General features: G+C 64.4%; 53 protein-coding genes and 3 pseudogenes (2 of these 56 cut by a window edge). 33 read left to right on the top strand and 23 right to left on the bottom strand.

Going from position 1 to position 56,018, the window contains the following annotated elements:
- From NLM25_RS25155 to NLM25_RS25145, 3 genes are all read right to left on the bottom strand, one after another.
- On the bottom strand, positions 1-607 hold the beginning of the coding sequence (locus tag NLM25_RS25155) for an MFS transporter (RefSeq protein ID WP_254138781.1). Its footprint begins 713 nt before the window's first position; only the first 607 of its 1,320 coding nucleotides appear in the window; its start codon is at positions 605-607; the stop codon falls past the left edge of the window.
- A 145-nt stretch (positions 608-752) separates the two neighbouring features.
- Complete coding sequence (locus tag NLM25_RS25150) at positions 753-1,001, bottom strand: DUF3551 domain-containing protein (protein WP_254138780.1); 249 nt, start codon at positions 999-1,001, stop codon at positions 753-755.
- Between the two features lies 1 nt (position 1,002).
- Positions 1,003-1,311, bottom strand: coding sequence for a DUF3551 domain-containing protein (locus NLM25_RS25145; protein ID WP_254141262.1), 309 nt, complete (start codon positions 1,309-1,311; stop codon positions 1,003-1,005).
- A gap of 254 nt (positions 1,312-1,565) precedes the next feature.
- Here NLM25_RS25145 and NLM25_RS25140 point away from each other — a divergent pair, with 254 nt between their 5' ends.
- The 16 genes from NLM25_RS25140 to fabZ all read left to right on the top strand — a co-directional run bounded on the left by NLM25_RS25140 (position 1,566) and on the right by fabZ (position 22,619).
- Positions 1,566-2,285 (top strand): outer membrane protein, encoded by a 720-nt coding sequence (locus NLM25_RS25140; RefSeq protein ID WP_254119989.1) that lies wholly within the window; start codon positions 1,566-1,568, stop codon positions 2,283-2,285.
- Between the two features lie 476 nt (positions 2,286-2,761).
- Positions 2,762-6,265 carry a DNA polymerase III subunit alpha gene (gene dnaE / locus NLM25_RS25135; protein WP_254138779.1) on the top strand — a complete coding sequence of 1,168 codons (3,504 nt, stop codon included), beginning with the start codon at positions 2,762-2,764 and terminating at the stop codon, positions 6,263-6,265.
- Between the two features lie 113 nt (positions 6,266-6,378).
- Positions 6,379-6,903: a DUF2846 domain-containing protein gene (locus NLM25_RS25130; protein WP_254141261.1), complete on the top strand. Its 525-nt coding sequence runs from the start codon at positions 6,379-6,381 to the stop codon at positions 6,901-6,903.
- 89 nt (positions 6,904-6,992) lie between these two features.
- Positions 6,993-7,733 (top strand): carbonic anhydrase, encoded by a 741-nt coding sequence (locus tag NLM25_RS25125; RefSeq protein ID WP_254138778.1) that lies wholly within the window; start codon positions 6,993-6,995, stop codon positions 7,731-7,733.
- A 181-nt stretch (positions 7,734-7,914) separates the two neighbouring features.
- Complete coding sequence (locus tag NLM25_RS25120; RefSeq protein ID WP_254138777.1) at positions 7,915-10,452, top strand: caspase family protein; 2,538 nt, start codon at positions 7,915-7,917, stop codon at positions 10,450-10,452.
- A gap of 211 nt (positions 10,453-10,663) precedes the next feature.
- Entirely contained in the window at positions 10,664-11,659 is a 996-nt protein-coding gene (locus tag NLM25_RS25115; protein WP_254138776.1) for a 30S ribosomal protein S2, read from the top strand.
- Positions 11,660-11,793: 134 nt separating this feature from the next.
- Positions 11,794-12,717 (top strand): translation elongation factor Ts, encoded by a 924-nt coding sequence (gene tsf, locus NLM25_RS25110; RefSeq protein WP_254119983.1) that lies wholly within the window; start codon positions 11,794-11,796, stop codon positions 12,715-12,717.
- A 60-nt stretch (positions 12,718-12,777) separates the two neighbouring features.
- On the top strand, positions 12,778-13,494 hold the full coding sequence (pyrH, locus tag NLM25_RS25105) for a UMP kinase (protein WP_254119982.1): 717 nt from the start codon (positions 12,778-12,780) through the stop codon (positions 13,492-13,494).
- A 63-nt stretch (positions 13,495-13,557) separates the two neighbouring features.
- Entirely contained in the window at positions 13,558-14,121 is a 564-nt protein-coding gene (frr, locus tag NLM25_RS25100) for a ribosome recycling factor (protein WP_254138775.1), read from the top strand.
- Between the two features lie 102 nt (positions 14,122-14,223).
- The gene (locus NLM25_RS25095) at positions 14,224-14,982 is read left to right on the top strand and encodes an isoprenyl transferase (protein ID WP_254119980.1); all 759 of its coding nucleotides are present in this window, start codon (positions 14,224-14,226) and stop codon (positions 14,980-14,982) included.
- On the top strand, positions 14,979-15,821 hold the full coding sequence (locus NLM25_RS25090; protein ID WP_254119979.1) for a phosphatidate cytidylyltransferase: 843 nt from the start codon (positions 14,979-14,981) through the stop codon (positions 15,819-15,821). The genes NLM25_RS25095 and NLM25_RS25090 overlap by 4 nt, the downstream gene beginning before the upstream one ends.
- 4 nt (positions 15,822-15,825) lie before the next feature.
- Positions 15,826-17,049, top strand: coding sequence for a 1-deoxy-D-xylulose-5-phosphate reductoisomerase (gene dxr / locus NLM25_RS25085; RefSeq protein WP_254138774.1), 1,224 nt, complete (start codon positions 15,826-15,828; stop codon positions 17,047-17,049).
- Positions 17,050-17,093: 44 nt separating this feature from the next.
- A complete protein-coding gene (gene rseP, locus NLM25_RS25080) occupies positions 17,094-18,245 on the top strand; it encodes an RIP metalloprotease RseP (protein WP_254119977.1) in 1,152 nt (383 codons plus the stop codon).
- Between the two features lie 173 nt (positions 18,246-18,418).
- Entirely contained in the window at positions 18,419-20,956 is a 2,538-nt protein-coding gene (bamA, locus tag NLM25_RS25075; RefSeq protein WP_254138773.1) for an outer membrane protein assembly factor BamA, read from the top strand.
- A gap of 137 nt (positions 20,957-21,093) precedes the next feature.
- Complete coding sequence (gene lpxD / locus NLM25_RS25070) at positions 21,094-22,161, top strand: UDP-3-O-(3-hydroxymyristoyl)glucosamine N-acyltransferase (RefSeq protein ID WP_254138772.1); 1,068 nt, start codon at positions 21,094-21,096, stop codon at positions 22,159-22,161.
- Positions 22,158-22,619, top strand: a complete 462-nt coding sequence (fabZ, locus tag NLM25_RS25065; RefSeq protein WP_254119974.1) for a 3-hydroxyacyl-ACP dehydratase FabZ — start codon at positions 22,158-22,160, stop codon at positions 22,617-22,619. Before lpxD ends, fabZ begins: the two co-directional genes overlap by 4 nt.
- A 6-nt stretch (positions 22,620-22,625) precedes the next feature.
- Here the strand turns inward: fabZ and NLM25_RS25060 are convergent, their stop codons facing one another.
- Positions 22,626-22,970 carry a KTSC domain-containing protein gene (locus NLM25_RS25060; RefSeq protein ID WP_254141260.1) on the bottom strand — a complete coding sequence of 115 codons (345 nt, stop codon included), beginning with the start codon at positions 22,968-22,970 and terminating at the stop codon, positions 22,626-22,628.
- A 176-nt stretch (positions 22,971-23,146) separates the two neighbouring features.
- On the opposite strand from NLM25_RS25060, the gene lpxA reads away from it, so the two are divergent.
- From lpxA to lpxB, 3 genes are read left to right on the top strand one after another with little or no spacing between them, the layout of a single operon-like run.
- Positions 23,147-23,941, top strand: a complete 795-nt coding sequence (lpxA, locus tag NLM25_RS25055) for an acyl-ACP--UDP-N-acetylglucosamine O-acyltransferase (protein ID WP_254119973.1) — start codon at positions 23,147-23,149, stop codon at positions 23,939-23,941.
- Between the two features lie 19 nt (positions 23,942-23,960).
- Positions 23,961-24,818 (top strand): LpxI family protein, encoded by an 858-nt coding sequence (locus tag NLM25_RS25050; protein WP_254138771.1) that lies wholly within the window; start codon positions 23,961-23,963, stop codon positions 24,816-24,818.
- Positions 24,815-25,993 (top strand): lipid-A-disaccharide synthase, encoded by a 1,179-nt coding sequence (gene lpxB, locus NLM25_RS25045; protein WP_254138770.1) that lies wholly within the window; start codon positions 24,815-24,817, stop codon positions 25,991-25,993. The genes NLM25_RS25050 and lpxB overlap by 4 nt, the downstream gene beginning before the upstream one ends.
- A 101-nt stretch (positions 25,994-26,094) precedes the next feature.
- On the opposite strand, the gene NLM25_RS25040 is transcribed toward lpxB, so the two are convergent.
- The 9 genes from NLM25_RS25040 to gltX form a co-directional block, all read right to left on the bottom strand.
- On the bottom strand, positions 26,095-26,865 hold the full coding sequence (locus NLM25_RS25040) for an SDR family NAD(P)-dependent oxidoreductase (protein WP_254138769.1): 771 nt from the start codon (positions 26,863-26,865) through the stop codon (positions 26,095-26,097).
- Positions 26,862-27,971: an ABC transporter ATP-binding protein gene (locus tag NLM25_RS25035; RefSeq protein WP_254138768.1), complete on the bottom strand. Its 1,110-nt coding sequence runs from the start codon at positions 27,969-27,971 to the stop codon at positions 26,862-26,864. The genes NLM25_RS25040 and NLM25_RS25035 overlap by 4 nt, the downstream gene beginning before the upstream one ends.
- A 10-nt stretch (positions 27,972-27,981) precedes the next feature.
- Positions 27,982-28,839 carry a carbohydrate ABC transporter permease gene (locus NLM25_RS25030; protein ID WP_254138767.1) on the bottom strand — a complete coding sequence of 286 codons (858 nt, stop codon included), beginning with the start codon at positions 28,837-28,839 and terminating at the stop codon, positions 27,982-27,984.
- Positions 28,832-29,755 carry a carbohydrate ABC transporter permease gene (locus tag NLM25_RS25025; protein WP_254138766.1) on the bottom strand — a complete coding sequence of 308 codons (924 nt, stop codon included), beginning with the start codon at positions 29,753-29,755 and terminating at the stop codon, positions 28,832-28,834. The genes NLM25_RS25030 and NLM25_RS25025 overlap by 8 nt, the downstream gene beginning before the upstream one ends.
- On the bottom strand, positions 29,752-31,035 hold the full coding sequence (locus tag NLM25_RS25020; protein WP_254138765.1) for an ABC transporter substrate-binding protein: 1,284 nt from the start codon (positions 31,033-31,035) through the stop codon (positions 29,752-29,754). The genes NLM25_RS25025 and NLM25_RS25020 overlap by 4 nt, the downstream gene beginning before the upstream one ends.
- Positions 31,036-31,093: 58 nt before the next feature.
- Positions 31,094-32,272, bottom strand: a complete 1,179-nt coding sequence (locus NLM25_RS25015) for an ROK family transcriptional regulator (protein ID WP_254138764.1) — start codon at positions 32,270-32,272, stop codon at positions 31,094-31,096.
- 121 nt (positions 32,273-32,393) lie between these two features.
- Complete coding sequence (locus NLM25_RS25010; RefSeq protein WP_254138763.1) at positions 32,394-32,798, bottom strand: GFA family protein; 405 nt, start codon at positions 32,796-32,798, stop codon at positions 32,394-32,396.
- A gap of 138 nt (positions 32,799-32,936) precedes the next feature.
- Positions 32,937-34,241, bottom strand: coding sequence for a citrate synthase (gltA, locus tag NLM25_RS25005; RefSeq protein WP_254119963.1), 1,305 nt, complete (start codon positions 34,239-34,241; stop codon positions 32,937-32,939).
- Between the two features lie 145 nt (positions 34,242-34,386).
- A complete protein-coding gene (gene gltX / locus NLM25_RS25000) occupies positions 34,387-35,814 on the bottom strand; it encodes a glutamate--tRNA ligase (RefSeq protein ID WP_254119962.1) in 1,428 nt (475 codons plus the stop codon).
- A 144-nt stretch (positions 35,815-35,958) separates the two neighbouring features.
- On the opposite strand from gltX, the gene NLM25_RS24995 reads away from it, so the two are divergent.
- From NLM25_RS24995 to NLM25_RS24965, 7 genes and pseudogenes are all read left to right on the top strand, one after another.
- The gene (locus NLM25_RS24995) at positions 35,959-37,635 is read left to right on the top strand and encodes a glutamine--tRNA ligase/YqeY domain fusion protein (RefSeq protein WP_254138762.1); all 1,677 of its coding nucleotides are present in this window, start codon (positions 35,959-35,961) and stop codon (positions 37,633-37,635) included.
- Positions 37,636-37,645: 10 nt separating this feature from the next.
- Entirely contained in the window at positions 37,646-38,032 is a 387-nt protein-coding gene (locus tag NLM25_RS24990; protein WP_254138761.1) for a nuclear transport factor 2 family protein, read from the top strand.
- Positions 38,033-38,116: 84 nt separating this feature from the next.
- Positions 38,117-38,350 carry a DUF2171 domain-containing protein gene (locus NLM25_RS24985; protein ID WP_026311879.1) on the top strand — a complete coding sequence of 78 codons (234 nt, stop codon included), beginning with the start codon at positions 38,117-38,119 and terminating at the stop codon, positions 38,348-38,350.
- Positions 38,351-38,444: 94 nt separating this feature from the next.
- A pseudogene (locus NLM25_RS24980) lies at positions 38,445-39,668 on the top strand (ComEC/Rec2 family competence protein); the annotation flags it as partial.
- A gap of 280 nt (positions 39,669-39,948) precedes the next feature.
- Positions 39,949-40,659, top strand: coding sequence for a hypothetical protein (locus NLM25_RS24975; protein WP_254138760.1), 711 nt, complete (start codon positions 39,949-39,951; stop codon positions 40,657-40,659).
- 57 nt (positions 40,660-40,716) lie between these two features.
- A complete protein-coding gene (locus NLM25_RS24970) occupies positions 40,717-41,223 on the top strand; it encodes a hypothetical protein (protein WP_254138759.1) in 507 nt (168 codons plus the stop codon).
- 157 nt (positions 41,224-41,380) lie between these two features.
- Positions 41,381-42,511, top strand: a complete 1,131-nt coding sequence (locus NLM25_RS24965; RefSeq protein WP_254138758.1) for a hypothetical protein — start codon at positions 41,381-41,383, stop codon at positions 42,509-42,511.
- Positions 42,512-42,804: 293 nt separating this feature from the next.
- Here the strand turns inward: NLM25_RS24965 and NLM25_RS24960 are convergent, their stop codons facing one another.
- The 4 genes from NLM25_RS24960 to NLM25_RS24945 all read right to left on the bottom strand — a co-directional run bounded on the left by NLM25_RS24960 (position 42,805) and on the right by NLM25_RS24945 (position 45,948).
- Positions 42,805-43,476, bottom strand: coding sequence for a hypothetical protein (locus tag NLM25_RS24960; RefSeq protein ID WP_254138757.1), 672 nt, complete (start codon positions 43,474-43,476; stop codon positions 42,805-42,807).
- 115 nt (positions 43,477-43,591) lie between these two features.
- The gene (locus tag NLM25_RS24955) at positions 43,592-43,924 is read right to left on the bottom strand and encodes a hypothetical protein (protein WP_254138756.1); all 333 of its coding nucleotides are present in this window, start codon (positions 43,922-43,924) and stop codon (positions 43,592-43,594) included.
- Positions 43,925-44,152: 228 nt separating this feature from the next.
- A complete protein-coding gene (locus tag NLM25_RS24950) occupies positions 44,153-45,559 on the bottom strand; it encodes an AAA family ATPase (protein ID WP_254138755.1) in 1,407 nt (468 codons plus the stop codon).
- Between the two features lie 2 nt (positions 45,560-45,561).
- On the bottom strand, positions 45,562-45,948 hold the full coding sequence (locus NLM25_RS24945; protein WP_254138754.1) for a hypothetical protein: 387 nt from the start codon (positions 45,946-45,948) through the stop codon (positions 45,562-45,564).
- 141 nt (positions 45,949-46,089) lie between these two features.
- Here NLM25_RS24945 and NLM25_RS24940 point away from each other — a divergent pair, with 141 nt between their 5' ends.
- The 4 genes from NLM25_RS24940 to NLM25_RS24925 are packed head-to-tail and all read left to right on the top strand — an operon-like array spanning position 46,090 to position 49,957.
- Positions 46,090-46,566: a hypothetical protein gene (locus NLM25_RS24940; protein ID WP_254138753.1), complete on the top strand. Its 477-nt coding sequence runs from the start codon at positions 46,090-46,092 to the stop codon at positions 46,564-46,566.
- Positions 46,563-47,981: a phage portal protein gene (locus NLM25_RS24935; protein ID WP_309143613.1), complete on the top strand. Its 1,419-nt coding sequence runs from the start codon at positions 46,563-46,565 to the stop codon at positions 47,979-47,981. Before NLM25_RS24940 ends, NLM25_RS24935 begins: the two co-directional genes overlap by 4 nt.
- Positions 47,908-49,740, top strand: coding sequence for an HK97 family phage prohead protease (locus tag NLM25_RS24930; RefSeq protein WP_254138752.1), 1,833 nt, complete (start codon positions 47,908-47,910; stop codon positions 49,738-49,740). Before NLM25_RS24935 ends, NLM25_RS24930 begins: the two co-directional genes overlap by 74 nt.
- Position 49,741: 1 nt before the next feature.
- On the top strand, positions 49,742-49,957 hold the full coding sequence (locus NLM25_RS24925) for a phage head-tail joining protein (RefSeq protein ID WP_254138751.1): 216 nt from the start codon (positions 49,742-49,744) through the stop codon (positions 49,955-49,957).
- Between the two features lie 88 nt (positions 49,958-50,045).
- Here the strand turns inward: NLM25_RS24925 and NLM25_RS24920 are convergent, their stop codons facing one another.
- Positions 50,046-50,297 carry a hypothetical protein gene (locus tag NLM25_RS24920; protein WP_254138750.1) on the bottom strand — a complete coding sequence of 84 codons (252 nt, stop codon included), beginning with the start codon at positions 50,295-50,297 and terminating at the stop codon, positions 50,046-50,048.
- 9 nt (positions 50,298-50,306) lie between these two features.
- On the opposite strand from NLM25_RS24920, the pseudogene NLM25_RS44475 reads away from it, so the two are divergent.
- The 3 genes and pseudogenes from NLM25_RS44475 to NLM25_RS24910 form a co-directional block, all read left to right on the top strand.
- Positions 50,307-50,351, top strand: a pseudogene (locus NLM25_RS44475) (hypothetical protein); the annotation flags it as partial.
- 74 nt (positions 50,352-50,425) lie between these two features.
- Positions 50,426-51,559, top strand: coding sequence for an integrase (locus NLM25_RS24915; protein WP_254138749.1), 1,134 nt, complete (start codon positions 50,426-50,428; stop codon positions 51,557-51,559).
- A gap of 38 nt (positions 51,560-51,597) precedes the next feature.
- Positions 51,598-52,668: pseudogene (locus tag NLM25_RS24910) on the top strand (ComEC/Rec2 family competence protein); the annotation flags it as partial.
- A gap of 9 nt (positions 52,669-52,677) precedes the next feature.
- Here the strand turns inward: NLM25_RS24910 and NLM25_RS24905 are convergent.
- The 5 genes from NLM25_RS24905 to glp all read right to left on the bottom strand — a co-directional run.
- The gene (locus tag NLM25_RS24905) at positions 52,678-53,619 is read right to left on the bottom strand and encodes a GAF domain-containing protein (protein ID WP_254138748.1); all 942 of its coding nucleotides are present in this window, start codon (positions 53,617-53,619) and stop codon (positions 52,678-52,680) included.
- Between the two features lie 222 nt (positions 53,620-53,841).
- Positions 53,842-54,273: a hypothetical protein gene (locus tag NLM25_RS24900; RefSeq protein WP_254138747.1), complete on the bottom strand. Its 432-nt coding sequence runs from the start codon at positions 54,271-54,273 to the stop codon at positions 53,842-53,844.
- A 191-nt stretch (positions 54,274-54,464) separates the two neighbouring features.
- Positions 54,465-54,665: a hypothetical protein gene (locus tag NLM25_RS24895; protein ID WP_254138746.1), complete on the bottom strand. Its 201-nt coding sequence runs from the start codon at positions 54,663-54,665 to the stop codon at positions 54,465-54,467.
- A 210-nt stretch (positions 54,666-54,875) separates the two neighbouring features.
- On the bottom strand, positions 54,876-55,577 hold the full coding sequence (lexA, locus tag NLM25_RS24890) for a transcriptional repressor LexA (protein WP_254138745.1): 702 nt from the start codon (positions 55,575-55,577) through the stop codon (positions 54,876-54,878).
- 176 nt (positions 55,578-55,753) lie between these two features.
- Positions 55,754-56,018 carry the 3' portion of a gephyrin-like molybdotransferase Glp gene (gene glp, locus NLM25_RS24885; RefSeq protein ID WP_254138744.1) on the bottom strand. 947 nt of this gene lie beyond the right edge of the window, so the window shows 265 of its 1,212 coding nt (coding positions 948-1,212); its start codon lies beyond the right edge, outside the window; it ends in the stop codon at positions 55,754-55,756.

Genomic DNA, 56,018 nt, shown 5'->3' with positions numbered 1-56,018 from the left:
CCTGGTCGCGCGGCGCGAACAGGGCGCACAGCAGCACCGTGAGCAGCGCCAGCACCGATACGAGACCAAAGCTCGCACGCCAGCCGACCGCCTGGCCGATCAGATTGGCCAGGGGCACGCCGATGATGGTGGCAGAGGTCAGGCCGAGCATCACCTGGCCGATCACCTGCGAGCGGCGATGTTGCGGAACGAGCGAGGCTGCGACCAGCGCGGCGATGCCGAAATAGGCGCCATGCGGCAATCCCGAGAGGAAGCGCGCTGCGATCATCCAGCCAAAGCCCGGCGCCAGCGCGGTGAGTGCGTTGCCGATCGCGAACACGGCCATCAGCGCCAGCAGCTGGGTGCGCCGCGCGAACCGCGCGCCAAGCACGGCGATCAGCGGCGCGCCCAGCACCACGCCGAGCGCGTAGGCACTGATCGCATGCCCCGCGGTCGGCTCGTCGACCTTGAGGTCGGCGGCGAAGAACGGCAGCAGGCTCATCGACGCGAATTCGGTGGTTCCGATCGCAAACCCGCCCATCGCGAGCGAGAACAGGACGACGGCGAGGTGAGGGGGCGCGGAGGCCGCGTTCGCGCGGGGCGAGGTCGCTTGAGGCGAGGTCGTCATGTGTCCTGCATTGGTGGCGTCAACGGGAACCAGCCCAGCGAACGTCGCCATCCCTGCAAGATTTGTCTGTGGTACTTAAACCGGCGTCAGTCGGCGTCAACACCGCAGCTGCCACGCAAGGCAGGCTGCATATCAGCGTCCCGATCTAGTCAACGCGCCTCGAGCGGCGCGGGGACGGTTTCCTTGTAAAATACGGATTCACGACACACGCCGCAGAGCGGCCGACGGCGAGGAATCTGCACTGCTCGAGCGAGGCGTAGCGGCAGTCGAAATAGCCGACCTGGCCGTATATCTGCATGCAGACGGGGTAGCTGGGATCGTAAGTCTGCGCGTGCGCAGACGCGCCCGCGATGAGCAGGCCGATGGCGACCAGAGCGAGGCGGGCGCCGCGCATCTCAGCGCGGCAGATAATAGCCCGGCGTCTGCGCGCGCGGACGATTCTGATAGGCGTAGGGATCGTCGCTCTGGCCTGCGAAATATGGATTCGCGATGCAGCTGAGCGCGCGCCCCGACGAGCTCGCCTGACACTGTGCATAAGAGTCGAACGTGCAATTGCTGAGGCCCGGCCATTCGTCTCCGGTCAAGCAGAACGCGTGATGCGTGCCGAATGCGCGCGCGGGCGTGCTCGTGCTCAACGTGAACGCGATTGTGGCGATAGCGAGCGAAAATGTGGCGACAATGGGGAGGGCAATTTGTCCACGCATCTCATTCTCCAATCACGCAATCGTGCGGACATCAGTGTTCTCCGCACAGCTGCAACATATGTTGTGTAGTCGACAGTGGAACTCATGAAAACTCTTGTTTCAAAGGGTTTCCCGCGCGCGCTGCTAAATATCCATTAACGCAACGGGGTCCTTTGACTGTGACTGTTGCGTCGAGGTTACAGCAATTCCGTCGAGCGCTGTTATGACGACGCTACGGCCCGGGGGCCTAACGACGAAACTGGAACGGGAATCAAATGAACAAGAATCTGTTGCTTGCTGCTGTGAGCCTTGTCGCGCTCAGTGCGACTGCGCCGGCGCTGGCTGCTGACCTCGCTGCGCGGCCTTACACCAAGGCGCCTGCGATGATCGCTACCGTCTATGACTGGAGCGGCTTCTACATCGGCATCAACGGCGGCGGCGGTTCGTCGCACGCGACCTGGGACTTCGTTGGCGTTGGCCGTGAAGGCTCGCACGATGCGACCGGCGGCACGGTCGGTGGTCAGATCGGCTATCGCTGGCAGTCCGGCCAGTGGGTGTTCGGCGTGGAAGGCCAGGGCAACTGGGCCGACTTCTCCGGCGACAACACCAGCGCGCTGTTCGCGACTCGCAACCGCACCAAGATCGATGCGTTCGGTCTGATCACCGGTCAGGTTGGCTACGCCTGGAACAACGTCCTGATCTACGTCAAGGGCGGTGCGGCTGTGGTCAGCGACAAGTACGAGATCTCCAGCACGGCGGGCGCGCTGCTCGCCTCGACCAGCGACACCCGTTGGGGTGGCACGGTCGGTGCCGGCCTCGAGTACGGCTTCGCTCCGAACTGGTCGGTTGGCGTCGAGTACAACCACATCTTCCTGTCCGACAAGGACGTGACCTTCGCTGGCTTCGCCGGCTCGGAGCGCATCCGTCAGGACGTCGACATGGGTCTCGTCCGCCTGAACTACAAGTTCGGCGGCCCGATGATCGCGCGCTACTGAGACTGACCGCTCATTTCGAGCGATCGTCGAAAAGCCCCGGCCTTGCGCCGGGGCTTTTTTGTTGCGTGAATTCAGCGAGTTAACCATCCGCTTTCGAGAGCCCTCATACGGCTTGACTCCAAAGAACGAAATGAGAACAATGTTCTTCATACGTTCTGGTGATGGAGCAAGCCATGTTCAGGATTTTCGTGGAAGAAGCCGCCGCACTCGCCTCGATCTCGCTGTTCGTCGGGATGATCGCAATCTGGGCGCAGGTGATTCCGCAGCTCTAGGGCCGTGAGTCGCAAGGTCCGCCTCGATGGCCCCCTTGTTGAAAAGCGGGACGATTCGGCGAAGCGGCCGCTCCGCCGTGGACTCTGAAGCGGTGAGACCCCACCATTGGGAGGCGAGTCGGCCGGGCGGGCAGAGGATACTCTCACGATCCCCTTAAGGCCGGTGACCGCTCCATCTCATCTGCAAGAGGCCGTCACGCGACCATGCCGAGCGCCGGATTTGTCCACCTTCACGTTCACTCGGCCTATTCGCTGCTCAAGGGCTCGATCAAGATCGCCAAGCTCGCCGAGCTTGCCAAGAAAGACCACCAGCCCGCGCTGGCGCTGACCGACACCGACAACATGTTCGGTGCGCTGGAGTTCTCCGACAAGATGGCGGGCTCCGGCATCCAGCCGATCGTCGGCTGCGAGATCGCGATCGATTTCGGCGACCAGGATCCGAATGCGCGCAACGCACTTCCGCCTTCGCGCGTGGTGCTGCTGGCGGCGCAGGAGCGCGGCTACCGCAGCCTGATGCGGCTGAACTCGCGCGCGTTCCTGGAGACGCCCGACACCCACGCCTCCCACATCAAGTTCGACTGGCTCGAAGGCGAGACCGAAGGCCTGATCGCGCTGACAGGCGGGCCGGACGGGCCGATCTCGCTGGCGCTCGCCGCAGGCCAGGCCGAAATTGCGGCCCTGCGCTGCGAACGGCTCGCGAATCTGTTCGGCGATCGCCTCTATGTCGAATTGCAGCGCCACGGCATCGACAAGGAGCGGCGCGTCGAGAGCGGGTTGATCGACATCGCCTACGCCAAGGGCCTGCCGCTGGTTGCGACCAACGAGCCGTATTTCGCCTCGACCGACGATTACGAGGCGCACGACGCGCTGCTCTGCATCGCGGGCGGGCGGCTGATCGCCGAAACCGATCGCGTCCAGCTCACGCCCGATCACCGCTTCAAGACCCGTGCCGAGATGGCGGTGCTGTTCGCCGACATTCCGGAGGCGCTCGCCTCGACGGTGGAGATCGCCGAGCGCTGCTCGTTCCGTCCGATGACGCGCAAGCCGATCCTGCCGTTCTTCACGGTCGGCGCCGCTGCAAGCTCCGATGCCGCCGCGGTCGAGGCGGCCGAGCTGAAGCGGCAGGCGGAGGAGGGGCTCGCCAATCGCCTCAGGGTCCACGGCCTGTCGCAGGGCACCACGGAAGAGGATTACAACAAGCGCCTGGCGTTCGAGCTCGACGTCATCATGCGCATGAAGTACGCGGGCTACTTCCTGATCGTGTCGGACTTCATCAAATGGGCGAAGTCGCAAGGGATTCCGGTCGGGCCGGGCCGCGGTTCGGGCGCCGGCTCGCTGGTCGCGTGGGCGCTGACCATCACCGATCTCGATCCGATCAAGTTCGGCCTGCTGTTCGAGCGCTTCCTCAATCCGGAACGCGTCTCGATGCCGGACTTCGACATCGACTTCTGCCAGGACCGCCGCGGCGAGGTGATCAAGTACGTCCAGGAGCGCTACGGCCGCGACCAGGTCGCGCAGATCATCACCTTCGGTACGCTGCAGGCGCGCGGCGTGCTGCGCGACGTCGGCCGCGTGCTGCAGATGCCCTATGGCCAGGTCGACAAGCTGACAAAGCTGGTGCCGCAGAATCCGGCCGCGCCGGTGACGCTGGCCGCCGCGATCGAGAGCGAGCCGAAGCTTCAGGCCTTCCGCGATGAAGACCCGGTGGTGGCGCGCGCCTTCGACATCGCCCAGCGCCTCGAAGGCCTGACCCGCCACGCCTCGACGCACGCGGCCGGCATCGTGATCGGCGATCGCCCCTTGAGCGAACTCGTGCCGATGTACCGCGATCCGAAGTCGGACATGCCGGTGACCCAGTTCAACATGAAATGGGTCGAGCCGGCCGGCCTCGTGAAGTTCGACTTCCTCGGCCTGAAGACGCTGACCGTGCTCGACGTCGCGTGCAAGCTGCTCAAGCCGCGCGACATCCATGTCGATCTCGCGACATTGCCGATCGACGATGCCGAGAGCTACCAGATGCTGGCGCGCGGCGAGGTGGTCGGCGTGTTCCAGGTTGAAAGCCAGGGCATGCGGCGGGCGCTGGTCGACATGCGCCCCGACCGTTTCGAGGACATCATCGCGCTGGTCGCGCTCTATCGCCCGGGCCCGATGGCGAATATCCCAACCTATTGCTCGCGCAAGCACGGCGACGAGGAGCCGGAATATCTGCATCCCGTGCTGGAGCCGATCCTGAAAGAGACCTTCGGCGTCATCATCTACCAGGAACAGGTGATGCAGATCGCGCAGGTGATGTCGGGCTATTCGCTCGGCGACGCCGACCTGCTGCGCCGCGCCATGGGCAAGAAGATCCGCGCCGAGATGGACAAGCAGCGCGACATCTTCGTCGCGGGCGCGGTGAAGAACGGCGTGCCGAAGGGGCAGGCCGAGACCATCTTCGAATTGCTCGCCAAGTTCGCCGACTACGGCTTCAACAAGAGCCACGCGGCGGCCTACGCGCTGGTGTCCTACCACACCGCCTACATGAAGGCGCATTACCCGGTGGAGTTCATCGCGGCGTCGATGACGCTCGACCTCAACAACACCGACAAGCTCTCCGAATTCCGCTCCGAGGCGCAGCGCCTCGGCATCAAGGTCGAGCCGCCGAACATCAACCGGTCCGGCGCGACCTTCGAGGTCGGCGAGAAGACGATCTACTACGCGCTCGCCGCGCTCAAGGGCGTCGGCATCCAGGCGATCGACCAGATCATCGAGGAGCGCACGAAGCGGGGGCTGTTCACCTCGCTCGCCGACTTCGCCGCGCGGGTCAATCCGCGTGCGATCAACAAGCGCATCATCGAAAGCCTTGCCGCGGCCGGGGCCTTCGACACGCTGGAGCCGAATCGCGCCCGCGTCTTCGCCGGTGCGGATGCGATCCTCGCCTCCTGCCAGCGCGCCCATCAGGCCGAGACCATCGGCCAGAACGACATGTTCGGCGGCTCTGCGGATGCGCCCAGCATCATGCTGCCGCAGATCGAGCCGTGGCTGCCGGCCGAGCGGCTGCGCCGCGAATACGACGCGATCGGCTTCTTCCTGTCGGGCCATCCGCTCGACGATTACGCCACCGTGCTGAAGCGCCTGCGCGTGCAGTCGTGGGCCGAGTTCTCGCGCGCGGTGAAGACCGGCGCCACCGCCGGCAAGGTCGCGGCCACCGTGGTGTCGCGCATGGAGCGGCGCACCAAGACCGGCAACAAGATGGGCATCATGGGACTTTCCGATCCCACGGGCCACTTCGAGGCCGTGCTGTTCTCCGAAGGTCTCGCGCAATATCGCGACGTGCTCGAGCCGGGCGCCGCCGTGCTGCTCCAGCTCGGTGCGGAATTGCAGGGCGAAGACGTCCGCGCCCGCGTGCTGCATGCCGAGCCGCTCGATGACGCCGCCGCCAAGACGCAGAAGGGCCTGCGCATTTTCGTACGCGATACCAAGCCGCTGGACTCGATCGCCAAGCGTCTCGCCGGACCCGACATGGCGGCCTCGAACGGCGCGGCGCCAAAAGTCGGCAGTCCCGGCATCGCGCCGCGCTCGAACGGCGACGGCGAGGTCTCGCTGGTGATGATGCTCGACCTCGAGACCGAGGTCGAGATGAAGCTGCCCGGCCGCTTCAAAGTCTCGCCGCAGATCGCCGGCGCCATCAAGGCGGTCGCGGGCGTCGTGGACGTGCAGCAGCTCTGACCCCCGGTCGCGACCGCACGCGCCGGCGCGATATGCAGGATGAGTGCGATCGCCTCGTTGCAACCAGACGATGATTTCGGCTAGCATGTCTCCGGGGAAGTTTTGGGGGCGTGATGCTGGTGCGTGGGCTGGTGCTGCTGTTGGCCGCAGCGTTGCTGTGCGGCTGTGAGACGACCGCGAGGAGCGGGCTGGATTATTCGGAGACGCTGCGGAAGATCGGGCCGCCAAAGGCGGGCCAGGCGCGCATCGTCGTTCTCCGCGAAAAAGGCTATGGCGGCCTTGCCGACGCCGGCTGGGATTTCCGTCTCGACGGTGCACCGCTGACGGGTCTGAAAACCGGAACTTATGTTTACATGGACCGTCCGGCCGGTCCGCATCAGTTCGTCGCGGAGGAGGCGGGTTTTCCCGGCGTTACGCGCATCGATTTCTCCGCGCGTTCGGGCGAGACACTGTTTTTCACGGCGCGCATGAGTGAGCGCAAGAGCGCCGTGATCGCAAATGCGAGCACGGGTTTGCTGGGCTACGGTCTCACGCTGGCGATGACCGCCGGCTACAAGAACCAGGGGCCGGTGGATTTCCTGGCGCTGGACGAAACGGCGGCGCGGACGACGATCGCCGAGTTGCGGCTGGCCCAATAAAGGCGCATCAAGGCACTGGGGTTTCGTACCGCCGTTGCAGTCTGCAGGTCTGTGCTGATCGTCCAACCATGTGAGGCGAGGAGCGAACCATGTGCGCTAACTGCTCTGACAGTCCGTTCGAATGTCGCGTCCCGACGCGGCGGTCGGCCTTGGTTCTCGCCGCCTCCGCCCTCAGTCTCGCCTTGTCCGGCAGGGCCCTCGCCAAGGAGACCAAGCCGCCGCCGAAGCCGCAGAACGTGATCTCGCCCGACGCGTCGTTGAAGCGACTGATGGAGGGCAACGCGCGTTACGTCTCGGGCGTGTCGCGGCGGCACGATTTCAAGCACGAGCGCGAGGCGCTGGCCGGCGGACAAAATCCGTTCGCGGCCGTACTGAGCTGCGCCGATTCACGCATCGCGCCGGAATATGCCTTCGACACCGGCCGCGGCGATCTCTTCGTTTGCCGCGTCGCCGGAAATTTTGCCGGCGTCGAGACCATCGCCAGCATGGAATATGCGGTCGCCGTGCTGAATGCGCCGCTGATCCTCGTGCTCGGTCATGACGCCTGCGGCGCGGTCGATGCGACGCTGAAGGCGATCAAGGACGACAAGCCGCCGCCGGGCCACATTCCCTCGCTGGTCGACGCGATCGCACCCGCCGCCAAGGCTGCGATGCAGCAGGGCGGGGACGTCCTCAACAAGGCGATCCGGCAGAACGTGATCGACAACATCGCCAAGCTGAAGACGGCCGCGCCGATCCTCAATGCCGCCGTGGATCAGGGCAAGCTGAAGGTCGTCGGCGGCATCTACCGGCTCACGACCGGAACGGTCGATCTGATCGCACAGGGCTGAACGTGCATGGCTGGGCCCGCGCCGCAATGCGGTCGTGAGGCTTACGAGGGCCTGACGCAGGGGGATGGGGTGCGGGGGCGCCATGCCGCCGCCTCAATCCGCGCTTTTCGTTCAAGAGCCATTCAGCTGGCCGCGCGTTTGATGCGTGGTGGCAGCTCAACAACAAAAGCGGGCACAAGCCATGCGTGGGACGCTCAAGGCCTTCATCTATTTTTGCTTGCCGATCCTGGTCGTCGCTGCGGCTGCGCCGGCGCCAGCCCGCGCGCAGCAGCAGGAAAAGCGCGTCGCGCTCGTGGTCGGCAACGGCGCCTACGCCAAGTCGCCGCTGGCGACGACCGCGAACGACGCCGGCCTGATCGCGCAGACGCTGCAAGCTGCGGGCTTCGACGTGGTCGGCGCGCGCGATCTCGACGGCGACACGCTGCGCAAGAGTCTGCGCGATTTCATCCAGAAGGCGCAGGCCTCCGGGCCCGGCACCGTTGCGATGATCTATCTTGCCGGCTACGGCGTGCAGCTTGCCGGCGAAAACTACTTCATCCCGGTCGATTCCAACATCACCCGCGACACCGACATCCCAACCGAAGGCCTGCGCATCAGCGACTATGCGCGCCAGCTCGCGGCCCTTCAGCTCAAGGCCAACATCGTCGTGCTCGATGCGGCGCGCGTGCAGCCCTTCATCGAAGGTGGCCAGCCGATCGCGAGCGGGCTCGCGCTGGTCGAGCCCGATCCGAACATGCTGATCGCCTTCAACGCCGCGCCCGGCACGGTGGCGCCGGAAGAGCCGGGCCCGTACGGCATCTACGCGCAGTCGCTGGCCGAGATGATCCGTACCGGCGGCCTGCCGCTGCCCGAAGTGTTCGACCGCGTCCGCCTGCGCGTCAACGAGGCCAGCAAGGGCGCTCAGGTGCCCTGGAACGAGGCGAAGATCTCGGCGCCCTTCTCGTTCTTCGAGCGCGGGCCCGATGCGCCGCCGCCGGAGGCCGCGCCCGACCAGGTTGCCGCGATCCGCAACAAGCCGATCCGCGATCTCGGCGTGCAGGATGCCTATGCCGCCGCGCTCGAGCGCGACACGCTGCCGGCCTATGAGGAGTTTCTCACGGCCTATCCCGGCGATCCGATGTCGAAGCGCGTGATGGCGATCGTCGCGGCGCGCCGAGAGGCGATCACTTGGCGGCGGACCTATCGCAACGACACGCCGGAAGCGTACTGGTCGTATCTGCGCCGCTATCCGCGCGGGCCGCACGCGGCCGATGCGCGCCGTCGTCTCGCGATCCTCACCGCGCCGGTCGAGCCGCCGCCGAGCTTTGCGATGATCGACTATGACGTGCCGCCACCGCCGCCGGAGGAGGTGGTCTATGTCGATCGTCCCGTGCTGTACTTCAGCGACCCCGATTTTGGTTTTGCGCCGCCGCCGCCACCGCCGGTCTATTACCTGCCGCCGCCGCCGCCCGATTTCGTCGTGCTGCCGCCGCCGCTGCCGGTGGTCGGCCTGTTCGTGCTGCCGCAGCCGGTGTTCGTGCCGATCCCGGTGTTCGTCAGGCCGCCGGTCTATGTCGCGCCGCCGCCGAACAACATCATCTACCAGAACATCCACAACACCACGGTCATCAACACGGTGATCAACCGGCCGCCGGCGCCGCCCGCCGGAGCAGGCGGAGGGGCCGGAGGACAGGGCAATCTGGCGCCGGCGATTGCCGGCCGCGGCAATCCTGCGGGCCCAACCCTGCCGCAGGCCGCCACGCAGCGCGCCGCCCTGATTCAGGAAGGCAAGGCGCCGATGCCGCCGAGCGCGGCGATCCGGCCGATGGCGAGGCCCGGGATATCTCCGGCGACGCCGGCCAATGTTGCGCCGACTGCCGCACCATCCGCTGCGCCGACGGCCACGCCGCCAGCCAGGCTGCCCCAGGCCAACACGCTGCCGGTTCCCGGTGCCCAGGGCGGCCCGCCGGCACCGCCGGCCGGGGCGGGGACTCCGGGCGGCAGGCCGTTGTCGCCGACAGCGACCGCCCCCGGCACGACCCCGCCGACGCAGCCGGGGGCGCCGACCACCGCTGCTCCCGGCACAACGCCGCCCGGTCGTCCCGGTGCGCCAACGGCCGCCGCGCCTGCGACGGCTGCACCCACCGCGACAAATCCGACGCCCGGCCAACCGCCGAAGCCGCCGGTGGCACAGACCCCGCCCGGGACCGGGCCTGGGGATCATGGCAGGTCCGCAACCCGTGAGCCGGCTGGCTCACCGCCGGCTGCGGGCGGGCCCGGCATGCCGCCAGGCGCCGTGGGACGGCCGGTGACGCCGCCCCCCTCGGCCGCGCGCGAGCCGGTGAGGCCGCAGAATCAGCCGTCGGCTGCTCCCGCTCACGCTGGCCGGCCGTCGGCACCGCCACCGTCGCGACCGCAGGCCGTGGCGAGGCCGACGCCTCCGCCACCGGCAGCCGTCGCACGCCCGGCACCGCCTCCGCGTGTCGCATCGCCTCCGCCGGCCCGGGTCGCTCCGCCTGTGGCAGTGGCACGGCCGGCGCCGCCGCCCATGGCCCGGCCTGCACCTCCACCCATGGCGCGGCCCGCGCCGCCACCTCCGGTGGCCCGGCCGGCGCCACCGCCGCCGCCCCGGATGGCCGTCGCGCCACCGCCCCCGCCACGTCCGGCAGCCCCTCCGCCGCGTCCAGCGGCCCCGCCGCCGGCGGCGAAGAAGTGCCCGCCGAACCAGCCGAAGTGCTAGGGCGCAGGGCGGTCTTTGCGGAACAGGGCCTCTCGCGGGCGAAAACTGCCCCCGAAAGGCCCTTATTTCCTTGCTTCTGGCCGAAATGGCGCTATACAGCGCGCCATCTCACACGGAAACATGGCTCACAAGGCCGTCCGGTGGCAGCCGGGGCGAGAACGCTCCGTTTTGCTCACACGTTTCCGGAGGAACCAACCGGAGAATTAGAACGATGGCACTACCCGATTTCACTATGCGTCAGCTCCTCGAAGCTGGCGTGCACTTCGGTCACCAGTCTCACCGCTGGAATCCGAAAATGGCACCGTTCATTTTCGGCGCCCGCAACAACATCCACATCGTCGACCTCGCGCAGACCGTGCCGATGCTGCACACCGCCTTGCAGGCGGTCAGCGACACCGTCGCCAAGGGCGGCCGCATCCTGTTCGTCGGCACCAAGCGCCAGGCGCAGGACGGCGTCGCCGACGCTGCGAAGCGCTGCGCGCAGTATTTCGTCAATTCGCGCTGGCTCGGCGGCACGCTGACCAACTGGAAGACGATCTCGGCCTCGATCAAGCGCCTGCGTCATCTCGATGACGTGCTCTCCGGCGGCGACGCCAGCTCCTACACCAAGAAGGAGCGCCTGACGCTGCAGCGCGAGCGCGACAAGCTCGACCGTTCGCTCGGCGGCATCAAGGACATGGGCGGTCTGCCCGACCTGATCTTCGTGATCGACACCAACAAGGAAGACATCGCGATCCAGGAAGCCCAGCGGCTCAACATCCCGGTCGCCGCGATCGTCGACACCAATTCGGATCCCAAGGGCATCACCTATGTGGTCCCGGGCAACGACGACGCCGGCCGCGCGATCGCGCTGTACTGCGACCTGATCGCGCGTGCGGCGATCGACGGAATCTCGCGCGCCCAGGGCGATTCGGGCATCGACATCGGCGCCGCGGTTCGTCCGGCCGCCGAAGAGCTGCCGGCTGCGTCGGCGAGCGGCTTCCAGGGCCTTGCCGGTCCGCGCGGCACCGCCGACGATCTCAAGAAGCTCCCGGGCGTTTCGGGCGCGATCGAGAAGAAGTTCAACGACCTCGGCATCTTCCACTACTGGCAGCTCGCCGAGCTCGACCACGACACCGCGCACAAGATCGGCGAAGAAGTCGGTCTTCCGAGCCGTGCGGATGCCTGGGTGGCCAAGGCCAAGGCGCTGACCGCGGAAGCGGAATAGTCAAAAAGAGCGATGGGTTGGCCGGATATAAGTCCGGCCACCATTTCAGTTGACGCGAATTCCTGAGATGGACCGCGGCGGGGCTATGTGATGCCACGCCGCGGCAAACCGGCAGGCAAGAAGGATTTTCAACGATGGCAACGATCACAGCTGCGATGGTCAAGGACCTGCGCGAGTCCACCGGCGCAGGCATGATGGACTGCAAGGCCGCGCTCACCGAGACCAGCGGCGACATGGAAGCGGCGCAGGACTGGCTGCGCAAGAAGGGCCTGTCGAAGGCCGCCAAGAAGTCCGGCCGCGTCGCCGCGGAAGGCCTGATCGGCGCGCTCACCAAGGGCACCAAGGGCGTCGTGGTCGAGGTCAACTCCGAGACCGACTTCGTCGCGCGCAACGGCCAGTTCCAGGGCCTCGTCAAGATGGTTGCCCAGGTCGCATTCGACGCCGGCGCCGATGTCGAGAAGATCAAGGCCGCCAAGGTCGGCGACGTCACGGTCGAAGCCGCAATCAATGACGCGATCGCCACCATCGGCGAGAACATGACGCTGCGCCGCGCCGCTTCGCTCGAAGTGACGCAGGGCGTCGTGTCGAGCTACGTCCACGGCGCCGTGGTCGAAGGCGCCGGCAAGATGGGCGTGATCGTCGCGCTGGAATCGCCCGGCAAGGCCGACGAGCTCGCAGCGCTCGGCCGCCAGATCGCGATGCATGTCGCGGCCGCTAATCCGCTCGCGCTCGATCCGTCCGGCCTCGATCCGGTGGTCGTCAAGCGCGAGAAGGACGTGCTCGCCGACAAATATCGCCAGCAGGGCAAGCCCGAGAACGTGATCGAGAAGATCGTCGAGTCCGGCCTCAAGACCTACTACAAGGAAGTCTGCCTGCTCGAGCAGGCCTTCATCCACGACACCGGCAAGTCGGTGGCGCAGGCGGTGAAGGAAGCCGAAGGCAAGGTCGGCGGCGCTGTGAAGATCGCGGGCTTTGTGCGCTATGCTCTCGGCGAGGGAATCGAGAAACAGGAAAGCGACTTCGCGGCCGAGGTCGCGGCGGCCAGCGGCAAGAAGTAAGCGCCGGAACGTTCCTTCCGGCGTGCCGCCGGAAGCGGCGCCCGGACGAGGAAAGTGCTCATGACTGATCCGGTCTATCGTCGCGTCGTGATCAAGCTGTCCGGCGAATACCTCGCGGGACAGCAGGGTTTTGGCATCGATCAGCCGACCCTCGACCGGGTTGCGGACGATCTGATCGCCGCCCGCCAGCTCGGCACCGAGGTCGCGGTGGTGATCGGCGGCGGCAACATCGTGCGCGGCGTCGAGGTGTCTTCGCGCGGCGTCTCTCGCACGACCGGCGACACCATGGGCATGCTCGCCACCATGATGAACTGCCTCGCGCTGGAGGCGACGATCGAGCGCAAGGGCACGCCGGCGCGCACGCTGTCCGCCTTCGTGATGCCCGAGATTTCCGAGCTGTTCACCCGTACTGCGGCGCACAAATACCTCGCCGAGGGGCGGATCGTGCTGCTCGGCGGCGGAACCGGCAATCCGTTCTTCACCACCGATACGACCGCGGTGCTGCGCGCCGCCGAGATCGGAGCCGAGGCGGTGCTGAAGGCAACCAATGTCGACGGCGTCTACTCAGCCGACCCGAAAAAGGACCCGACCGCGACGCGGTTCGACCGGCTGACGCATTCGCAGGCCATCGAGGGCGGCTACAAGGTGATGGACGCGACCGCCTTCGCGCTTGCCCGCGAGACGGCGCTGCCTATCATCGTGTTCTCGATCGCAGAGCCGGGTTCGATCGGCGCTGTACTGCGTGGCGGCGGCCACGGAACCATCGTCGCCGGCTGACGGCTCATCGGTCGCGCCCGCAGGGGCGCGGAGAGGTCGCCGGGATTTTGAAGGAGAAGCATGATGGCCACGGGTAGTTTCGACCTCAACGAAGTGAAGCGTCGCATGCAAGGCGCCGTCCAGTCGCTCAAGCACGAGCTTGGCGGCCTGCGCACGGGACGCGCGTCGGCCTCGATGCTCGATCCGGTCCAGGTCGAGGCTTACGGCAGCCACATGCCGCTCAACCAGCTTGCCACCGTCAGCGTGCCGGAGCCGCGGCTGATCTCGGTGCAGGTCTGGGACAAGTCGATGGTCAAGCCGGTCGAGAAGGCGATCGTCGATTCCAATCTCGGGCTGTCGCCCGCGACCGAAGGCCAGGTGCTGCGCCTGCGCATCCCCGAGCTCAACGAGGAGCGTCGCAAGGAGCTCGTCAAGGTCGCGCACAAGTACGCGGAAGCGGCCAAGGTAGCCGCGCGTCACGTCCGCCGCGACGGCCTCGACGTGCTCAAGAAGCTCGAGAAGAATCACGAGATGTCGGAAGACGACCAGAAGCGCCACGCCGACGAGGTGCAGAAGGCGACCGACGGCACGATCACCGAGATCGACCAGTTGGTGGCCGCCAAGGAAAAAGAAATCCTCACCGTCTAAAGCGCGATGAGGATCATCATCGCGCTTTGGAGTATTGTTCGCGCATGATCTTGTCGGAAAACCGTTTCGCACTTTTCCGGATCATGCTTTAAGGCCGCTCTCATGTCCAACGCCGCCGCGCCAGCAACGGAAGGACCCGACCGGTCCGACGCGCCTGCGCATGTCGCCATCATCATGGATGGCAACGGGCGTTGGGCGGCCGCGCGCGGCCTGCCGCGGGCCGAAGGGCATCGCCGCGGTGTCGAGGCGCTGCGCCGCGTGGTCCGTGCCTCGCACGAGCTCGGCATCCGCTATCTCACCATCTTCTCGTTCTCTTCGGAGAACTGGTCGCGCCCGGCGAGCGAGATCGGCGACCTCTTCGGTCTGCTCCGCCGCTTCATCCGCAACGATCTCGCGAGCCTGCATCGCGACGGCGTCAAGGTCCGCATCATCGGCGAGCGCGACGGACTTGAGGGCGACATCTGCGCGCTCCTCAACGAGGCCGAGGAGCTGACGCGCGACAACACGCGCCTGACGCTGGTCGTCGCCTTCAATTACGGTTCGCGGCACGAAATCGCGAAAGCCGCGCAGAAGCTCGCGCGGGAGGTCGCAGACGGCAAGCGCGATCCCGATACGATCGACGCAGAGACGCTTGGCGCGCATCTCGATGCGCCCGACATTCCCGATCCCGATCTCATCATCCGCACCAGCGGCGAGCAACGCCTGTCCAACTTCCTGATGTGGCAGGCCGCCTATAGCGAGCTGGTCTTCGTGCCGATCCACTGGCCCGATTTCGACAAGGCGGCGCTGGAAGGCGCAATCGCCGAATTTGCCAGGCGCGAGCGCCGTTTCGGCGGCCTGGTCGCGAAAACCGCCTCGTGAGCGAACCCGACGCCGTATCGGCGGGCGCCAAGCCTGCCCCGAGCAATCTCGTGATGCGAGTCCTCGCAGCGCTGGTGCTGGCGCCGCTGACCATTGCGATCGCTTACGCCGGCGGCTGGCTGTGGGCGCTTCTCGTCACCCTGGTTTCGATCGGCCTGTTCGCGGAATGGCTGATGGTGGTGGGCGCAGGCTCGGCCGCGCTGACCGGGGCAGGGACGGTCGTCATCGCCATGATGGGGGCCTCCGTCGCTTTCGGCGCGCTCAAGACCTCGGTCGTCACCGGCCTCATCGGCGGCGCGATCGTGACCCTGATCGCGCGCGGCAAGTTCGTCTGGGCCGCCACCGGCTTTGCCTATGCGTCGGCGGCGTTGCTGGCCTCGATCCTGTTGCGGAAGGATCTCGTCAACGGTTTCTCTGCACTGATGTTCGTGCTGCTGGTGGTATGGGCGACCGATATCGGCGGCTATTTTGCCGGACGCAGCATTGGCGGACCGAAGCTCTGGCCGCGGGTGAGCCCGAAGAAGACCTGGGCCGGGGCATTCGGCGGTTTTGCCGCGAGCCTTGCGGTCGCGGCGGGGTTTGCCGCTTGCGGGATCGGAAAGGCGGTTCCACTTCTGCTCGTGAGCGCCATCCTGTCGGTGGTGTCGCAACTCGGGGATCTGTTCGAATCCGCGGTGAAGCGGCGCTTCGGTGTCAAGGATTCCAGTCACTTGATTCCCGGCCATGGCGGGCTACTGGACCGTCTGGACGGTTTTGTCGCGGCCATCCTGATGGCATGGATTATCGGCTTTCTCCGCCATGGTGTGCATAGCGCCGGAAGCGGTCTTATGGTTTGGTGAGGATATGAGCGCGGTCCCATTGCGTAACAACAAGGCTGCGGCGTCGAGCGTCCGCAGTGTCACGGTTCTCGGCGCCACCGGCTCGATTGGCGACAGCACGATGGATCTGCTGCGCGCCTCTCCCGAGCGCTATCGCGTCGAAGCCTTGACGGCGAACGGCAATGTCGAAGCGCTGGCAAAGCTCGCCAGGGAGTTTTCCGCGCGCTACGTCGCGATCGCCGACACGTCCAAGCTCGCCGATCTCAAGGCTGCGCTCGCGGGAACGAGCACGGAATGCGGCGCGGGCGAAAGCGCGGTGATCGAAGCCGGCGCGCGCCCGGCCGATTGGGTGATGGCCGCCGTAAGTGGCGCCGCCGGACTGAAACCGGCCCTGGCCGCGGTCGATCGCGGCGCGCATGTCGCGCTGGCCAATAAGGAATGTCTCGTCTGCGCCGGCGATTTCTTCATGCAGCGCGCCGCGAAAGCGGGCGCCTGCATCCTGCCGGCTGACTCGGAGCACAACGCGCTGTTCCAGGCCTTGGCATCGGGCAATCGCGACGAACTGGTCCGCGTCATCATCACGGCCTCGGGCGGCCCGTTCCGGACCTGGAAGCCCGCCGACATCGAGCAGGCAACGCTCGAGCAGGCCCTGAAGCATCCGAACTGGAGCATGGGTCAGAAGATCACGATCGATTCCGCCTCGATGATGAACAAGGGGCTCGAGGTGATCGAGGCGTCCTATCTGTTCGCGCTCTCGCCCGACGAGATCGATGTTCTCGTGCATCCGCAGTCGATCATCCACGGCATGGTCGAGTTCTCCGACCGCTCGGTGATGGCCCAGCTCGGCGCCCCCGACATGCGCACGCCGATCGCGCACTGCCTCGGCTGGCCCGATCGCATCAAGGGGCCGGCGGCCAAGCTCGATCTGGCCAAGATCGGCCAGCTGACCTTCGAGGCGCCGGACTTCGAGCGCTTCCCCGGGCTTCGGCTGGCCTTCGATTCGCTCCGGACCGGGAAGGGGGCGACCACCGTCTACAACGCCGCCAACGAGGTGGCGGTCGCCGCCTTCATCGCTGGCAAGATCCGGTTTGGCGCGATCGCGCGTCTGGTCGAGGCGACGCTGGACGACTGCATCCGTGGCGGGAACCAGGCTCCGCTGACGTCCGCCGACGATGCAATCTCCGTTGACCATGTTGCTCGAAATAGAGCTGCCGCCCTATTGCCTCAAATTGCCTTAAAGGCATCCTAGATGGCTCCGGGCCAGGGCCTTGCGGCGCTGGATGAGGGAATTCGATGATCGACTTTTTTGTTCATAGTTTCAATACGTTGAGCCATGGGCTCCTCGGCTACGCGGTTCCCTTCCTGTTCGTCCTGACGATCGTCGTGTTCTTCCACGAACTCGGCCATTTTCTGGTCGCGCGCTGGGCCGGCGTTCGGGTGTTGACCTTCTCGCTTGGTTTCGGACCCGAGCTGGTCGGTTTCAACGACCGCCACGGCACCCGCTGGAAGATCTCGGCGATCCCGCTCGGCGGCTACGTCAAGTTCTTCGGCGACGAGAGCGAGGCCTCGACGCCGTCGGCCGAGACGCTCGCGGCCATGACCGCCGAGGAGCGCGCCGGTAGCTTCCACCATAAGAAGGTCGGCCCGCGCGCCGCCATCGTCGCCGCCGGACCGATCGCCAATTTCATCCTGGGCGCGCTGATCTTCGCCGGCATGGCACTCTATTACGGCAAGCCGAGCACGATCGCGCGCGTCGATGGCGTCGTCGCCGATGGCGCTGCGGCCGCGGCCGGCTTCAAGATCGGCGACGTCGTGGTGCAGATCGACGGCAAGCCGATCGAGAGCTTTGCCGACATGCAGCGAATCGTTGCGATGAATGCCGGTTCGGCGCTTGCCTTCCAGGTCAAGCGGGACGGCGCGATCGTCTCCCTGACCGCGACGCCGGCGCTGCTCGAGCGCAAGGATCCCTTCGGCAACAGCCACCGCCTCGGCGTGCTCGGCGTCGAGCACAAGTCGCAGGCCGGTGAGGCCTCGACCACGCCGGTCGGCGTCGGCGAGGCGCTCAAGATCGGGGTCGAGCAGGTCTGGTTCATCATCACCAGCACCTTCAAGTTCCTGGGCTCGTTGTTCGTCGGAAACGGCAATCCCAACGAGGTCAGCGGCGTTCTCGGCATCGCGAAGATGTCGGGGCAGGCGGCCAGCGCCGGGTTCCAGTTCGTGATCAATCTGTGCGCGGTGCTGTCGGTGTCGATCGGGCTGCTGAACCTGTTCCCGATTCCGCTGCTCGATGGCGGTCACCTGATGTTCTATGCGGCGGAAGTGGTCCGGGGCCGGCCGCTGTCCGAGCGGACTCAGGAGATGGGGTTCCGAATCGGGCTCGGTTTGGTGCTGATGTTGATGGTGTTTGCCACCTATAACGACATCCTGCGGATGGCAGCGTCCTGATCGGGGCTTTTTTGTGGCGTTGCTGTTGAGCAACGTCTTGGAATGAAATTGAAATCACGGTGTCAGCTGCCGTTTGCGACACCGGGGAAATTGGCTACAAGCGGCTTCGACTTGGGGAATCTCCCAGACCGGCGTTGGGGTTGGGTCTGGTACTGATAAGGGCGCGTTGCGCAATGAAGTTTGGACTGCGACTCCGGGGGGGCTTGCTCGCAACCCTGATCATGTTCGGCGCGCCGGTGGTTGCCCCGGTTGGGGCTGTTTTTGTCTCTTCGTCTGCGCTTGCCCAGACCGTCCAGTCGATTTCCGTCGAAGGAAATCGCCGTGTCGAGGTGGAGACGATCCGCTCCTATTTCAAGCCGGGCCCGGGTGGCCGCCTGGATCAGGCCTCCATCGATGACGGCCTGAAGGCCCTGATCGAGACCGGCCTGTTCCAGGACGTGCGAATCAACCGCGGTTCCGGTGGCCAGATCGTCGTCTCCGTGGTGGAAAACCCGGTGATCGGCCGCATCGCGTTCGAGGGCAACAAGAAGATCAAGGACGAGCAGCTCACCGCTGAAGTCCAGTCCAAGGCGCGCGGCACCTTCTCCCGCGCCATGGTGCAGTCCGACACGCTGCGAATCGCCGAAATCTATCGCCGTTCCGGCCGCTACGACGTGCGTGTCACGCCTGAAATCATCGAGCAGCCGAACAACCGCGTCGACCTGATCTTCACGGTCGAGGAGGGCGCCAAGACCGGCGTCAAGTCGATCGAGTTCGTCGGCAACAACGCGTTCTCGTCCTACCGCCTGCGCGACGTCATCAAGACACACGAATCGAACCTGCTGAGCTTCCTCGCCAGCAACGACATCTATGATCCCGATCGCGTCGAAGCCGACCGCGACCTGATCCGCCGCTTCTATCTCAAGAACGGTTTCGCCGACGTCCAGGTCGTGGCCGCGCTCACCGAATACGATCCGGAAAAGAAGGGCTTCAACGTCACCTTCAAGATCGAGGAAGGCTCGCAGTACCGAGTCGGCACCGTCGACTTCCGCTCCAGCATTGCGAACTTCGATCCGACCACGCTGCGCGCCTATTCGCGCGTCAATGTCGGTGCGCTCTACAACGTCGAAGCGGTCGAGAAATCGGTCGAGGAAATGCAGATCGAGGCGTCGCGCCGCGGCTATGCCTTCGCCGTGGTCCGTCCCGGCGGCGACCGCAATTTCGAGGCGCACACCGTCTCCGTCGTGTTCAACATCGACGAGGGCCCGCGCACCTATATCGAGCGCATCAACGTCCGCGGCAACACCCGTACGCGCGACTACGTGATCCGGCGCGAGTTCGACATCTCCGAGGGCGACGCCTACAACCGCGCGCTGGTCGATCGTGCCGAGCGCCGCCTCAAGAACCTCGACTACTTCAAGACCGTGAAGATCACGACGGAGCCGGGCTCCTCCAGCGACCGCGTGGTCCTGATCGTCGATCTCGAGGAGAAGTCGACCGGCGACTTCTCGGTCTCGGGCGGTTACTCCACGACCGACGGCGCGCTCGCCGAAGTCTCGATCTCCGAGCGCAATTTGCTCGGCCGCGGCCTGTTCGCCAAGGCGTCGGTGACCTACGGCCAGTATGCGCGCGGCTATTCGCTGTCGTTCGTCGAGCCGTACCTGCTCGACTACCGCGTCGCGCTCGGCCTCGACCTCTATCAGCGCCAGCAGCTGTCCAACAGCTACATCTCCTACGGCACCAAGACGCTCGGCTTCTCGCCGCGCCTCGGCTTCTCCCTGCGTGAAGATCTGGCGCTCCAGCTGCGCTACTCGATCTACCAGCAGGAAATCACGCTGCCGTACTATCTGGCGAACTGTAACAACGTCGTCGGTTCGTCGGCCTTCAACCCGAGCCCGGCTTTCTCGGCAGCGTCTGGTATTCCGCTCGATCCGTCGACCAACGGCCTCGGCTGCTACAGCGACGGCGAAGCCTCGTTGCCGGTCCGCAAGGAGCTTGCCAACGGCAAGACCCTGACCTCGGCGCTCGGCTACACGCTGACCTACAACACGCTGGACAACAACAAGAACCCCACCGACGGTCTGCTCGTCGACTTCCGCCAGGACTTCGCCGGCGTCGGCGGCGACGTCACCTACCTGAAGTCCGTTGTCGACGCGAAGTACTACGCTCCGCTGGTGTCCGACATCGTCGGCCTGGTCCGCGTCCAGGGCGGCATGCTGAACAAGATCGGCAACAACGAGATCCGCATGCTCGATCAGTTCCAGATGGGCCCGAACCTGGTCCGCGGCTTTGCTCCGAACGGCATCGGTCCGCGCGATTTGAATCCCTTTGGCACGCAGGACGCGCTTGGCGGCACCAAATACTGGGGCGCTTCGTTCGAATTGCAGATGCCGTTCTGGTTCCTGCCGAAGGAAGTGGGTCTGAAGGGCGCGGTCTATGCTGACGCGGGTGGCCTGTTCGACTATCAGGGCCCGACGACGTGGTCGGTGACCAACGAAATGACCACGACCAGGAATTCGAACTGTACGCCGTCGACCATCAACCCGCCCACGTCTGGAACCTGTACCGGCCTGGTGTATGACAACGGCAATGTGGTCCGTTCGTCGATCGGTGTCGGCCTGATCTGGCAGTCGCCATTTGGACCGCTGCGCTTCGACTACGCCGTGCCGCTCACCAAGGGCAAGTACGACCGTACGCAGGAGTTCCGGTTCGGCGGCGGCACCTCGTTCTAATTCGATCAGCAGGGCATGAGCCGGCCCCTTTGGATTTCCTTGGGGGCCGGTTTCCAAAAAGATCGTGCTCAATCCGTGAGATAAGGCATGATGCGGCCTGACCGCTTCATGCCGAAGCCGGACCGCGATGGGGTGGAATGGCGCAGCCGACCTTCTTCAAAAAGTCGCCGGCTTCAGCGCTGGCCGATATTGCCGCGCAGACCAAGGCGCAGCTCGTCGACCCCGCCAGGGGCGGTCACGTCATCACGGGTCTGGCTTCGCTCGACGAAGCCGGTCCGATGCATCTGACGTTCTTCGATAACCTCAAATATGCAGATGAGCTCAAGGCGACCCAGGCCGGCGCCTGCCTGGTGAGTCCGCGCTTCGAGGCTCAGGTGCCTTCGCATGTGGCCGTGCTGCGGGTGGCGCAGCCGTTTCGTGCCTTCGTCGGGCTCGCCCGGGAGTGGCACGGCGATGCGCTGCGTCCGCAGTCCTGGATCGGCAATGACGGCATTGCGCCGTCGGCCATCATCGACCCCTCGGCGCGGCTTGAGGACGACGTCATCGTCGATCCCCTGGCCGTCATCGGCCCGGAGGTCGAGATCGGCAGCGGCACCGTGATCGGCTCCGGCGCGGTCATCGGTCCCGGCGTCAAGATCGGCCGGGACTGCAATGTCGGCGCCCGCACGGCCATCCAGTGTGCGCTGATCGGCAACAACGTGCTGATCCATCCCGGCTGCTCGATCGGCCAGGACGGCTACGGCTTCATCTTCTTCGGCCCCGAGGGCCATCTGAAGGTGCCCCAGACCGGCCGCGTCCTGATTCAGAACAATGTGGAAGTCGGCGCCGGCACCACCATCGATCGCGGATCCCTGCGTGACACCGTGATCGGGGAGGGTACCAAAATCGACAATCAGGTCCAGATCGGCCACAATGTGACCATCGGCCGGAATTGCCTGCTGGCGGCCCAGATCGGGCTCGCCGGCAGCCTGACGATCGGCGACAACGTGGCGCTGGGAGCAAAGGTTGGCATCAACAATCACCTCAAGATCGGCGATGGAGCCCAGGTCACCGCGATGAGCGGCGTCAAGGACGACATCCCGCCGAACGGACGCTGGGGCGGCTTCTTTGCCAAGCCGACCAAGCAGTGGTTCAAGGAAATTATCGCGGTGGAGCGCCTGGTACGCGACAGCAAGGCCGATCCGAAGAACGAGGGACGGGAATGACGGCGGAATCACCGATCAAATTCGAGCTGGTGGATATCAATGCGATCCTCCGGACGCTGCCGCACCGTTTTCCGATGCTGCTGATCGACCGCGTGATCAACATCCGCGCCGACTACAGCGGCATCGGCATCAAGAACGTCACCTTCAACGAGCCGGCCTTCCAGGGGCATTTTCCGGAGCGCCCGGTCTATCCCGGCGTGATGATGATCGAAGCGATGGCACAGACCGCCGGCGTCATCGGCATCACGTCGGTCGAGGGCACGGAGAAGCCGCGCGCGGTGTATTTCCTCACCATCGACAAGTGCAAGTTCCGCAAGCCCGTGCTGCCCGGCGACACCATCGAGTATCACATGCGTTCGATCGGGCGCCGCAAGGCGATGTGGTGGTTTCACGGCGACGCCAAGGTCAACGGCCAGATCGTTGCGGAAGCCGACGTCGGCGCCATGCTGACCGACTGAGCGGGATCAGCTCCTCTGCACGCGCTCGTGTGTCTCGCAGGCGTAGCGGCCGGCTGTGACCTCGCGCTTGATATTCTGGTTGAAGAACTGGCCCATGGACGGTGCGCCCAAGAGGCGCTCGACCGTGTCCGCCGTCACGCCGCAATAGCGGTCATAGGTGCCGTGAGCCGCGACGATGAGGTCCTGCCGCGTGCGATCGTAACAAACCCGCTGAAGCACCGTGCTGCGGGTGATGTCGCGGCATTCGAATGTCTTGAGATCGAGGAGGCGGCGTTCGCCGGTCTCGACCGTCTCGGACACGATCGGTGCCGTCGTTAGCTGTGCGAGCAGGATTGCCAGGGCCCTGACCACGATGACTTCAAGCTCCACATGAACGCGTTGACGCGTTGGGACGGCCGGCTCAACCGGCACCTGAAACAGGCCGAGATGATACGTCACTGGACAGATCGGGCATAGTCGCGCTAACCACCGGAAAACCGAGCGACTTCAACACATAATCAGACCTTCTTGATGAGTCAGATTGCTTGATGAGTAAGATTGATCCCACCGCGCGGGTCGAGGACGGCGCCGTCATCGGCGAGGGTACCGAGATCGGGCCCTTTTGCATCATTGGCCGGAATGCCGTGATCGGCGCGAACTGCAAGCTGATCGGACAAGTCACGGTCATCGGCCATACCTCGATCGGGGACGGCTGCGTGATCTCGCCGTTCGCGGTGCTGGGTGGTGCGCCCCAGGATCTCAGCTACAAGGGCGAGCCCACGAAGCTCGAGATCGGTTCTGGCTGCATCATCCGCGAAGGCGCGACGATGAATGTCGGCACCATCAAGGGCGGTGGGCTGACGCGCGTCGGCAATAGCGGCTACTTCATGAACAACAGCCATGTCGGGCATGACTGCATGGTCGGCAACAACGTGATCTTCGCGACCTCCGCGACGCTCGGCGGCCACTGCGAGATCGGCGACTTCGTCTATATCGGCGGCCTGTCCGCGGTGCATCAGCTGACGCGTATCGGCCCGCAGGTGATGGTCGGCGGCCTCTCCGGCGTGCGCGACGACATCATTCCGTTCGGGCTGGCCAACGGTCAGTATGCGGCGCTGGAAGGCCTCAACCTCATCGGCATGAAGCGGCGGCAGTTCACCAAGCAGCGGCGCGCAACCGTGCAATCGTTCTATCAGAAGCTCTTCCACGGCCCCGGCACGTTCGCCGAGCGGCTCGCGGCGGCCCAGCCGCTCGCGAGCGAAGATCCCGCGATCGCCGAGATCCTCGACTTCATCGGCAAGCGCAAGCATCGCCCGATCTGTCTTCCCGTCATCGAGAAGTGATTTCGGGATGGCCGCGGGCATGACATCGGCGGCTCCGGAGATTTCGTCGCCGGTCGGCGTGGTCGCCGGCGGCGGCGCCATGCCGTTCGCGGTCGCCGATTCGCTTGCCGCGCGCGGCATCACGCCGGTGCTGTTCCCGCTTCGCGGCGCCTGCGATCCGGCGCGGGTGGAAAAGTTCCGCCATCGCTGGATCTCGGTCGGCCAGCTCGGCCGCGCGATGCGCCTGTTCCGCGAGGAGGGCTGCCGCGACCTGATCTTCATCGGCACCCTGGTGCGGCCCTCGCTCTCCGAGATCCGGTTCGACGTGAAGACGCTGCGCCTGCTCGGCAACGTCATCCGTGCCTTCCGCGGCGGCGACGATCATCTTTTGTCAGGCGTCGGCCGCATCCTCGAGCAGGACGGCTTCCGCATGGTCGGCATCAAGGATGTCGCGCCTGATCTCCTGATGCCCGAGGGCTGCATCAGCCGCGCCTGGCCGAGCGACAACAGCAAGGTGGACATCGAGCGCGGACGTGCGGTGCTGGCGGCGCTCGGTCCGTTCGATATCGGCCAGGCTGCGGTCGTGATCGACGGCCATGTGGTGGCGGTCGAGGATATCGAGGGTACCGACGCGCTGCTCGCGCGCGTGGCGCGCCTGCGCGAGGAAGGCCGCATTCGCGCCGCGACGGGCCGTGGCGTGCTGGTGAAGGTCCCGAAGAGCGGGCAGGATTTGCGCTTCGACCTGCCGACGATCGGTCCGCGCACCCTCGAGGGCGTCGCGCGGGCCGGGCTGGCCGGCATCGCCGTCATCGCCGGCAACACCATCGCCGCCGAGCCGCAGGCGATGATCTCGCTCGCAGACACCAAATATCTCTTCGTCATCGGCCTGACCGCGTGATGCAGGGCCGCGATCCCAAGCGAAAGATATTCCTGATCGCCACGGAGGAATCCGGCGACCGGCTCGGCAGCGCCTTGATGAAGGTGCTGCGCCAGCGCCTCGGCGACGGCGTGCAGTTCGTCGGCGTCGGCGGCCGAACCATGGCGCGCGAAGGGCTCGAGACGCTGTTTCCGATCGAGGAGCTGTCGATCGTCGGCTTTGCGGCGGTGGTGCAGCAGCTGCCAAAGATCCTGCGGCTGATCCGGCAGACCGTGGATGCCGTGCTGGAGGCCGCGCCCGACGCGCTCGTGATCATCGACAGTCCTGACTTCACGCACCGTGTTGCCCGCCGCGTGCGCGCGAAGAATCCCGTGATCCCGGTCGTCGACTACGTCTCGCCGCAGCTCTGGGCCTGGCGGCCGGGTCGGGCGCGGACCATGCTCGGCTATGTCGATCATGTGCTCGGCCTGTTGCCGTTCGAGCCGGAGGAATATCGCAAGCTCGGCGGGCCGCCGTGCAGCTATGTCGGCCATCCCCTGATCGAGCAATTGGGCTCGCTGCGGCCAAACGCGGAGGAGCAGGCACGCCGCGACGGCGAGCCGCCGGTTCTGCTGGTGCTGCCCGGCAGCCGCCGCAGCGAGATCAGGCACCATCTCGATGTGTTCGGCGCGACGATCGGACGGCTGCAGGCCGAAGGTCGGGCGTTCGAGCTGATCCTGCCGACCATGCCGCATCTCGAAGCCACCGTGCGCGAGGGCACCGCGACCTGGCCGATCAAGCCGCGGATCGTGGTCGGCGAGAACGAGAAGCGCGCAGTGTTCCGCCTCGCGCATGCCGCGCTGGCCAAATCCGGCACCGTGACGCTGGAGCTCGCGCTGTCGGGCATCCCGATGGTGACGGCCTATCGCGTCGGCGCGATGGAAGCCTTCATCCTGCGCCGCGCGATCCGCGTCTCCTCGGTGATCCTCGCCAATCTCGTGATCGGCGAGGATGTCATTCCGGAGTATTTGCAGGAGGACTGCACGCCCGAGAAGCTGGCGCCGGCGCTGACGGAGCTGCTCACGGACACGCCGCTGCGCAAGCGCCAGGTCGAGGCGTTCGCACGGCTCGACACCATCATGTCCACCGGCAACAAATCGCCGAGCGTGCTGGCGGCCGACATCGTGCTGGCGACGATGCGGAAGGGTAAGCGGTAGGTCGCGGTTTCGTAGGGTGGGCAAAGCGAAGCGTGCCCACCACTTCATTTCTCAATTGCGGAAAGAGGGTGGGCACGCTTCGCTTTGCCCATCCTACAAGACTAGCCGAGGCCGCCATCAACCCGGAAGCACTGGCTGGTGATGCGCTGGCTCTCGTCGGAGGCGAGAAACAGCGCCATGCCGGCAATGTCCTCCGGCGTCACCGCGTCGGGAACGGCCTGTCGCGCGCGGCGAATCTCGGCGATGACCTGCTCGTCGGGATACCACAGCCGGCGCTGGCGCTCGGTGATCACCATGCCCGGCGCAATGGCATTGACGCGAATGCGGTCGGGACCGACCGACCGGGCCAGCGAATTGGTGAAGCCGACGATCGCCGCCTTCGCTCCGGCGTAAACCGGCAGCGCCGGGGCGCCGCGTATCCACGCCACCGACGACATGTTGATGATCGAACCGCCGCCGCGGGCCTGCATCTGCGGCACGATCGCTTGCGCAGCAAAGAAGACGTGCTTGAAGTTGACGCCGATCATCCAGTCGAACTCGGCTGAAGTCACCTCGGCCAGCACCTGGCGGTGGTCGTTGGCGGCGTTGTTGACGAGGACGGCGGCATCGCCGAGCGATCCGTGCACCTCTGCCATCGCCGCGCGCAAGGCGTCGATGTCGAGGAGGTCGCATGGCACGAACAGCGGCGTGGAGCCGGACGTGCTCGCGACGTCCCGTGCCAGCGCCTTGCCGGCATCCTGGTCGATATCGAGGAAGGCGACACGGGCTTTCTGGGCCGCGAAAGCGCGAACGAAGGCGGCCCCGATGCCGCTGGCGCCGCCGGTGATCAACACCACGCGGCCGGCAAGGCTGGGATAAGTCACTTGGGTCATGCGATCAGCCGCTCCGTCTCGGGGTCGAACAGGCAAATGCGCCGCGTGTCGAGCGCGAAGGAAGCGGTCGCCCCGGGCGCGGGGCGGATATCCGGCGTGATGCGCGCCAGCGCAGCCTCGCCGCCGAGCCGCAGCAGCACGATCGTCTCGGCACCGGTCGGCTCGACCATCTCCACCGGCGCGTCGACGAGAACGGGGGACTCGCTGGAAAAGACGCGGCTGGCCTCGGCGATGCATTCCGGCCTGATCCCGACGACGACGTCGCGGCCGACATAGGACGTTGCCTCGTCGTGTCCATTCAGGCGCAGGCGAACCTCGTCCGGCCGCCCGGCGCCGATCGCGGCGACCAGGCCGCCGCCATCGGCCTCGAGCCGCGCCGGCATCGTGTTCATCGGCGGCGAGCCCATGAAACGGGCGACGAACAGATTGGCCGGATAGCGGTACACGGTGTCAGGATCGGCAAACTGCTGCACCACGCCGCGATGCATCACGGCGATGCGCGTCGCCATCGTCATCGCCTCGATCTGATCGTGGGTGACATAGATGATGGTGGCGCCGATGCGCTGATGCAGCCGCTTGATCTCCATCCGCATCTCGACGCGTAGCTTGGCGTCGAGATTGGAGAGCGGCTCGTCGAACAAAAACAGCAGGGGATCGCGCACCAGCGCCCGGCCCATCGCCACGCGCTGGCGCTGGCCGCCGGAGAGCTGCGATGGCTTGCGGCCGAGCAGCGGCTCGATCTGGAGCAGTTTTGCGACATTCGCGACCGCCTTCTCCTGCTCGGCCTTCGGCACATGGCGGCATTCCATGCCGAAGGTGATGTTCTGGCGCACCGTCATCGACGGATAGAGCGCGTAGGACTGGAACACCATGGCGATGTCGCGGTCTTTCGGCGGGACGTCGTTGACGACACGCCCGCCGATTTCCACAGTGCCTGCGCTCGGCCGGTCGAGCCCGGCGACGATGTTGAGCAGCGTGGACTTGCCGCAGCCGGACGGCCCGACCAGCACGGTGAACTCGCCGCTCTCGATGTCGAGATCGATTCCCTTCAGCACCTCCAGGTTGGCGTAGCGCTTCGACAAGGTGCGAATGCTTAGTGCCGCCATGACCACTCCATCATTTTACGGCTCCCGCGGTCAGGCCGCGCACGAAGTACTTGCCGCCGATCAGATAGATCAGCAGGGTCGGCAGGGCGGCGATCATCACCGCGGCGCTTTGCACGCCATGCTGCGGGATATCGGCGACCGCGGCGGACAGCGCGATCAGCGCGGCGGTGACCGGCTGCTGCTGACCGGTCGTGAATGTCACGCCATAGAGGAATTCGTTCCAGATATGCGTGAACTGCCAGATCACGGTGACGACGAGGATCGGCGGCGAGAGCGGCAGGATGATGCGCCAGAAAATGCGAAAGAAACCGGCGCCATCGATGCGCGCGGCTCTTATCAGCTCCTGCGGGATGGCAACGTAGTAGTTTCGGCAGAACAGCGTGGTGAAGGAGAGCCCCTGGATCGTGTGGATCACGACCAGGCCCGTCAGCGTGTTCATCAGGCCGGTATCGCGCAGCACGATGGTCCAGGGCAGCAAACGCATCTGCTGCGGCAGGAAGATGCCGAGCGTGACGATGCCGTAAATCCAGCTGTCGCCGCGAAAGCGCCAGAGCGACACCGCGTAACCGGCGACCGCACCGAGCAGGGTGGAGAAGATCGTCGCCGGAATGGTCACGAGCGCGGAATTCAGCATGTAGGGCCGGATGCCGGCGCAGGTCTCTGCGACGCAGAAGCCGCTCCAGGCGGCGGCGTAATTGCTCCAGGCCAAATGTTGCGGCCAGCCGATCATCGAGCCCTGCGCGATCTCCTCGTTGGTACGGAGCGAATTCAGCACGACAACAGCCAATGGCGCGAGCCATGCCGCGGCGATCAGCGAAACGATGAGGTAGATCAGGATCCGGCTCGGTGCGAAGGTTCGGTTACGCATGGATCGCCCGCCGTCGCTGGACGTAACGCCACGCTGCATAGGGCAGCAAGACCGCGAGAAGAAGGAGCAACATGAGCACCGCCGCCGCCGCTCCCCGTCCGAGCAGGCTGCGCTGGAACATCAGGTCATAGACGACGAGTGCCGGCAGCTGGGTCGCGATGCCAGGCCCGCCATTGGTGAGCGCGCGGACGAGGTCGAAGGTCGAAATCGCGAACTGCAGCTGGATGACGATAACGGTGATGGTGATCGGCCAAAGCGTCGGCAGGATGACGCGCCGGTACATCCTCACAGGTCCGGCGCCGTCGATCTGCGCGGCCTTGATCAGGTCGGCATCGACCGAGCGCAGGCCGGCGAGGAAGAGCGCCATGGCGAAGCCGGAGGATTGCCAGATCGCAGCGATGACGATGGTCCAGATCGCCATGTCGCGGTCGATCAGCCAGTCGAACCGGAAGGAGGTCCAGCCGAGGTCGTGGACCAGCTTCTGGATGCCAAGGCCGGGATTGAGCAGCCAGCTCCAGACCGTGCCGGTGACCACGAACGACACAGCCAGGGGATAGAGGAAGATGGAGCGCAGCACGTTCTCGCCGCGAATGCGCTGATCGAGCAGGATGGCAAGGACGAGGCCGGTCGCCAGACTCAGCAGCACGAAAGCGCTGCCGAACAGCAGCAGATTGTCCAAAGCGATCTGCCAGTTCCGTGAGGCCGCAACCGCGGAATAGTTGCGTAAGCCCACCCAGCCCGTAACAGGGACCAGGGTGGATGGTGTGAACGATATCCAGATCGTCCACAGCGAAAACGCAATGAGGTGCGCGGCGGACAACAGCAGCGGCACCCAGATCGTCAGAACTTCGGGCAGCCGGCGCACCATGTCGGAAGCCGCCGGCCGGCCCGGTCTTGTCGAGACGGCGATGGTCAACGTGAGCTCTCGACGGCCTCGGCGAGGCGTGTGGCCGCTTGCTCCGGCTTGATCGTCTTGTTCTTCACGTACTCCGTGATCACGTCGATCATCGCTGCGGTCATGCCGTTTTCCTGCGCCATGTTGTGCGCAAGACTGAGGACGGCCTGATTGCTGGCGATAGCGTCTTTCAGAGCTGCTGCGGTTCGCCGTTGACCGTCCGACCAGCCTTCGCCGGACAGATCGACATCGGTACGCACGGGGATCGATCCCGTGATCTGCGAATACATGGTCTGGATCGCCGGATCCATGACGAGCTGCGCCATCAGCGTCTGGCCGGCTTGCAGGTCGGGCTCCTTGCGCTGCCAGAAGATGAAGGCATCGGCATTCAGCAGGAAGACCGGCTTGCCATTGTCGCTCGGCCCTGGGGCGATCATGAAGTCCTCGAACTTGAAGCCGGCGTTGCGCAACACGCCCTGCGCCCAACCGCCCATGATCATCATGCCCATGTCGCCGTCGACGAAGCGCTTGAGGTTGGTCGAGAAGTGCTGGGCGCCGACATTGGGGTCCATCCAGTCGGCGATCTTGCGGACCTGCGCGAACGCAGCCTTGATCTCGGGGGCCTTCAGGGCCTTCTCGTCGAGATTCATGATGGCCGTGCGGTACACGGCGGGACTGATGCCCGCCAGGGCGGCCTCGAACTTCTGCCCGTCATCGGGGCGGGTGCCGCCATTGGCGATCGGAAATGCGACGCCGCCCGATTTCATCTTGTCGGCGAGATCGTTGAACTCGGCCCAGGTGACAGGGATCTTGTCGGCCTTGGCCTTGTCCATCGCGCGCTTGGAGAGGAACAGCATGTTGGTGCTGTAGATCTGCAGCGGCAGCGCGATCCACTTGCCCGCCGGCTTGTGCAATTTTGCAAGGTCCGGGGCGACGACCTTCTCATAGCCGGCGGCAGCGACGACGGCGTCGAGGTCGACGGTCGGCGCGATCTTCGACCATGCTGCAATCTCGGGGCCCTTGAGCTGCGAGCAGGCCGGCGGATCGCCGGCGATGATCTGCGCACGCAGCTTGTTCATCATCTCGGTGGTGAACCCGGGGACGGGCGAGTGCTGCCAGACCCCGCCTTTCTCCTCGAATTTCTTGCCAAGCGCGGTGATGGCGGCGCCATCGCTGCCGGCGGACCATTGCGAGATCGCGGTCAGGCGTGGTTTGGCGCCTTGAGCACGAACGAGCCCCGGCATGGCGAGCGTGGCAATAGATCCAGCGAGCAGACGACGCCTTGTTGTTGTGATCGGCATGGCAGTTCCTCCCGGTGTGAACTTTCTGGCGTATTGAGGCCGCGCGTCTCAGGGCATGTCAGGCGGCCTCCGTCGAAGCGGCCGGCATGCCGCCGCGGCTGGCGAGACAGAAGGCGGCGAAGGCGAGAGCAGCTTGCGGATCGTTGCCGTTCGAGGGCGGCACGAAGGCGAGCGACACCTGCGCCAGCTTCCGCCCGCCCAGCAGACAGGCGTCGATTCCGTCGACGACTGCCTTGCGATCCTCTTCAGACAGAGCCGATGGCCATCCGCTGACGACAACGCCGCGACATGGCTTGACGTTCAGCGTGTTGCCGATGGCAAGGCCAAGCCTGAACAGCCGCTGCCGCAGCTCCTGGCGCACCCGCGATGTCAGAGGGATCGTGGTTACCCATTCGCTGCCGAGCCGGAGCAACTCCGCTTCGGTGGTACGCAGAAGCTCGGCCAGCGCCGGCAGCGATGTATAGGCCTCGACACAGCCGTGATGGCCGCAGCGGCAACGCGGTCCGTCGGCGCCGAACACCATATGGCCGAGTTCGACGGGCTGGAGCGTATCCTCCTCGATCGGATCGTCCATCCACGTTGCCGCGACGCCCTGGCCGACAAAGACGAACAGATGCGCATCGCTGAACGGGTAGCTTTCCGTGCGGCACCGGTGAAAGGTGGCATGCGCCACCACCGAATTGGTGAAGGCGACCGGCACGCCTGCAAACAGCTCGCCGAACATGTCACTGATGCGTCCGACGTCGCAGGGAATGATCGGGTTGCCGAACTCGCTCAGCCGGCCGAGGCCGGGAATGGTGATGCCGATCTGCGCCAGCGTGATGCGGCGGCGGCGCGTCCAGTCGCGCAGCAAGGTCAGCGCCTCGCGAAACACGCGGCCGACACTCTCGACGGTCACCGTTTTCGGCAGCGGCAGGCGCTCGGTGTAGTGCAGCTCGCCTGACAGGCCGCCGACGCCGATGCCGAGCCACTGGCCGGTCAGCTCGAGGGCTGCGAGCGCCACCGCGCGATCGAGCGACACGAGGCCCGTCGGGCCGCCGACATAAGGGGCAGGGCGCCTGACTTCCTCGATCAGGCCTTCGGCTTTCAGGTCAAACAGGATTCGCGACAGGCTCGCTTCGGACAGCCGAACGGCCTTCGCCAGCGGCGGCCGGAACGAGCCGCCGGACTGAAGCAAATGAGTCAAAATGGCAGCGCGCGTCTGCCGCCGACTTCTCGGCTGCTCCGGCATTTCCATCCCTGTCGTCATTCTTACTTAGTGTAAGAATGCGCGCGGAGCATTTCGGCTGTCAAGCGCTCGGCGGCGCGACGCGTGGACTTGTTGTTGTGCGCGGCAGCAAGAACGGGACGCGGTCGGATCAGGATTTCGGCGGCCGGCCTTCCGTCCATTCCGCCAATTCGACCTTCGGGTCGTACCAGTCGGCGGCATCCGATCGCCAGATGTGCACCTCGGGGCGCTCCGTGATCGGCGTATCCAGGCATCCCATCCGCAGCAGCACCGTGTCCTTCCCGGCGCGCGCGGCGACGATGTGCGATCCGCATTGCGAGCAGAAGTAACGCGTCTTGCCGGGCGAGGATTCGAAACCGCGCAGCAGCTCTTCGCCCCTGGTCCAGCGGAAGCGATCGCGCGGAACGTTGGTGACGGTGGAGAACGCCGAGCCGTGCGTCTTGCGGCAGGTCTGGCAATGGCAATGCACGATCATGCTCGGAGATGCGTCGACCTCGTAGGCGACGTCTCCGCAGAGGCAGCTTCCGGTGAGCATCGGGTTCTCCATATCGTAGGGCGGGCAAAGCGCAGCGTGGGCACGCTGTGCTTTGCCCACCCTACAAGGTCATCCCCAAAACAAAAACGGCGCCATCCGAAGATGGCGCCGCTTCCGTGGAGGCCCTGAGGCCCGAGCTTACTTGCGATCCTTGATCGCAACGTAGTCGCGGCGGGTGACGCCGGTGTAGAGCTGGCGCGGACGGCCGATCTTCTGCTGCGGGTCCTCGATCATCTCGCTCCACTGGCTGATCCAGCCGACGGTGCGGGCGACCGCGAACAGCACGGTGAACATCGAGACGGGGAAGCCCATCGCCTTCAGCGTGATGCCCGAATAGAAGTCGACGTTCGGGTAGAGCTTGCGGTCGATGAAGTACTGGTCGCTGAGCGCGATCTTCTCGAGCTCGAGCGCCACCTTCAGCATCGGATCGTCGCCATGGCCGGTCTCCTTGAGAACGGCGTGACACATCTTCTGCATGATCTTGGCGCGCGGATCGTAGTTCTTGTAGACGCGGTGACCGAAGCCCATCAGGCGGACTTCAGAGTTCTTGTCCTTCACCTTGGCGATGAATTCCGGAATCTTGTCGACCGAGCCGATCTCGGCGAGCATCGCGAGTGCGGCTTCGTTGGCGCCGCCATGCGCCGGGCCCCACAGGCAGGCGATGCCGGCGGCGATGCAGGCGAACGGGTTGGCGCCGGAAGAGCCGGCGATACGCACCGTCGAGGTCGAGGCGTTCTGCTCGTGGTCGGCGTGCAGGATGAAGATCTTGTCCAGCGCGTCAGCCAGCACCGGGTTGATCTTGTACTCCTCGCACGGCACCGCGAAGCACATGTTCAGGAAGTTCTCGGCGAACGTGAGCGAGTTCTTCGGATACACGAAGGGCTGGCCGACCGTGTACTTGTAGGCCATCGCCGCCAGCGTCGGGATCTTCGCGATCATGCGCATGGAAGCGATCATGCGCTGCTTCGGATCGTTGATGTCCGTGGAGTCGTGGTAGAACGCGGCGAGCGCGCCGACGGACGCCACCATCACCGCCATCGGATGGGCGTCGCGGCGGAAGCCCTGGAAGAAGCGGGCCATCTGCTCGTGCACCATCGTGTGATGGATCACGCGGTCGTCGAAATCCTTCTTCTGCGCCGCGGTCGGCAGGTTTCCGTAGAGCAGGAGATAGCAGGTCTCGAGGAAGTCGCCGTTCTCGGCGAGCTGCTCGATCGGGTAGCCGCGGTACTCCAGCACGCCCGCGTCACCGTCGATATAGGTGATCTTGGACTGGCAGCTCGCGGTGGAGGTGAAGCCCGGGTCGTAGGTGAACAAGCCGGACTGGCCGTAGAGCTTGCCGATATCGACGACATCAGGCCCGACGCTGCCGCTGTGGATCGGGAGATCGTAGTTCTTGTTTCCGACCGTCAGCGTGGCGGTCTTATTGCTTGGTTTTGCGTCCATCAGAGGTCCCCGATGTATGGTGAAACGGGCCGGACCCGGAAGGCCCCGATGAGATAATGGGGCATGCCGGATGTTCCAGAAGGTACGGGGCAGATGGGTATATTATTGCTGTGTGCGCTGCAAGATCACCGCACGCATGGCCTACTTACGTCGTAGACTGGTCCTTGAGCCGGGCCAGGCTCTCCTGGCGTCCCAGCACGTCCAAAACCTCAAATATACCAGGCGATGTGGTCCGTCCGGTGAGGGCTGCGCGCAGCGGCTGGGCGACCGCACCGAGCTTGAGACTATTTTCCTCGGCAAAGGCGCGCAGCGCGGCTTCCGTGGCGGCACCGCTCCACGTCTCGACTTTCTCCAGCGCGGAATGAAGCTGGCCGATCAGCTTGCGGTTCTCCGGCGTCAGCAGCGCCTGCGCCTTGGGATCGAGCTCCAGCGGCCGGTCGGCGAAGATGAAATAGGCCCCGTCGATCAGCTCGATCAGCGTCTTGGCGCGCTCCTTCAGGGCCGGCATGGCCTTGAGAAGCTGCGCACGCGTGGTGTCGTTTAACTTGGCCTTAAGCTCGTCGCGGCTGGGCACGACGTGGTCGAGCACGTCCTCGAACAGCTTCACGAGTGATTGATCGTCCGCATTGCGGATGTAGTGGCCGTTGAGGTTTTCCAGCTTGGCGAAATCGAAGCGGGCGGCGGCGCGGCCGACGCTGGCGAGGTCGAACGCGGCGATCATCTCCTCGGTCGAGAAGATCTCCTGGTCGCCATGGCTCCAGCCGAGCCGGACGAGGTAATTGCGGAGCGCGGCCGGGAGGTATCCCATGGCGCGGTAGGCATCGACGCCGAGCGCGCCATGCCGCTTGGAGAGTTTTGAGCCGTCCGGGCCGTGGATCAGGGGGATGTGGGACATGCTCGGCAGCGCCCAGCCCATGGCATCGTAGATCTGCTTCTGGCGGGCGGCGTTGATCAGATGGTCGTCGCCGCGGATGACGTGGGTGACGCCCATGTCGTGGTCGTCCACGACCACCGCGAGCATGTAGGTGGGATTGCCATCGCCGCGCAGCAGGACGAGGTCGTCGAGGTTCTCGTTCTGCCAGACCACGCGGCCCTGGACCTGGTCCTCGATCACGGTCTCGCCAGTCTGCGGCGCGCGCAGGCGGATGGTGGGCTTCACATCGGCCGGGGCCGTTGCCGGATCGCGGTCGCGCCACAGGCCGTCATAGAGGCGGGTGCGGCCCTCGGCGCGCGCCTTCTCGCGCATGGCGGCGAGCTCATCCGCCGTGGCGTAGCAGCGATAGGCCTTGCCGTCGGCGAGCAATTGCTCGGCGACCTCGCGATGGCGAGCGGCGCGGCTGAACTGGTAGATGACGTCGCCATCCCAGCCGAGCTCCAGCCATTTGAGGCCGTCGAGGATGGCGCCGATCGCGGCCTCGGTGGAGCGCTCCCGGTCGGTGTCCTCGATCCGGAGCAGCATCTTGCCGCCGTGCTTCTTTGCATAGAGCCAGTTGAACAGCGCGGTGCGGGCGCCTCCGATATGGAGGAAGCCGGTCGGCGAGGGGGCAAAGCGGGTGACGACGGAATCGGTCATTCTTGGCAGGGCCTATGCATTGGAGGCGGTGGTATATAGCAGGACCGCTGCATAACTAAAGCCCGGTAGCGGACCCGCTAAGGCCTTGGCTCGGCGTCCCGAATTTGGCAGAAGGGCCGCTGATTTCCCTACAGGATTTTCGTAATGACAGAACCGGTGGCGACTGAGGTTGGGCGCGATTTCATTCGTGACATCATCCAGGCCGACCTCGATCAGGCCAGGTACAAGGAGATCGTGACCCGGTTCCCGCCGGAGCCGAACGGCTATCTGCATATCGGCCACGCCAAGTCGATCGCGCTCAATTTCGGCATCGCCCAGGAGTTTCCGGGCCGCTGCCATCTGCGCTTCGACGACACCAATCCGGTCAAGGAAGAGCAGGAATACATCGATTCCATCCAGGCCGACGTGCGCTGGCTCGGCTTCGATTGGGGCAAGAACCTGTTCTTCGCCTCGGACTATTTCGACCGCCTGTACGAATGGGCGGAGCAACTGATCCGCGACGGGCTCGCCTATGTCGACGACCAGACCCAGGAGGAGATCCGCACTTCGCGCGGCACGCTGACCGAGCCCGGCAAGAACTCGCCGTTCCGCGACCGCAGCGTGGATGAGAATCTCGACCTGTTCCGCCGCATGAAGGCCGGCGAATTCCCGAACGGCGCGCGTGTGCTGCGGGCCAAGATCGACATGTCCTCGGGCAACATCAACCTGCGCGACCCCGTACTGTACCGCATCCTGCACGCGCACCATCCGCGCACCGGCACCAAGTGGAGCATCTATCCGAGCTACGATTATGCGCACGGCCAGTCGGATGCGATCGAGGGCATCACGCACTCGATCTGCACGCTGGAGTTCGAGGATCATCGGCCGCTCTACGATTGGTTTATCGAGAGATTGCCGGTACCGTCGAAGCCTCACCAGTACGAAATGGCGCGGCTGAACCTGACCTACACGGTGCTGTCGAAGCGCGTGCTGACCCAGCTCGTCCGCGATGGCCACGTCGCGGGCTGGGATGATCCGCGCATGCCGACCATAGCGGGGATGCGCCGCCGCGGCGTGCCGCCGGCAGCGCTCCGCGAATTCGTCAAGCGCATCGGCGTTGCCAAGGCCAACAGCGTGGTCGATGTCGGCATGCTGGAATTCTGCATCCGCGAGGAGCTGAACCGCACGTCGCAGCGGCGCATGGGCGTGCTGCGGCCGCTGAAGGTCGTGATCGAGAACTATCCGGAAGGGCAGGTCGAGGAGCTCGAGGCGATCAACCATCCCGACGATCCCTCGGCCGGCACGCGCAAGATCGCGTTCGGCCGCGAGCTCTATATCGAGCAGGACGACTTCATGGAGAACCCGCCCAAGAAGTTCTTCCGCCTGTCGCCGGGCAACGAGGTGCGGCTGCGCTACGCCTATTTCGTCAAGTGCACCGGCGTCATCAAGAACGACGCGGGCGAGGTGATCGAGCTGCGCTGCACCTATGATCCCGCGACCAAGGGCGGCAACGCGCCCGATGGCCGCAAGGTCAAGGCGACCATGCACTGGCTGCCGGCGGAGACGTCGAAGCCTGCGGAAATCCGCATCTACAACCAGCTCTTCGCCAACCCGAGCCCGGACGCCTCGAACTTCGCGGCCGATCTCAATCCGCAGTCGCTGGAGATCCTGTCCGATGCGCGGATCGAGGCATCGGTGGCCGAGAGCAATTCGACCGAGCCGATGCAGTTCGAGCGCCAGGGCTATTTCGTCCGCGACAAGGACTCGACGCCCGGCAAGCCGGTATTCTCCCGGACCATCGGCCTGCGCGATACGTTCGCGAAGGAAGTCGCCAAAGGCTGAGGATTGAGGCATGAGCAACGAAGCCGACGCCATCGTTTCCGCCATCATCGCGAAATGGTGCGCCGGCTTCGCGACGCTCGACGCGGCCGCGCTGTCGTCGCTGTATGCGAAGAACGCGTTCTTCTTCGGCTCCAACCCAAAGCTCTATCGGGGCAGGCACGGTGTTGCCGACTACTTCAATGGCCTGCCGCGCTGGCGCAAGCCGAGCGCGGTGTTTTCCGAGGTGAATGCGGCGCAGGCAAGCCCCGACCTGATCAACATGGGCGCAACCATCTCGTTCGACCTCGCCGGCGAACGCCCCGATCTCGTCGTCAAGATGAGCTGGGTCATCATCCGCGAGGATGGCGATTGGAAGATCGTCAATCACCATGCCTCGGCGAAGGCGCCGTTGATCTGACGCGGCGGCACACGGCTTCGTCATTCCCGTGAGAGAACGAACGCGCGCCCCGCGCGTTGGAGTGGGTCCAACAAGGAACCCACCATGCAGAACATCGCAGAGCACATGGAAGTTATCGGCGCCGACGGCGTCCACGTCGGCACGGTCGATCGTGTCGAGGGCAACCGCATCAAGCTGACCAAGAAGGACAGCGGTGAGGGCAGCCACAAGGGCCACCATCACTTCATCGACAAGGGCCTTGTCGCCGGTGTCGAGGGCAACAAGGTCCGGCTCTCGGCCAAGGCGGATGTCGCCGTGACGATGGAAGAGGAAAAGTAGGGGCCGCGCTCCCCGTTCCTGATCCGTACCGCTATTCGCCCGCCTGCACGTTCCGGTAGCTTCGGCATCCGTTGCGTATCATCAGGTGCAGGGAATGGCGGAGCCGGGCCGACCGATACGGTCCCAGGGGATAGCGGGCACTTGGCCCGTGGGCCGCGCCGCGTCCGCGGGCGGCCTTGCGCCTGCAGGATTCGACCTCTGGTCATCGCTGGCTGAGACGCTGCGCGCCTGGGTGCGCGCGGAGGCCGGCGCCGGGCGGCTGTTGCCGTGGGTGCCGGTCGCGTTTGGCGGCGGCATCGCGCTTTACTTTGCCGCCGATCACGAGCCGGTGCTGTGGGTCGTTGCCGCGACGGCCATCGCGCTCATGCTTGGCGCCGTGCTGCTGCGGCGAAGCCGGCTGTTTGCACCCGCGATCATGATCGCGGCGGTCGCGGCCGGCTTTGCCGTGGCAACCTGGAAGACCGCGCGGATCGCCCACACCGTGCTGGCAAAACCGCTCTATTCGGTGTCGCTGTCGGGCTTCGTCGAGACCCGCGACATCCGTGAGCGCACCGACCGTTTCGTGTTGCGCGTGACCGCGATGGAGGCGCAGCGCAACGACGTCAGGCTCGAGCGCGTGCGCCTCTCGGTGCGCAAGGGGACAGCGCCCGAGGTCGGCAGCTTCGTGCAGTTGAAGGCGCGGCTGTTGCCGCCGCTGTCGCCGGTGCGTCCCGGCAGCTACGACTTTTCGCGCGATATGTTCTTCCAGGGCATCGGCGCCTCCGGTTTTGCAATGGGCGCGATTACGGTGGCGGCCCCGCCCGAGACCGGCGGCCTGCGAGTGCGCTATGCCGCCTTCATGCAGGGCCTGCGCGATGGGATCGACGCGCGCATCCGCGCCACGCTCGAAGGGGATAACCGTGCGATCGCGACCGCGCTGCTCACCGGCCGGCGTGACGCGATCACCACGCCCGTCAACGACGCCATGTTTATTTCGGGCCTCGGTCATGTACTCTCGATTTCCGGCTACCACATGGCCGTCGTCGCCGGCGTGGTCTTCTTTGCGGTGCGCGCGCTGCTTGCGTTGATCCCGGGACTGGCGGTCGGCTTCGCGATCAAGAAATGGTCGGCGGCCGCCGCGCTGGTCGCGGCTGCGTTCTACCTGCTGCTGTCGGGCGCCGAGGTCGCGACGCAACGATCGTTCTTCATGACTGCGGTGGTGCTGATCGCGGTGATGGTCGATCGCCGCGCCATCACGTTCCGCACGCTGGCGGTGGCCGCGCTGATCGTGCTCGCGGTCGCGCCGGAAGCGCTGGTCCATCCGAGCTTCCAGATGTCTAGGCCATCTCGGGGTTAGTTCAGGCTGGCAGCAAGAAAGATATTAAACTTCAATCGCTTGGATCAGCGGCGGTGTCCCGCTGGGGTGAACGAAAAACGATCAAAACTCGGCAAAAGTCCCAGATTGGCGTCGAAAAGTCCCGGAAAATCTCCCGGAGTGATTTTTGCTGTTCGCGGAGTGTTCCAGCGCATTCCTATCACGGCGGACGAACATACCCATTGTCCCGCCGGATGAGGGAAGTGCAGTATCGACCTTGGGGATAGGGGCGGGGAGCACGGCAATGGTTAGGCGGCTAGGTACGGTCCTGTATTGGATCGGCTGCATCATTGCGGGCCTGACCGCTTCAATCGCTGGCCTGCTTTACATGTCCGAAGGCTATGCCCGCAAAGACGGGCCAATGGTTACCGGCCTTATCCTAGTCATCGCGTTTGTTATCTGGCTCGCCGGGTATGCGCTGCGATACATCCTGTCCGGCCCCAAAGAGCCGATAGCCCCGGTCGGCGATCAGGGCAAGTCTTGGGAGGAGACCTACGCCGCGCGCATACATATGGCCCTGCCTGAAGCCGACCAGTTGGGCAACATCACGCCCGAGAAACTGCGCATACCTTCTGCTGCGCTCAACCGCTTCTACGAGAAGGCGCTACTTATGCGCGAGGCCATCTGCTTCGTTGCCTTCTCGTCGGTCGCTGCACCCGAGACAAAGCTACCGCCCGTATTGATGGCATATGCGCGGTTGGTCGCACGGAGGCTCAATGCACGCGGCATGCTGGCCGACCCGGACGCTTTTGCAGACGCCTCTCTCAGCGATGTAAACAGGCTCTTCACCGAGCCATATGTGTGGGCGCAGAACTGGCTAGCCGAATTCAGGAACGACCCCAATGACACGTACATGGTCGCGTTGTTTGCCGACCACTGCCAAAAGCTATTTCACGCCTACCGGGAGACGATCCAAAACACATACAACGACGTGGCTGGAATTCATGCTCAATAGGCTTTTTTGCGTTGCTTGAAACGCGGGGTCTTTTCGCTGGACTGGATTTTTTTCGCCATGACAGACACCACTCCAGAAACCATTTATGCAGCCGTCGGGCAGGCATTGAGCAAGTGGGAAACCCTAGAGGCGCACCTGTCCTTCACATACTCCATATTTGAAGGAAGGCCGGTGGACCACGACTTGCTTGAGCGCTACGGCCATGAAGGCAGGATATTCAAAGACCGCATGAACATCCTTAACCAATCCGCCGAAAGATACTTCAGGAGGAAGCCCGACCAAGCAGAAGAGGCTCGCTTCAAGGATCTCGTTTCAGATGCTGTGCGGCTATCCAATTTGAGGCACCGAATTGCCCATGGGATGGTTGCCGGTGCTGAGGTTGTCACCGGCCAGTTTGAGTTTTGGCTGGTCCCTCCCGCACACGGCTTTTTCCATCTCACCAAGAGAGATGGCGACTACCGCTATAGCTCAGAAGATATTGACCGTTGCGCCTCCGAATTCATGGAACACGCAACGCAAATCCAGAAGTTCAATCATGAACGGCATCCGCCAAATTCACGCTGAATTTCGCGGGCGATGCCTAGCGAGCATGGTTAGTCAAAGCTTGTCATGGGGCCGCGTTATTCGGGTTACTGCCGCGACACACATCCCCACTCATGAACGACTGTCATGAAAAGCACAAAGAATGACGTAACGCCGATGACCTTCGGCGCAGCGTAGCATGAGCACATTGACCCCAATCGGAGCGCGGCTGCAGATGGCGCTGGATGCCGAGCATCTGCGCATGCAAAACGAGTGGTTCTTCAAGTGGCATCACATCGGAAGTGATCGCACCATCGAGATCGACAGTTTTGACGGCAGGATGATCAGATATGGTGGGATCAAGTTCTCCGGCACCGCTCGCGACGTGTTTTGGTCCACGATCCAGCGATACGCGCGGCAGAAGGTTGGGCAGCTGTTCGACGAGCTTGAGACCGAGCTGCAGAAGTGCCCCCTCGAAATCCGGTTGAATGCGCTGAACGAGGCCCAGACACTCATTCTCGTCTTCATAGGGAAAATCCGGAAGGCAGCAGTCGAAAAGGACCGCATTCTGAGGGGAAACGGCATCGAGTTCCCGCCCCAGCAGGACCTCGGAAGTTGGGCAGGCGCGCAGCCCTTTGACATCGAGGCGCGCACGGCGACATTGCGGCATATTTATTGCGACCTTGAGGTCGCCAAGGGAGGAGACGGCATGGTCTTCCGAGATTTGATGAGGGACAAGGTGACGTTGGTAAAGGCCGACGGCACGGTCGTACGAGAGAACATCCAGGCGCAGGTATCTGCCGGCATGATCATCACGTTCGACGCTGATCTGCCACTTGAGCCAGGTGACCACTTTCTCCGGTCCCTACCATCCGGGCTGGTCGAGGACTATGTGGTGGACGACCCGAATTTCATGACAGGCATTCGCCGCATCCCATCCAGCTTTCAGTCCAAGGTGCATCGGAGCCGGGAAGCCACCGCTCCGCCGCAGCAGGTCATCCAACGAATAACGAACCACTTCCACGGTGACAATTCGCGCGTCACCGTCGGTACGGATAACAGCATCAATGTGGTCAACCAGCTTCAGCCAGTGGCGGTTGCCAACCTCGTCGAGCAGATCAAGCCGCACGTGAACTCGCTACCCGAGCCGCAGCGCACCGAGATCACCGCGCCCCTTAAGCTCTTGGAGGATGAGATCAGGACCGGTTCGCCTGAGCCATCAAAGATGCAGGGGGCACTGCGGTCCATCCTGACCATCATCGAGGGTGCCGCTGGCAATCTCATTGCAGAGGGCATGCAGGCCATGATTAGAAGGATACTGGGCATTTAGGGAAAGCAGGCACGCCCGTCCCATCCAACCGCATTGCAGTTTATGCTTTGAGCGGGGAATGGCGTGGGTCCTGTGTCCCAAGGGGGCAATGCGGTTGCGCTTGCGCGCCCGCTCTCCCTAGCGCTTAGAGTACCGATGGCCCACAACAACTTAATTTCAAGTTCTGGCGATTTGTGGTAATTTAATATCAACATCCATGGGAAATTCCATCTCTGGTCAACCCGAACACTGCACCGCAACCGAAATGCGCTTAGGTCATACGACCCGCGCTGCGGTTCTGTTTGCACATTTCGCTACCAGCTGCCGGTCAACCTCTTGACCGCGTCCCATCTTACAAGGCCCAGCTGCTTGGTCTTCGGCTCATAGAACAATACGCCCCTTTCCCCGGACCGGATGATCTTGACCGACATTGCGGCTAGTTCTTTCTCGGTTTGAATAGTGTGCGTGATCTCTCCAGACAACAGATGGGCTCGGGCGTTATCGTGCCCCATAGCAAAGGCCGATACGATCACGAGTATTGCAGAGACGGAATAAACCGTCCGCTGTTCGAAAGGTATGAACCTAGTCAAAGTAAGGAACGCACCGATCAACATTCCAGCCGCCATACCAGCCAATCGGTAGTAAATTCCGAGCCCGACGGTGATCCCGGAAATAGCCAAAACTGTTAGGTTTACCCAGATGTTGCTCTTTCGTCCTAATGCCGCAATCTTTTGACCTGCCACTACATCGAGCTTGCTGCGAACGGTCAACATCAGCAGCACAGCCAACCCTAGCGCGACAGGTGCAGCTTGCAACGCAAAGACAATGTGTTCTGCGATAGAGAATAGCGTAAAGAAAGCTATGTCGACGCCGTAAAAATATCCGACATCATAGCTGATCGCGATTGCCGTTCCCACCAGCGGGATGGCGACGACCAAGTCTTTTGATGACCATTGCTCTGGTTCGTCTGCGGCAGGTGCGTTCACGGGTAAAAATCTCCTATGGTTGCACGGAGACTATGCATCTTTTGGGAGCGAGGTCACATTGCGAAAATGCCAGAACTCCGTTTGTTCGCAGGAAGCTTCCTTGATGTCCTCCGGGCTAATTCCAGCTGCCGCGCTCGCGGCGCCCCACCTCGCCCAGCGCCAGCTCCATCAACTCCGGCCACTCCAGATCACGGTCCAGCGCACGCGCAAAGCCAGTCGCGTCGCCGTAGTGGGCGCAGCCGTCCGCGATCTCTTCGGCGAGCGTCGCCAAGGTCCAGTTGACCGCGCGCGGATTGAGCCGCGCCATCTTGGCCGTCAGGCTCGCCAGAACCGGCACAGGAATGGCCTTGGCGGTCTGGGCCAGTTGCGCAAGGTGGCCCGCGCCGGGCGCATCAGCGAGCTTGCCAGCGAAGTGCAGGAAATATTGCTCGAACAGGTTCGTGGGCATCACATACATTCGATTTGGTCCTTTGTTACGACGTGAGGACGGTGCTCGCGCCGCCCAAGAATTGATTTTTCATTTCGACAGCCCCCATCTGCTCCACCTCGTTTGGCCCCCTCCATCTGCTCCGCTCCACCTTCCACCCCTAATAAGGGGGTGGAGGTGGAGCAGATCAGGAGCGCCACCTTGCTCCACTTTGCGCCACCGAAGTGGAGCAAGGTGGAGCAGCCGGAACTAGTCGTCCTCACTCGCGACCTCGACGAACACCTTCATCTTGCGGCGCTCGTCCTGCCGCTCGACCTTCACCAGCGCGCCGTTCGCGAGCCAAATCTTGATCAGACCGGCGACCTTGGCCCGCTCCTGCTTCACGGCGAGGCTGAAACCCAGCGCTTTCGCGACCGGCAAGCCAACCCAGTCCTTGGCCTGGCTATTGGCGCGCCACTGGCCCAGCTTGATGGCTGCTGCGGCTCGCTCAAAGTCGCCGCCAGTGATGCCGTCGAGCGGGTCGGGCCATTCCCACCGTGTCGCAACGCCGACACTGTCGCCACCGACGCCGCCAAACGGAGTGTTGCCAAGATCGACGGAGGCCAGCTTGAACCAGTCACGCTTTTCGGCGGGCGGCGCGAGGTTCGGCTTGTCGTCCAAGACCGAGAAGTAGAGCCGACGATTATCAACGCCGGAATTCTTGGCTTCCTGCTCGGTCATACGGTTGAGCACGCGCACCGAGCGGCAGGCGTCACCGAACGCGCCACCGCCACGCGCGCTCTGCGTGGTCACCTCTTGGTCGCCTTTGCGGACGTGGTGCACGAGCAAGACCGCACAGTCGGCCTGATCGGCCACCTTGCCCCATTCCTTGACGACCATGTCGATGCTGCCGTTGTTGTTCTCCGGCACCTTGTGGCAGCTCACGAACGGATCGATGATCACGACATCGATGCCCTTGTCCTTGATCTCATCGACCAAGGCGTGCACCACGGGCCAGCGGATCACCGCGTCACCGTTCTCCATGTCGGCGACCACCAGCGGATGCTCGCGGCCGTGGGTCACAAAGAGCCGGTCGCCGATGTCGTCCGGCTTCAGGCCGAAGTGCAACGCTGCAGCCTGAATGCGCCGCATGGTCTCTTCAGCAGGGTCTTCGAGGTTGAAGTACCAGACCCGCAACTGTTCGCTTTCAACGCCAAGCAGCGCCTTGCCGGACACCATCGCCAAGATTTCGGTGGTGACCATCGCCGTCTTGCCGACCGCGCCGGGTGCGATCATGGCGCTGACATATTTCCGGATCAGATGGCGACCATAGAGCCAATCGCGCGGAGGAATGCTCTCCGGCGCAGTCCAGCGATATGGCGTCGCGCGCATGTGAACGCCGAGAAAACCCATGCCATGCGCCGGGTCGCTGATCTTCAGCTTCTTGCGCGCAAGGTCAATCAGGTTCTGAAAATCGGGGCTATTGGTACAAACGCCATGTGCTGCGCCGTAGGTCTTGATCAAGTGGTCGGATTTGAATTCCTTGACCATCTCCTCGATGACCTGCGACAGCGCCGTCGCCCACTGACCCGGAACCTTGCTGGCCTGGAACAGATCGTGACGGCGGGTCGCGGCCGCTTTCAGTTCATCATCGGTCGGCGGTTTGATCATGTTCATCGTTACACCGCCTTCACAGCGCGTTCGACATCGCGATAGTTGACGCCGACGTAAGCGGTGCTGATCAGCGGCTCCGCGCCCCGGCCGTCTTCGCTCAGCCAGAGCCAATCTTCGTCGTACACAGGCACCACGGCGATACCCATTTCGAGGGCGGCGATGATGAGCGCGCCGCGCGAGATGTAGCGGCGCGCAAGATTTTCAACGTCGTGCTTGAGCGGGCCAGCGGCCACGCGGTCGTCCGGCTGAACCATGCGGGTGCGCCGAAACTGGGCGAGCACCGTCTTTGCGGCCTCGACCTGATCGCGCGAGACCGGGCTACGCTTGCCGCGCGACACCCAGAAGCCGTTCGCGCAAATCAGAAACGGGCCGACGCGGGTCGGTCCGTCCATAGACAACTCCACGGTGGAGTTGGAAGGCATTGTTTCCATAAGCTTTTCCTTCTTTCCCGCCTCCGGTCCGTCAACCGAAGTGCGGGAATTTTCGTTGATAATACGATTGCATTATCACGCCGCGTCGGCTAATACAATTGTATGAGCATTGATGTCGAAGCCAAGCAGTTCTCAATTTCGGCAGTCGCTGCGGCGGCCGGTTGTAAGCGCGTGACCCTCGACGCATGGCGCAATCGCAATCACCTGTTCGCCGACACCGTGACCGGCACCAAAGAAGAGAAGTCGCTCTCATTCACGGACGCCTGTGTCGCGCGCGCCGTGAAGGTCCTCACCGATGCACGCATCAACACTGCCGATGCAATCGCGGTCGCGGACGCCGAGATGCGCGCGCAGATCACCATCCTTCTGAGCCAGCGCGAGCCGTTCTCGACGCTCTTCGGTTTCCACATTGGTAGCAGCAACAAAAAGGATCGGGCGTTTTGCTACATGTTCGCCGCCGAAGACTTCGCCGCGTTGATGGCGAAGACCGACGGCTCGATGTTCGTGTTCGACGTAACCGTGATCATCGACCACGTCCGCAAAGCTCTCAAAATTCCTGCCTCAAGTGAGGGCAAATGACCGGCATCATCGCCCGCACCCGCAACGCATTCCGCGCCTTCACCCGCGCATTCTCCGGCTATGACGTGACCGGTGGCTCCGGCCGCTGGCCGACGCAGTATATGCTGCCTTCGCCGATCACCCAGCAGCTCGCCGCCGGTCGGCTGGCGTCGCGCAAGATCGCCCATCAGGCCGAGAACAACGCGCTCGTCAGCAGCATCATCTTGCACGGCGTGAACGCGATTGTCGGTGACGGTCCCACCGTGCGCGCGATGCATCCCGATCCTGAGACCAACGCGCGCTTGCAGCGTGTCTGGAATGAGTTCTTCCAGGATTGCAGCGTCGAAGGCGGCATGTCGCTCGGCGGATATCTGTCCCGTGTCGCTCGCGGCTTCTATGTCGATGGCGAGAGCTTCACTCAGCTTGTCGCCGATCCGGCCACCATGCGGCTGAAGCTGCGTCTGTTGACGGCGGATCAAGTCGATCATTCCAAAACCATTCCGTCGCTCGGACTGACTGGCGATATGCCCATGATCGTGGCCGGTGTTGAATTCGACGGCACCGGCCGCCGCGTTGCCTTCTGGGTTCTCCCCACGCCGCCGGACGCGCCGTGGGCCAGCGTCGAGCCTCCCGCCCGCATCTCTGCTCTCGACATCTGCCACGTGTTCGAACCGCGCTTTCCGGGCGCGCCGCGTGGCATGTCGCCGCTGACGGCCGTTGCGCCGCTAGCGCTTGAACTCGATAACTGCATCGACGCGGCTGTCGTGAAGCTGCGCACCACTTGCCTTGTCGGCATGGTCGTTCGCGACCCTGAGGGCAATTTTCCTTTCGACCCGACCACCGATCCGGCATCGCTGTACCTCGAACCCGGCGCAACCCTGCGCCTGCCGCCCGGCGCTGATGTCAGCTTCCCGCCGACCTCTGAGATGAACACGGTCGCGGAAGTCTTGTCGCATATCGAGCGCTTGGTCTGCGCGGGCGCTGGCGTGCCCGCATTCATGGCAACGGGCGACTTCGGCGCGATCAACTTTTCCGCAGGCAAGCTCGGCTTGGCGACGTTTCAGCGTCGCATCAAGGCCCTTCAGCAGAACCATATCGTCGCGCAGTTGCTGAACCCGATCTGGGATCGGTTAGTGCTGCTCGAAGTCCTGAGCGGACGCATGCGCGCGCCCGACTATGAGAGCCATCCCGAGCGCTACGGCGCGTCCTTCCTGTTTCCGGGCTGGCCCGCCATCGACGAATTGAAGAAAGCGAAAGCCGACACGCTCGCGGTCGCCGCCAAGCTGCGCTCGCGTCAAGAAATCATCAGCGAAGGCGGGCGCGATCCCGCCGACGTTGATGCCGAAATCGAGAACGATCCCTTTGCCGCCGACGACATGTCGGCAAGCGCTGGCGGCATCGCCAGCCAAAACGAAATGGAGAATGAGAATGCGTAATTCTACTGCCCTCTTGCTGCGTGAGAGCGCAGTTGACCTGACCCGCCGCGACGCGATCCCGCGTCCGCGCACGTTCGACGGCGAGGCGATGACCGTCGAAGCCGTCATCGCATCGGCCACGCCGGTTCGGCGTCGTGATGTGCGTGGCGACTTCCTCGAAGTCCTCGATCCTTCGGGGCTCGACCTCGCCGTCACCCGTGGTGCGTCGGTTCTCGACAGCCATCAGCAGAGCGGCATCGACAACGTGATTGGCGTGATTGACGACGTGCGCGTTGAAGGCAACGAAGTCATTGCTCGTATCCGCTTCTCGTCGCGCCCCGAGATCGCGCCGGTCGTGACGGACATCCGCAATGGCATCATCCGCAATTTGTCAGTCGGTTATGAAGTCGGCGAGTGGAAGGCGGACAAGAATGCCAATGGCGTGCGCACCATGACGGCGGTGCGCTGGTCGGTGCGCGAGGCGAGCTTTGTCGCCGTGCCTGCCGATCCCACGGCGCGCACCCGCGCGGCCAATGACGACCGCGCCATCCGTGAACTCGGCCGCCGTGCCGGTGTTACGTCGGACCGCGTTAATACCCTGATCGAATGCGGCGCAAGCATCGACGATGCTCGCCGTGCTTTTCTCAATGACATGCTCGACCGTTCCGTGACGGTTCGCAGCGCAGGAACCGCCGATATGCACAACGTTATGACGCTCGATAATCCTGACGTTTTTCAGCGCGCCGCCGCCGATGCCATGTACACGCGCATCGCGCCGAACTTCACGCCGATGCCGCAGGCGCGCCAGTATGTCGGCATGAGCTGCGCCGATATTGCCCGCGAATGTCTGCATCGCGCTGGCATTTCGTCGCTCGGCATGGCTCCGCCGACGGTGATCACCCGCGCGTTGCAGACAACGTCGGATTACCCGGCGCTGCTTGCCAACCTGATGAACAAGTCGCTGCGCGAAGCCTACCAGATCGCGCCGAGCGGCATCCGCCGCGTCGCCCGTCAGACTGAAGCCAACGACTTCCGCGCCAAGAGCCGCATTCTGATCGATCATTCCGGCTTCACGCTCGACCTGATCAATGAGAGCGCCGAGTACCCCTTTGGCGCTTTCATCGACAGCGCCGAGAGCTATAGCGTCGCGACCTACGGCAAGATTTTTGCGATCACGCGCAAAGCGCTGGTCAACGACGATCTCGGCGGTCTTGGCGATATCACCCAGCGTCTCGGCCTCGCTGCTGCTGAATTCGAGCGGCAGAAGCTCGTTGACCTAATCGTCCAGAACTCGGGTCTCGGCCCGACCATGTCGGACAGCCTGACGCTGTTCCACGCGAGCCATGGCAACGTCGGCACCGGCGGCGCGCCGAGCGAGACGACCTTGTCGGAAGCACGCCTGTTGATGCGCAATCAGACGGGTCCCGGCGGTGGCGGCATCAGCGTTGTGCCGCGCTACCTGATCGTGCCGAGCGCGTTGGAGACCAGCGCCGAGAAGCTGATTACGTCGGTGCAGGCAACGCAGACGGTCAACGTCAACCCGTTTGCGTTCCTCGATTTGATCGTCGAGCCGCGCTTGGCCGATACTCATCGCTGGTATCTTGCCGCTGATCCGGCCCTGTTGCCCTGCATCGAATTCGCGTATCTGGCGGGTGCGCCGGGTCCGCAGACCGAGAGCCGCGCGGGCTTCGAGGTTGACGGCGTGCAGACCAAGGTGCGTCTCGACTACGGCTGTGGTGCCGTCGAGTGGCGCGGCCTTGTCACGAACGCGGGCCAGTAACATGGCCGACCTCACGGCATTGCAGGCGCAACTCGACACGCTGAAGAGCGCGTACCGTTCCGGTACGCGCTCGCTGGAGTACGACGGCCGTTCGATCACCTACACCAGCGGCGAGGAGATGCGCGCGGCTATCGCCTCGCTTCAGGGCGAGATCGCGCAGATCACCGGTACGGCGACGGCGACGGTCGCCGTCGTGCGCTCGACGAAAGGTTATTGAGTTTCGGCACAGGGCAAATGCGGGCGAAGCGGCCAGCCCAATAACGGAAAGCCAACCTCCCCGCTGTGTCGTTGTTTCCTTTGGGGGGTCAAGGTCGGCGAGGCCGCAGCATCTTCAGGGCTGACGAATGATAACCATCGACACGCGCGCCGACTTCGCTGCCGCTCTGCGGAAGGTTATCGCGTCCGCGAACATTTATGATCACGAACCATGGGAAATTGAGACGCTCCCAGCGAAGCGAAACAAACACGTTGCTCACGCCAACACGGTCCTGGCCGTAAAATCCCAACTGCTGACTGGTAAGCAGGCAGCCGCGCAGCTTGGCATCACTGAAGACCATCTTGCGGCATTGGTGCAGGATGGCGAGCTTTCCTATATCAATGTCGGACGCGGCCCGAAACGGCCTCGGCGACGGTACACAGAAGCAGACCTTGACGAGTTTGAAGCGCGGCGTCGGAGGCGAGAGACATGTCTGTCTACAAGTCCAAAAGGTCACCGTTCTACCAGTTCGATTTCGAACTCGGCGGTCGTCGGTTTTTCGGCTCAACGAAATGCACGTCTCGCAAAGAAGCGAAGAAATTCGAAGCGATAGAGCACGAGAAAGCGAAATCACTCGTCAAGGCGATGAAGCGGTCACGCTCATCGCTTCTGATCGATGACGTAGCCGCCCGCCTGTTCAACGAACATGGTCAATACGACGCTGACCCAGACGCAACAGACACCAACCTTGATCGGCTGGTGAACTATTTCGGCAAGAGCATGCCGCTCACTGATATCGACCACACCAAGGCCAAGCAACTGGTGGCGTGGCGGCGCGGTCATCGCGTGATGCGGCGCGGCAAGTTGACCAAGGAGGAAAAGGACGCCTTGCCGCTGATCTCTAACGCGACGGTCAATCGCTCGACCATCGCCGTGCTGCGGCGGCTGTTCTCGTTCGCCAAGGACGAGGGCGCACAGTTCGACAATGAGCCGAAGTGGGGAGAGCTGTTCCTGCCAGAGCCGGAGGAACGGGTGCGGGAGCTGCAGGACGATGAAGCGGCGGCGTTCGATGACGCCATGCGCATCGACTATAGCCCATTCTTCGACTTTGTCCGGGCGAGCGGCCTGCGCCTCAAGGAATGCGTGACGCTGCGCTGGTCTGAAGTGAACTTCGGCACCAAGCAGATCGTGCGGATCGGCAAGGGCGGCAGGCGCGTGGTGTTCCCGATCACCGACACCATCCGGGATACTCTTTTCCCGTTGCAGGGTCAGCATCCGGAGTTCGTGTTCACCTACGTGGCAAAGTACGGCAACAAGCGGCTCGGACGGGTGAGGGGGCAGCGCTATGCGCTGACCTACAACGGCACGAAGGCGGCATGGCAGGCGATGCGAGCGCGGGCCGGGGTGCAGGATTTTCGGTTCCATGACTTCCGCCACGACTTCGGCACCAAGGTGCTGCGCGAGACCGGCAACCTGAAGCTCGTTCAGAAGGCGTTGAACCACCGCGACATCAAGAGCACGCTGCGCTACGCCCACGTGCTCGACGAGGATATCGCCGCCGCCGTCGAACGCGTTGCGAAGTCCCGGAAAAAGTCCCGGACTGCGCTTCGGGATGTCAGCTAAACCTTTGGTGTAATTCACAAATCGGAAATTGGCGTCAAACCTTCCAGATGTCTTTTGCGGCGACGCTGGGGCTCGTCGCGCTAGTGCAGATCGGCATGCCGAACCTGTTTGCATCGCCCGATCATTCCGCGACGGCGCGCATTGCAATGTGGGGTGGCCGCGAGATCGCGATGCTGTTCCTGGCCTCGCTGATCGCGGGGCTTGCGACCACGCCCTATGCCGCCTTCCATTTCCACCGCGTGACGCCGTTTGGCGTGCTCGCCAATCTCGGGGCGATGCCGGTGGTCTCGGCCCTGGTGATGCCCGCGGGCCTGTTGGGATTGATTGCGGCGCCGTTCGGACTTGATGGTCCGTTCTGGTGGCTGATGGGGATCGGCATCGACTGGATGGTTGCGGTGTCGCGCTGGGTGGCCGCATTGCCGGGCGCGGTCGGCCGCATTTCGGCGTTCGGCATCGCACCGCTGATCGCTGCAAGTTTGGGGATCATCGTGATGGGCCTGTTGCGCACGCCGTTGCGCTGGGCCGGCGCGGTGGCACTGATCGCCGCGATCCTCTGGGGACTGTCCGCGCGGCAGCCCGATATCCTGATCGCCGGTGACGGCCAGAGTGTCGCGGTGCGGGGCAGGGACGGACATCTGCATCTGATCAGGTCGAGCAAGGACAGTTTTCTCCTGAAGGAGTGGCTCGCCGCCGACGCCGATCCGCGCGACGCCGGCAGTGCCTCGCTGGCCGCCGGCGTGTCGTGCGACGAGGCCGGCTGCGTGACGCCGCTCGCCGACGGGCGCCTCGTCGCGCTGTCCTCGCGCATCGACGCGCTGGCCGATGATTGCAGCCGCGCCGCGCTGGTGGTGACGGCGCGGCCCGCGCCGCCGGATTGCGCGGCGATGGTCGTCGACCGTCAGCGTCTCGCAAGGCAGGGCGCGCTGGCGCTGACCCGAAGCGGCGACGGCTTTGCGGTCCAGGCGGCTAAGGCGAGGGGGACGGACCGTCCGTGGTCGCCGGCTGCCGCCGGCGAGGGCGATTTCGACGGAAGCCTTGCGCCGAAGACGGCCGCGCCCCGCGGCCGGGACGCGACGCCATCGGAGGCCGACTTGCAGGCCGAGGATTGAGCGGACGCGTTACAGATACCAGGCCAGCACGGCGTCGAGCCTGGCGTTGCCGATAACCGGCAGGACGACCATCCGGCTCAGCCCAGAGGCGCGGGCCTGCAAGGCCGCGACCGAGACATCATGCGCAAGATCGTCGTTGAGCGCGGGCATGCCGGTGGTCCAGGCCCCGCCGATGCTGCCTTCGCCTCTGGCGATGGATTTCGTCGCATAGAGGGCGGCAAGGTCAGTCTGCGCGCTGCAGTCGCCGGCGCGGAAGACCAGCGCCGAACGGGCCTCGTCCGGGACCCAGATCTCGAAGCGTCGCGCAATCGGGGTTGCCTGCGCGGAGAGGAACGTCAGGACCCAGGTCTGATCGGTGCCGGTCCGGTAGGGAATGCCGACGCCGAGATTGATCCCGACCTTGGCGGCGTCCTCCCAGCGCAGAAAACTCCTGGCGTCGTGCAGGTCCTTGATGATCAGCGGCAGGCCGGCCTTCCAGGTGCGGCCGGGCAGGCCGAAGCCACGCGGAAATCTGGTGTGGCGGGAGTTGAATTCGAACATGTCGGCGGTGCCGTAATAGCCGTCGACGAGTCCCATCTCGTGGGAGATTTCGGCATCGTTGTGCCAGAGCTCGATCGCGCCGACATGGACCTCGTCGTCGCCGCAGAACAGCACCATGACGGCTTGCAGGAATTCGCCGGAAAACACCGGGACCGCCACGCCGCAGGTGAGCCCGGCCGCGATGGCCTGATCGGTCCGCTTGAAATAGGAGTTGGCGAATTTGGTGAGGATCACGGGGTGGCCGCTGGCCCAGGCCTTGCCCGGAAGCCCCTCGTCATATCCGAAGTGCAGACCTTCGCTCACGGCCTTGAACGCGGACAGGCCTTCGCCGTAGAGGCCGCCGCCGAATTCCAGCCGCATGCGCGTGCGGTCGGGTACCCAGAGTTCAACGACGCGAATGAAGGTCTTCATCGAACGTGTCCGCCGTCTCAAGCCGCACCAAGCATCGGCCATTTGGCTGCGGAACGGACGTTCAAAATTCAGGCAGGACAGCGCAAACTTCGTGCGGTGGGAGGCGGAGCGGCTTGGTCCGTCCAATGGAGCTTCGCGGGATGCAAGCGATACCATCTCGCCGGCCTCGGCCGGCGATGGCAATTTCAATCCTGGCCCGACCCGCCGGCCGGGATGGCTGTGTCAGCCGATCGGCAGGCGGGTGATGGTCGGCCGGCTTTCGGCGATCTGCGGCTTGTGCTCACGCTCGCCGACCGGCTGGGTCACCGGCAGTTGCAGCACTGTCGCGCGTTGGCCTTCGACGAGCTGCGTCACCAACACGTATTTGCCGTCGGGGAATTCGATCGCATCATGATGGCGATCGGGAATGTGCGGATCGATCTTACCGAACTTGCCGACGCGCGAGTTGACGGTCCGCGTCCAGATCCAGCGATTGTCGTAGCGGACGTTGTCGGCGAAGGCGAGCTCCGTTCCCGGCAGCAGGCAGACCGCGACGGTCGGATCGGCCGCGGAGGCAAAACCGCGCGTCGAGGTGCCGCGGAAGGTTGTCGTGACGACCGTCTCGCCGACTTCAGCAGGACGCGACGCGACGGCATGCAGGCTGTAGTCACACATCGGGTGCTCCTCTTGCAGGGATAGCGACCCACGTCTCTTCTCGAGGCGCAGGCCTCTATCAGAGTGGAAGCATGTTAGCGTCTGCCCGGTTGTAGGCAAATCTGCGGCTCGCCGCCGCAGGCCGCGATCACATTATCTTTTCCGGCTCCATGAGGAACAAAGCCTGCTCCCGCGCATTCCGGATGCGCGTGTCAGCGCCCTGCCGGCGCCGACCAGCCGGAATACGGCCAGTCCGGCCGCGACGGTTGCGCGACGGCGTTGCGGGCATTCCGGACTTGCTTACCCACAGCGGCGTCCTTGCGGACATGGTGTTGCGATTGCGCGGCGAAGGCCTGCGACGCTGATGCTGCGATCAGCGCCGCGGCGACTGTGCCCAGAATGATCTTGCGCATGACTTCTCCTCGAACCCAGAGGGCGCGCGAAGCAATGCTGCTTCGTGCGGCGTGCCGAGGATGTAGCGCCGGAGGAGGGGCCGGATAATCTGCGCGAAACCAGAAAGACTATCCAGCGGAAGCGGACAATCGTCCGCTCCAATGCCGGATCGGCGATGCCGATCGAAAAGCGCGAGAGGCGCCAAATCACCGATAGCAGGACGTCCGGTCTCAGTACTTCCGGTACAGCCCGATCAGCTTGCCTTGGATCTTCACCCGGTTGGGCGGCAGGATGCGGACCTCATAGGCTGCATTGGCGGGCTCGAGCGCGATGGAGGCGCCGCGGCGGCGGAAGCGCTTCAGGGTCGCTTCCTCGTCGTCGATCAGCGCCACCACGATGTCGCCGGTATCGGCGCTCTCGTTGCGCTGGATCAGCGCCATGTCGCCGTCGAGAATGCCGGCCTCGACCATCGAATCGCCGCGCACTTCGAGCGCGTAATGCTCGCCCGAGCCGAGCATGTCGGGCGGTACGCTGATGGTGTGGCTGCGGGTCTGCAGGGCCTCGATCGGCGTGCCGGCCGCGATGCGGCCCATCACGGGCACTGCAACGGGGCGCTCGCCGTCGTCCGCCGGCGGGCTGGAAGTCGTGCGCAGCTTGCCGAGATTGCCTTCGATGACGCTCGGCGTGAAGCCGCGGCGGCTGCCGGCGGCGGCCTGAAGCTCGGGCAGCTTGATCACCTCGATGGCGCGGGCGCGGTTGGGCAGGCGCCGGATGAAGCCGCGCTCCTCGAGCGCGGTGATCAGGCGGTGGATACCCGACTTCGAGCGCAGGTCGAGCGCGTCCTTCATCTCGTCGAAGGAGGGCGGCACGCCGCTTTCCTTCAGTCGCTCGCTGATGAACCGCAGGAGCTCGTATTGTTTGCGCGTTAACATCTCGACCAAAATCCCCCGGTTGATGTCGTTCGATTCCGAGACGCTGAATTCAGCGATAAGCCGCTGCATGCTCGAAACAAATCATGAACGGACACTATATGTTCGATACATGTTCCGCAACTGCTTAATTTACCGTGAACGCCACAAACTTCGCGGAACGCTCGCGAACGAAGCGGTCAGACGGGCAGCCGCAGCACCTCGCAAGGCGTGCCGGCTTCGGCCTTCGGCGCGAACGGCGGGCGCACGAGAAGTGCCTGTGCCGCAGCGAGATTCGCAAGCAGCGAGGAATCCTGATGGTTGACGGGAACGGCGGTGAGCGTGCCGTCGTCGCGCAGCTCCAGGCGCGCGCGCAGATAATCCTCGCGCTGGTCGTTGGCGCCGACGTCGCGGCCGAGCACCGCGCGTTCGCGGCGATGATGAATCGCCGAACGGCCCGCGAGC

This window comes from Bradyrhizobium sp. CCGB01, assembly GCF_024199795.1.
Taxonomy (GTDB): Bacteria; Pseudomonadota; Alphaproteobacteria; order Rhizobiales; family Xanthobacteraceae; genus Bradyrhizobium.
This window is presented reverse-complemented; position numbering and strand designations above follow the sequence as displayed.

Excerpts from the sequence above, each read along its gene's own strand:
- NLM25_RS25095 (WP_254119980.1), top strand. The coding sequence starts at position 14,224 with ATGTCCAACGCCGCCGCGCCAGCAACGGAAGGACCCGACCGGTCCGAC.
- NLM25_RS24965 (WP_254138758.1), top strand. The coding sequence starts at position 41,381 with ATGAGCACATTGACCCCAATCGGAGCGCGGCTGCAGATGGCGCTGGAT.
- rseP (WP_254119977.1), top strand. The coding sequence starts at position 17,094 with ATGATCGACTTTTTTGTTCATAGTTTCAATACGTTGAGCCATGGGCTC.
- NLM25_RS25125 (WP_254138778.1), top strand. The coding sequence starts at position 6,993 with ATGTGCGCTAACTGCTCTGACAGTCCGTTCGAATGTCGCGTCCCGACG.
- pyrH (WP_254119982.1), top strand. The coding sequence starts at position 12,778 with ATGACTGATCCGGTCTATCGTCGCGTCGTGATCAAGCTGTCCGGCGAA.
- NLM25_RS24990 (WP_254138761.1), top strand. The coding sequence starts at position 37,646 with ATGAGCAACGAAGCCGACGCCATCGTTTCCGCCATCATCGCGAAATGG.
- NLM25_RS25040 (WP_254138769.1), bottom strand. The coding sequence starts at position 26,865 with ATGACCCAAGTGACTTATCCCAGCCTTGCCGGCCGCGTGGTGTTGATC.
- dnaE (WP_254138779.1), top strand. The coding sequence starts at position 2,762 with ATGCCGAGCGCCGGATTTGTCCACCTTCACGTTCACTCGGCCTATTCG.
- NLM25_RS24995 (WP_254138762.1), top strand. The coding sequence starts at position 35,959 with ATGACAGAACCGGTGGCGACTGAGGTTGGGCGCGATTTCATTCGTGAC.
- NLM25_RS24950 (WP_254138755.1), bottom strand. The coding sequence starts at position 45,559 with ATGAACATGATCAAACCGCCGACCGATGATGAACTGAAAGCGGCCGCG.
- NLM25_RS24925 (WP_254138751.1), top strand. The coding sequence starts at position 49,742 with ATGGCCGACCTCACGGCATTGCAGGCGCAACTCGACACGCTGAAGAGC.
- NLM25_RS24945 (WP_254138754.1), bottom strand. The coding sequence starts at position 45,948 with ATGGACGGACCGACCCGCGTCGGCCCGTTTCTGATTTGCGCGAACGGC.
- lexA (WP_254138745.1), bottom strand. The coding sequence starts at position 55,577 with ATGTTAACGCGCAAACAATACGAGCTCCTGCGGTTCATCAGCGAGCGA.
- NLM25_RS25015 (WP_254138764.1), bottom strand. The coding sequence starts at position 32,272 with ATGGAAATGCCGGAGCAGCCGAGAAGTCGGCGGCAGACGCGCGCTGCC.
- NLM25_RS24955 (WP_254138756.1), bottom strand. The coding sequence starts at position 43,924 with ATGCCCACGAACCTGTTCGAGCAATATTTCCTGCACTTCGCTGGCAAG.
- NLM25_RS24895 (WP_254138746.1), bottom strand. The coding sequence starts at position 54,665 with ATGCGCAAGATCATTCTGGGCACAGTCGCCGCGGCGCTGATCGCAGCA.
- NLM25_RS25030 (WP_254138767.1), bottom strand. The coding sequence starts at position 28,839 with ATGCGTAACCGAACCTTCGCACCGAGCCGGATCCTGATCTACCTCATC.
- NLM25_RS25145 (WP_254141262.1), bottom strand. The coding sequence starts at position 1,311 with ATGCGTGGACAAATTGCCCTCCCCATTGTCGCCACATTTTCGCTCGCT.
- NLM25_RS24940 (WP_254138753.1), top strand. The coding sequence starts at position 46,090 with ATGAGCATTGATGTCGAAGCCAAGCAGTTCTCAATTTCGGCAGTCGCT.
- NLM25_RS25115 (WP_254138776.1), top strand. The coding sequence starts at position 10,664 with ATGGCACTACCCGATTTCACTATGCGTCAGCTCCTCGAAGCTGGCGTG.
- NLM25_RS24905 (WP_254138748.1), bottom strand. The coding sequence starts at position 53,619 with ATGAAGACCTTCATTCGCGTCGTTGAACTCTGGGTACCCGACCGCACG.
- dxr (WP_254138774.1), top strand. The coding sequence starts at position 15,826 with ATGAGCGCGGTCCCATTGCGTAACAACAAGGCTGCGGCGTCGAGCGTC.
- NLM25_RS24935 (WP_309143613.1), top strand. The coding sequence starts at position 46,563 with ATGACCGGCATCATCGCCCGCACCCGCAACGCATTCCGCGCCTTCACC.
- lpxA (WP_254119973.1), top strand. The coding sequence starts at position 23,147 with ATGAGTAAGATTGATCCCACCGCGCGGGTCGAGGACGGCGCCGTCATC.
- NLM25_RS25150 (WP_254138780.1), bottom strand. The coding sequence starts at position 1,001 with ATGCGCGGCGCCCGCCTCGCTCTGGTCGCCATCGGCCTGCTCATCGCG.
- NLM25_RS25010 (WP_254138763.1), bottom strand. The coding sequence starts at position 32,798 with ATGCTCACCGGAAGCTGCCTCTGCGGAGACGTCGCCTACGAGGTCGAC.
- NLM25_RS25130 (WP_254141261.1), top strand. The coding sequence starts at position 6,379 with ATGCTGGTGCGTGGGCTGGTGCTGCTGTTGGCCGCAGCGTTGCTGTGC.
- NLM25_RS25050 (WP_254138771.1), top strand. The coding sequence starts at position 23,961 with ATGACATCGGCGGCTCCGGAGATTTCGTCGCCGGTCGGCGTGGTCGCC.
- NLM25_RS24985 (WP_026311879.1), top strand. The coding sequence starts at position 38,117 with ATGCAGAACATCGCAGAGCACATGGAAGTTATCGGCGCCGACGGCGTC.
- NLM25_RS24975 (WP_254138760.1), top strand. The coding sequence starts at position 39,949 with ATGGTTAGGCGGCTAGGTACGGTCCTGTATTGGATCGGCTGCATCATT.
- NLM25_RS25140 (WP_254119989.1), top strand. The coding sequence starts at position 1,566 with ATGAACAAGAATCTGTTGCTTGCTGCTGTGAGCCTTGTCGCGCTCAGT.
- NLM25_RS24970 (WP_254138759.1), top strand. The coding sequence starts at position 40,717 with ATGACAGACACCACTCCAGAAACCATTTATGCAGCCGTCGGGCAGGCA.
- tsf (WP_254119983.1), top strand. The coding sequence starts at position 11,794 with ATGGCAACGATCACAGCTGCGATGGTCAAGGACCTGCGCGAGTCCACC.
- NLM25_RS24915 (WP_254138749.1), top strand. The coding sequence starts at position 50,426 with ATGTCTGTCTACAAGTCCAAAAGGTCACCGTTCTACCAGTTCGATTTC.
- NLM25_RS25035 (WP_254138768.1), bottom strand. The coding sequence starts at position 27,971 with ATGGCGGCACTAAGCATTCGCACCTTGTCGAAGCGCTACGCCAACCTG.
- NLM25_RS25020 (WP_254138765.1), bottom strand. The coding sequence starts at position 31,035 with ATGCCGATCACAACAACAAGGCGTCGTCTGCTCGCTGGATCTATTGCC.
- frr (WP_254138775.1), top strand. The coding sequence starts at position 13,558 with ATGGCCACGGGTAGTTTCGACCTCAACGAAGTGAAGCGTCGCATGCAA.
- gltA (WP_254119963.1), bottom strand. The coding sequence starts at position 34,241 with ATGGACGCAAAACCAAGCAATAAGACCGCCACGCTGACGGTCGGAAAC.
- gltX (WP_254119962.1), bottom strand. The coding sequence starts at position 35,814 with ATGACCGATTCCGTCGTCACCCGCTTTGCCCCCTCGCCGACCGGCTTC.
- NLM25_RS24900 (WP_254138747.1), bottom strand. The coding sequence starts at position 54,273 with ATGTGTGACTACAGCCTGCATGCCGTCGCGTCGCGTCCTGCTGAAGTC.
- NLM25_RS24920 (WP_254138750.1), bottom strand. The coding sequence starts at position 50,297 with ATGGTCTTCAGTGATGCCAAGCTGCGCGGCTGCCTGCTTACCAGTCAG.
- lpxD (WP_254138772.1), top strand. The coding sequence starts at position 21,094 with ATGGCGCAGCCGACCTTCTTCAAAAAGTCGCCGGCTTCAGCGCTGGCC.
- fabZ (WP_254119974.1), top strand. The coding sequence starts at position 22,158 with ATGACGGCGGAATCACCGATCAAATTCGAGCTGGTGGATATCAATGCG.
- bamA (WP_254138773.1), top strand. The coding sequence starts at position 18,419 with ATGAAGTTTGGACTGCGACTCCGGGGGGGCTTGCTCGCAACCCTGATC.
- NLM25_RS25120 (WP_254138777.1), top strand. The coding sequence starts at position 7,915 with ATGCGTGGGACGCTCAAGGCCTTCATCTATTTTTGCTTGCCGATCCTG.